The sequence below is a fragment of the Phormidium tenue FACHB-1050 genome (genome assembly GCF_014696925.1).
Classification (GTDB): Bacteria; Cyanobacteriota; Cyanobacteriia; order Pseudanabaenales; family Pseudanabaenaceae; genus Pseudanabaena.
In genome coordinates this window covers 1-57,671 of the sequence record NZ_JACJQY010000009.1, presented here as the reverse complement: position 1 = coordinate 57,671, position 57,671 = coordinate 1, and the positions used below count along the sequence as shown (strand labels likewise).

Here is a 57,671-nt window from a genome sequence, read left to right as displayed (position 1 = left end):
TGGTTACTTTAACATTCTTCGCAACTTTCGCCTGTGCAGAGAGTGCATTGATTGGTATAAGCGCCATAAATCCCCAGACTGCACCTGCGGACACCAGCATTAATTTATTGATCATAGAGCTTCCCTTTTGCATTTTGTATATTCCTCACCCACAAGCTAACTTCGCTGTATTAGCAGAAATCGTGCAATTCTAGGCTTATATAATCGGAACAGTAGAGAAGCGATCGCTTCTCTTTCACACAACACAAAAATGCAATACTCTTTTAAGATCTTCGCACGATTTCTCTGATGCTGAAGGCTTTAGATTGTATATTATTATGCCATTAATAATCAGGTTTTGTCAGAATTGTCAGCAATGAGCATTATAAAAAATAGTTTTTTGAAAGCCTGCTGTAGGTTGTAGTGTTTTCAGTGCCTGCGGCGCTGAAAACACTACATAATGAGAATTGCTGCTGAAGTTCACTAAGCAATAAATCTTGAAATCTAATCATCGGTTTACAAAACTATTACGGGCTAACTTAAACGCTGTTTTGCGATCGCAGCCAGAGATATTACCCAAAAATGCAAGTCTTTTGGTTGGGGTTTCTGGTGGACAGGATTCGCTATGTTTAGCGAAGCTTTTGCAGATGCAAGGGACGAAGCTTAACTGGAAATTAACGATCGCCCATTGTGATCATCAGTGGCGTAGTGACTCAAGGGCTAATGCTGAGCATGTTGAGCGTATTGCGAAGGAATGGGGAATTGCCTTTTGTTTGAGAACAGCCGAAAGCTTGCTCACCAGTGAAGCTGAGGCTCGACAATGGCGCTATGCCATGCTGGTGGAGATGGCGAATAATCACAACTGTGCTTATGTGGTTACAGGACATACGCGCAGCGATCGCGTTGAGACATTGCTGTATAACTTGATGCGTGGGAGTGGAGCCGACGGCTTAGCGTCCTTGACTTGGATGCGATCGCTTACTGATGAAATTAAGTTGGTGCGTCCTTTGCTCAATGTCAGCCGTCATGAAACCTTAGGATTTTGCCATGAGCAGCAAATTCCAATTTGGGAAGATAGCACTAATCAAAATCTAGACTATCGCCGCAACCGTTTACGTTTAGAAACGATTCCCTATCTGCAAGAGCATTTTAATCCGCAGTTAGAAATGGCGATCGCACAGACTTCAGAACTTTTGCATAGCGATGTCATCTATTTGGAGTCGCAAGCGAGGAGTTTTTTTGTAGATAATATGACGGTGCTTTGGGATGATCATGCGCCTCGTTTAAATCGTCAACGCTTACAAGAACAACCTTTAGCTTTGCAAAGGAGGATTGTGAGACAGTTTTTGTCAAGGTATTTGGTGCATCAGGTGAATTTTGAGGATATTGAGCGTTTTTTAGATTTGTTGATGGCTCAAAATCGATCGCAGAGCGCACCATTTAAAGGCAATATTTCCGCTTTTGTGGAACATCCTTGGATTGTTCTGCATATTTGCTAGAAGGTTTGCTTAGCAAACCTTCTAGCTATTTACCGCCGAGGGCAATCAATGCAAAGAAACTACCGCTATTCCAGAGGCAGTGTAGTAGCATCGAAGAGAGTAAATTCTTTGATCGCCAATAAACAAAACCCATCACCATTCCTAAAACACTGAGGGGAATAATATCCGCGACATTTAAATGGGCTAAGGCAAAGAAAAATCCACTTAAGGCGATCGCTCCCCAAACTGGTAAAAACTTGGTTAATGATGGTAATAGAAATCCGCGAAATAGGTATTCCTCAAAGAAAGGTGCAGCGATCGCAAGGGTTGTCCAGAGTAGAAACTTGGGCAGATCATTTTGGCTCTCGGTCAAGATTGGTAATAAAGGATTGCCGCCGCCTTGTCCTTGTAGGAATTTTTGGCTAATTACAGAAATGATCAACACTAAGGGAACTGCGGCAAAATATCCGCCAATTCCCCATGCTAACCATTGTGGCGACGTGATTTTGATGCGAAACCAGCCTTCGGGTAAAGGACGGTAGGCGGCAAGGCTAGCCTGTAAAATTGGCAGCATGGGAATAACGGAGAGCGTATAGGGAATTAAAACTAGTAATGCTTGAATGGTGAAATCTTCACTGGCTCTTGATTGAAGCCCTAGGAACTCAAAAATCAATGGCAATACTAATTGAGTCATCAAGCAAAATGCGGTAAACCATAGCACCATCACTTCCCAAGTTATCTCAATTCCCCAAGGCACTTGCCAACTGATTTGATTAGGATTTTGGTCAAGGTCACTTTTGCGATGGAATGGCGAAGACTTACGGAAGAAAATCCATTGCACCAATAAGCCTAACCACACTAAGATCCCCACGCTGCCGCCGATGAGGGGAATAGAGTTAACGATTACTAAACGATTAATTGCTAAGTTGACTTCTCTTTGGGCTTGTTGTTCGAGTTCAGGTAATTTCTCATCTCTTTGTTGAGATTGATAGAGTTTAGTCAGTGCAACTTTGCGATACCAGCCATCAAGGGTGCGCTGAATCTGAGTTTCAGCATTAGGAAATAACATCGTTGGCTCTGACCATAGCCCTTTGAGAATCTGGGCAGTTAATCCATAGCTACTCATGGATTCTCCCTCTAATGCTGCCACATCTTCCCATGTGGCGATCGCCCCTTGAATATCCCCAGTCTGCATTTGCAGAAGCCCTGCACGAATACTTATTTCACTGACGCTAGTTAGTTTCTTTTGCTGTTGTTTCGAGATAGCCTGTGGATCATAGCCGCCTGAATCTGGAGCTAGCGCTAGGCGATCGAGGCGAGTGAGTGTGGATTTATTGGCTTTGAGAACTTCTTGATAACTGCTGAGCGACTGTTTATAAAGGTCTTGAGGTTTACTCTCACCGATCAAGACTTGGAAGATATCATCTTTTTGGGAATGATCTTGAGCATTCTCTGTTTTTTGATCTTGAATTTGTGTGGCTTGCAAAATCAAATCAGTTTGGAGCAAATCTAATTTTGTCTGCTCCTGCGGATTATTCCAGCTTGCCTGTAAAGTGAAAACAATAAATAAAACAGACAATAAGCTGAGAATACTTAATAGTAATGACTTAGCATTCAAAGATTTTTCATGCAGAGGCTTAGAATCCATTCTTGTACTTCAGGCGATAGGGCATTGCAAAGCAGCGATCATCCTATCATTTTGACCCTGTAAATCGCAAACCGACAATACCCAGCACAATGAGACTGATGCAGATAAATCTTGATAAATCACGGGATTCACCGAGAAACATAGAACCCACGATCGCTGTTCCCACTACGCCGATCCCTGTCCAAACTGCGTAACCAGTGCCTACTGGTAGGGTTTTTAAGGCTTGAGCTAATAGGATAAAGCTAGCTGTGATCGTTGAAATGGTGAGGAGGGTAGGTAATGGCTTTGTAAGCCCTTCGGTGTATTTCAAGCTACTTGCCCAGACAACTTCCAATAGTCCCGCAATTATTAAATTAATCCAATCCACGGTGTATTCCTTAATTGATTTGTAAATAAAAAACAAAAATCTGTAGGGGTTGAGCATTTGCGCCAATATTTTTATACTCCCCACAACAATCCTGAATCGCAAATGCTCAACCCTCTTCGCGTTCAACGATAAATTGTCCCTGCGTTGTGGGGTTAGGGCATAGCATTGATAAATTGTCCCTACGTTGCGAGGTTAGGGCATAGCATTCCCAAATTAAAACAGTCTAAAAGAATGGATTTCTGTGGGAATGCTATGCCCCTACATTAGGGCTTTTTGCAAAAAAATAGGTTGTACAGAGCTTTCGCTGCACAATCTATTTTTTTCTGGCTCGTAATGATAGCGAACTTAAAACCACGCTTACAGAACTAAATGCCATTGCTAAACCTGCGATCGTCGGGTTGAGAGAAATACCAAAACTGGGATAAAGAATTCCTGCGGCGACGGGAATCGCTAATGTGTTGTAAGCAAAAGCCCAAAATAGATTTTGGCGAATTTTGCTGAAGGTGGCGCGACTGAGTTCGATCGCTGGGACAACATCGCTAATGTCATGACGCATTAACACAATATCAGCAGTTTCCATAGCCACATCAGTTCCAGAACTGAGGGCAATGCCGATGGTGGCACTGGCTAAGGCTGGCGCATCATTAACTCCATCACCAATCATCGCCACCCGCTGACCTTCTCCGATTAATTTCATCACCGTGGCAGCCTTGCCGTCGGGCTTGACTTCAGCGATCGCCCTTTCGGGGGGAATACCTAACTGGTTAGCGATCGCCTTGGCAGTTTCTTGGTGATCACCCGTGAGCATCCAAACTTGTAAGCCCATCGATTCGAGTTGGCGAATGACTTCAGGAGCTTCAGGCTTGAGGCGATCTCGCATGGCGATGATTCCGACTAAGCCCAATTTACTGACCCCAAGGGGGTCAGTAAATTGGGTTGCGACAAAAACTGGAGTTTTGCCAAATTCTGCTAAATTCTGTGATCGCTCTAACATCTCGTCAGAAATTTCCACTTGGCGATCGCGCAACCATGCACTATTACCCACCAGAATTTCTTCTCCTGTGGTCAGTATCGCTTCCACACCGCAGCCCGTCACAATTTGCGAAGATTGTGTTGGCAGTAACTCGATATTTAACTCTTGAGCCTTAGTGATCGTCGCTGCACCGAGAATATGATTTGCACCAGTTTCGGCACTGGCAGCTAGTTGCAACAACCGTAAAGCAGAAGCTGGGACTTCGCGCTCTGCGACCATACTCTTAAAAGTAGTTTGCTCAATCAGTTTGCGCCCAAAAACAATTAAGTCATTGGTGATCACATCGGTAACTTCAGGCTTACCAGTTGTCAAAGTGCCTGTTTTATCAAAGATCACCGCCGATAATTGATCGATCTTTTCCAGACTTGCCCCACCTTTGATTAAGATGCCCTTTTCTGCGCCAATTCCCGTGCCGACCATGATCGCTGTTGGCGTTGCCAAACCGAGCGCACAGGGACAAGCCACTACTAAAACTGCGATCGCTAATTTCAAACTAAACACAATTTCGGCATGGAGCAATCCGTACCATGTCAAAAATGTCAAAGCGGCGATCGCCATCACTGAGTAAGCAAAATATCCTGCTACGCGATCGGCTAGATATTGAATCGGGGCTTTGCTTGCCTGCGCTGATTCTACGAGCGAGACAATCCGCGCCAAAGTCGTTTCCGAGCCAGTTTGCAAAACTTGGACTGTAATCGCACCTGTCAAATTCAAGGTTCCCCCAGTGACTCGCGCCCCTAATTGCTTAGCTACAGGGTTTGATTCACCCGTGAGCATTGACTCATCAACGCTAGAACCACCACCAATAATTTCGCCATCAACTGGGATTTTTTCTCCAGCCCAAACCACGATGCGATCGCCTACTTGCAAATCTTCTACCGCCATTGGTACTTGCAGATCGCCATCAGTGCTATTGATTAATAATCTGGCGCTAGCAGGTTGCAACTCCATCAAAGTGCGAATTGCATTTGAGGCTTTGCCCTTAGCGCGTTCTAACAGAGCTTGTCCCAGCAGCACAAAACCCAAAAGCATTACAGGCTCTTCAAAAAAGCATTGCCAATTTAACTGCGGTACAAATAAGGCGATCGTGCTAGCTAAATATGCCGAAATTGTCCCCAACCCCACCAAGGAGTTCATGTTGGGGGCACGATACCACAGCGATTTCAGTCCATCCCACCAAATCGGACGACCAATCCAGCCGAGGGCTATGGTGGAGACTAACCAATGGGCGTACATATTGCCAATCAAGGGCAAATCAGCAACACCAATCAAGCCTAAATGTCCGACGATCGCCAAAATCACCAACGATGCGGGGATTGCGATTTCTTTGGTCAGCCCGAACCAAGAATTTTGAGGGGGATTTTTAGATACAGCATTGCGAGAAGATTGGCGATCGCCTTTATTAATCAACTCCGCCGCAAAACCTGCTTTGGCGATCGCCTCAATCAATTGTGGTGCTAAATCCTGTGGCAAGCTTTCTCCGCCATAAACCACGGTTGCTTTCTCGGTTAGTAAATTCACACTTGCCGCCTTTACCTCGTCACAGGCTAGCAAACGCTTTTCGACTGTTGCCACACAACCCGCACACTTCATGCCTGCGATCGCTAGGGTTAAGGAGCTAGACTGGAGGGTAGGAGATGCTGTTGCTATTGATTGAGTCAGTACCACAAACTTGTATCCAAAATTTATAAAAAATCTATATTTGAAGAACCTATTTTTTACAGGCGCTGCAAAGCCTCACTTGTAAAAAAACATTTTTGTAATTTTGCTAGTTCCTCACGATGTCTATCTGTCGCTAGCTAGTACTAAAAGCTGATAGCCACAAAGCAATACATAGGGTTAGCATATACCCAAATCTAATTTGATTGGTTGGGTAATTATTTTGATACAGCGTTCTGACATTTTAATCGTTTCCTACTAATCTTGCCGATTCTATGGGACTGCTAAAATTAAAGGTGTCTAGATTTAAAGTTTAGAAGTGCAGTACATCACTGCTATTCATCCTAGACAATAAATTGCCGCAACTGATGAACAACGTAGTTAAGAGTCACAAGATCTGTAATTTTCTAGGTTTTCAGACTTGCCCCAATGGTTCAAAATTCTCTGACAATGAGTTAGCTAATGTCCATTTCTGACAGCGAGTTCTCTATTCATTTTTGGGGTGTGCGTGGCAGTATAGCTACCCCTGGCCCAACCACAGTGCGCTATGGTGGCAATACCCCTTGTGTAGAAATGCGTTGCCAAGGTGAACGTATTATTTTTGATGGGGGAACGGGGATTAGGGTTTTAGGACAGCATCTGTTAAAGCATATGCCGATTGAGGCGAGTATTTTTTTCACCCATAGCCATTGGGATCATGTTCAGGGGTTTCCATTTTTTTCGCCTGCTTTTGTGAAAGGGAATCTGTTTAAAATTTATGGAAAGATTGCGCCGACAGGGCAAACGATGCAGGAACGTCTAGAGGAACAGATGCATCATCCTAATTTTCCTGTGCCATTAAGGGTGATGGCTTCATGTTTAGAGTTTTTTGATGTTGAAGTTCCCAGTGTGATCGAGGTTGGGAATGGGGTCACTGTTGAGACAGGGATGTTGAATCATCCAGGGGAGGCGACGGGTTATCGAGTGAGTTGTGGCGATCGCGTGGCGGTTTATGCGACGGATACTGAACATTTTAGCGATCGCGTTGATGAAAATTTGGTATATCTGGCGCGAAATGCTGATGTGTTAATTATGGATGCTACTTATTCCGATGAGGAATATTGGTCAAGCTCCAGTCCCAAAATCGGCTGGGGGCATTCGACATGGCAAGAGGCGATCAAAGTTGCTGAAGCTGCCAATGTGAAGACTCTCGTAATTTTCCATCATGATCCTTTGCATAGTGACGATCAGTTAGATGAGTTTGGGCGGCTAGCTCAAGAGAAGTTTGCGGGAGCGGTGATGGCTAGGGAAGGCATGTATATTTCTATTCCTGTTCGCACAGGTTCCAAGCCTTTAGTTAAAGTTTGATAAAGGCTTCCATAAAACAAAGAATTATATTTTTGATGGCGCGGCGAAGCCGCGCCATTAATTCTAAAGGAATAGATACGACGCAAAGCCTCGTATCTATTCCTTTGTGCAAAGATAAATCCAAAGCGATCTCGATAAAATAGGGCTAGAAACTACATCATCCGAACCAAATGCTATCTCCACAGGTAACAGACAAACTCGCCCCTCAAGCGTCCACATGGAAAATTAAGTTGCTATACGATGGCGCATGTCCTCTCTGTGTGCGTGAAGTTAACTTTTTAAAAGGCAAAGATGGCGATCGCGGTTTGATTAAATTTGTGGATATCGCCGCCGATGACTACGATCCTGCTGACAATGCGGGGATTGATTTTGAGACTGCCATGGGACGGATTCATGCAGTGTTGCCTAATGGTGAGATCGTTCAAAATGTTGAAGTATTTCGCCAAACCTATGACATTCTAGGCATCGGTTGGATCTATGCAATTACCAAATTGCCACTAGTCGGGAGCTTAGCCGATGCACTTTATGGCGTTTGGGCAGACTATCGCCTTTTACTAACTGGTCGCGCCGATCTCCAGACTATCGTTGCTGAACGTCGGCAACGTCAGCAAGGTTGTACTGATGGCTGTGCGATCGCCGATCAGGAAACATCATGATTATTACTTGGCTAGCGATCGCGGTTGCTTCCTTTGTTGGTGGCTTTGCCCTTAACAAACTTTATCCTGCTGACTACAAATGGTTTATGCGATTGCGTCGTCCACGCTGGCTCACCTTTGAAGGCGCAATTCCCTTTATTTGGATATCGATTTTTATTTTTGGGATTACATCAGCAGCCGTGCTATGGGAAACCCAACCCGCCACAGCTAACACATGGTTGCTGATGCTTGGCTATGCGATCTTAGAAATTGCAATTTTAGCCTATACCCCAGTGATGACCCGATTTCGCAATGTCAGGTTAGGGGCAATTGTAGGCGCGATCGGTTTTATATTAGGGTTAGTTTTAACAACTAAAGTTTGGCAAATTTCCAGCTTGGCAGGATGGCTATTAGTCCCCTATTTGCTTTGGAGTCCCATCGGCACATATGTAACATGGGTAATGGCAAGACTGAATCCACCTGAGATTTAACAATATCAAACTTTGCTCAACTGCTTAGTGTAAGTAGTTGGTAGGAAATAAAATCCCTTGTTTTCTTGTATTATTAGCCAGTGTTCCAAATATCCGATCCCAGAAGCCTTGAATGCCATAGTTACCTTTAAAACAGGTATGATGACGGTCATGAAAATCCGACGAAACGAAGAAAATCGATAGAGAGCTATGCCCTTCTAGGTTATAAAAATTACCTACGATAGTCCAAGCACAGATCTGAGAGAGATCGCATCCAAATATAAAAACGGGTAAAAGATCGGTAATTGTTGTAATTATGTACTCAGATAAACTTTTATGAGAAGCTACAAAACTGGATGAGTCTCGAAACTCATGATGTTTAAGATGTATTTTCAAGAAATATTTATGCAAAATATAATGACTAATATAGAAACAGAAATCGGCAACAACTATTCTCATTAAAAACCATACAAAATTGAGGGATAAACTATTTCCTCGATGTACTTCTGGTGCTAGGGAAAGTATTATAAATGCGGCAATTAAAGATTTTAATTCTCCCAAAGCAATTCCTTTCAGAGTGAAATTGGGAAAATCTTGTCCCTTAACTTTAACAACCCGAATATTGAGTTTATCTCTCCAAATCTCATTCTTTTTGAGACATTTTTCAATTAGGAATCCTATCCCATAAAAAGAAATAGAGCCTACCATATAGTACATCAATACCTGAAACTCAAAAGGTATTTTAATATCTTTCAGGAATAAATAAAAAAGCTGTTGGAGTAAAGTACATATAACTGCAATCTTGATAAAGAACTCAATTTCAGGTAGAAAGCCAAGAGTTTTTCTCATATTTAAGTAAGTCTTACACTGCGTATCATTTGTGCTATGGAAGTGAGTTTGATAAGTATCTTTTTCAAAATCAATTTTTTGTCAAAAGATGATATATGGAAGTCCTAAATCATTTATAGATTTTTGGGTTTGTGGAAGCGTATCCCCGAAGGGGGTGCGCTTCCACAAACCATTTAGGATTTGTATATCTGTTTTAGCGTTTAGCCAAAATTTGCTAATGCAATTTTTGAGTCGTTGGAGGAAGCGGTGCTAACTAGTCCTGAATATTCACCGCTATAGTTAGTAAATGAAGATGAGGAGCGACGAATCTTCGATAGGCGAATTTGCCAATCGGAAATCTGCTCGTAACTAAGGTGATGAGTATTGCAAGTTGGTGTCCATAGACCTCCCCAAACACAAGAATCTTCAAACTGAAGCAACCCTAACTTTCGTAAGTTATGGGATTGCGGAGTTCCCGGTAATGGAGCAATACTGTAACAAGCTATCTGAAACTCGACTTTAGGGTTGATCTGTACCAATTCATCCACAAGTTCTGAGATTGCTTCCTCAAGACGTAGCAAATCATCAATATCATCATCGGGTAGACCAATAATGATGCCATAGGCAATGACAGGCACGCCAGTTCTGACGACAGATTTCATCAATGTACAATGCTCTTGCCAAGGGAGGAGTTTCTTGTAGGCTTCTCTTCCGAACACAGGACGCTCAGCAGGGATATAGGCTAAAGGACAACCAACTTTTCCATCCCAGCCAAATAGGGCTTCAATTATTTCCTCATCAGGTCTAAGGTCGGTGCTTTCGTAATTACGTCCAGCGCCTAAGGTCGTTTTCCTCAGTTCCAAGCCATTAGGCCACATGAGAGAGATGCCCATTTCCCTCGCCCCATTGGTGATTTCGAGGATTTCATCTCTTCCTCCGGGAAATAGTGTCCGCGCAAGGAACTGATCAGAGCCAATATTGATGGAAACCGCCCCTGCTTCTTTTTGTATCTCTAACCATTTGAGGGCGGTTTGGGGTGTCATGCGTCGATAACCAGTACCGTAGGTAGGGGTCATACAAAAATCGCAGGTGCGATCACAACCAATGTCAGCCACCAACGAACCAATTGGCACTAAACCTTGGACATTGGGAAGTACACCTAAACAATCGCGTGCCACTTGCACCGAGGGTAGCGCCCATTCATCAGGACTTTTCGCTTTAGTTTTCCGAGCATACTGTTTACCATCAGCAAAAACGACACCCGTTAGCTCTTCTCGTAGGGGCTTGCCCAGTACATAATCAAAAATCGCCCAATTAGCTGCTCCTGACTTATCTAGAACCACTGCTGCTGCACCAGCCTGCAAGTAGTGGTGTGGTTCTGCTACGGCATCCGAACCACCAACAACAATTGGGCGATCGCCCTTAGCTAAATGTTTAATTAGCAAACAACTAACTTGACGATCTTGAGAAAAGTTGACTGTAATGCCCCAAGCATCGAAAGCCTGTGGATCAATAGCAAAAATATTTCCCCCTACAAATGTTTTCCGTAGGGTCATCCCTTTCCAAAAAATCTGTCCGAATTCTTCACTATAATCTCCATCTCTGAGATTAACTAATCGGGCATCGAATCCTCCTGCTTGCAAGTCAGCTATTAAAACTTGTTTACTAATTAAAGATCTATTTCTATATAGAGAAGTCCAATTTTTCCCATCTGCATCATATAGACCTGTCGCTGGAACTTCTATTAATCCAATTGTTGGCTGTTTCTTTTCTATCATAAAAAATAATTTTTTGTTGATTAATTGCTAAAAACTATGACAAAGAAATTTAATTGTGTGAGATGCTAATAACACAATTAAATCAATAAAATTTTGCTGCAAAATTAGCCTAATGGCAATTACGCCATATAGACTCATCAGCATCTATTCTTTTAGTTGGTTGGCGTGAAATATGTACTTTAAGACATATCCCCCCGTTAGCTAACCAATGTCTGAATTGTTATCTAAAATCAAGTTACTAGTATGAAACCAACAGAGGCAATACTAATGGTTAATAACTATATTTTATTCTGTATTCTAAATTTGTATCAATTGATTTAAATTTAAAAAAATTAATAATTGGCAATTATTTGAAAATCATGATACTTGTCAGGGAAGGTTCTGAAATGCCCATTTTATGATAAATGCATAAATTACATTTATTACGCTTTCAATGTCCCGTATCTAGATCTTGTCAAAATTGAGATTTTAGATTACACTTCAGTAATTATTGCGTTTACGAAATATAAGGGTTAATGAGATCGTGGGGGCGATCAATCTTAATATTGATATTAATTTCAATAATTAAAGATCGGCAATATGTGTCTTATTGATATATTCGCTATGGGTTCTTGTGGGTAATTATGTAACATGAGTCATGGTAAGGCTTAATCACCCGAAATTTTAGATAGCTATAGCCATTTATGTTAGGACATAAACCAAAATGGATTTACAAGGTTTTGCACCATAAATCCATTTTGGTTTAACCGTATTCATCTAAACAAGCTCATCCATCGTATATACATCAACAATAGTAACTAAGCCAAACATGACAGTTAAACATTTAAAGATTCTGCATCAACATAACGCAAACACAAATCAAACCTTTGAGAAAGATGGTCATGATGTTGTTCAGGGATTAACCAAAACTCGCAAAAACCTTCCTCCTAAATACTTCTACGATGATCGCGGTTCGGAATTATTTGAGCAGATTTGCGATTTACCTGAATATTATCCCACCCGCACCGAAGCATGGATTCTTAATCAATATGCTAATGAAATTGCGACAATCACAGGTTCCTGTGAGTTAGTAGAACTAGGCAGTGGTAGCTCTACAAAAACCCATTATTTATTAAATGCTTATCAAAAAGTAGCTAGCTCATTAACTGAAGTAATCCCCGATGCCTTTAGCTATATTCCTATCGATGTGAGTGGTGGCATTCTTAAAACTACGGTTTTACATTTACAACAAAAATATCCTGATTTATCCATTGAAGGACTGATTGGCACATATGACGAAGCGTTATTTCACTTGGGAAAAAACCATTTGCGATCGCGGATGATTTTCTTTTTAGGTAGCTCGATTGGTAACTTCACAGAATCCGAATCTAATGATTTTTTAGGTAAGGTTTCCCATGCTTTGACTCAAGGTGATTATTTCTTATTAGGGATTGACTTGCAGAAACCGAAAGAAATCTTAGAAGCTGCTTATAACGATAGTCAAGAAGTAACGGCTGCCTTTAACTTGAATATGCTTGCCCATTTAAATTGGCGATTTCAAGGTGATTTTGATCTCGATTTATTTAAGCATCAAGCCATTTATAACGAAGTCGATCATCAAATTGAAATGTATTTACATGCGCGATCGCCCCATCAAGCATCTCTCGAAATACTTGATCTCAAGGTTCAATTTGAAGCAGGTGAAAGCATCCTGACTGAGATTTCGCGTAAATTTGACTTAGAAAAAGTTCAAGCACAACTGCGATCGCAAGGTTTAGAAACAGTCAAAATCTGGACAGATCCCCAAAAATGGTTTGGCTTAGTTCTTTGTCAAGTTCCCCATAATTAATATTGCTTTAATTCTATGCAACCACCAAATCTACACCGTTGCGATCGCTCAGAAATTCTTGCCTATTTTCAAAGAGCTTGGCAAATTGAAGATAGCTTAATGAAAAGTTTGGTTAATCCAGAAACTTTTTATACAAATCCCGATCCCTTACGCAATTTATTGATTTTTTATTTAGGACATTCGGCAGTCTTTTATATTAATAAATTAGTCAAAGTTAGCTTATTAGATCAACGCCTAAATCCTGATTTTGAAAGGCTTTTTGAAATTGGAGTTGATCCAGAGAAACCCGAAGAAATAGCCAATATTTTTGATAATCTTCGCCAAGCAGAAGTTACAGCAGTTTGGCAATATCGCGACCAAGTTTACAACGTAATTTCTGAGCTAATTAATAACTTAAAAAACATTGATCTGCCGATTAATTCAGAGCATCCCCTTTGGGCGTTGATGATGGCGATCGAGCATCAGTATATTCACATCGAAACCTCTTCGATGTTAATTCGCCAGTTGCCTGTTGATCAACTGCAACGTCCCGAAAGTTGGCAATATGCTCCCGCCAATGGCTACACCACGGCAAATGAAATGATTGAAGTCACAGGTGGTGAAGTACGACTAGGTAAACCTCAAGATTCAAATATCTATGGTTGGGATATTGAATATGGCGATCGCACAGTGACTGTGGCGACTTTTCAGGCAAGTAAATATCTAATTACCAATGCTGAATTTCTCGATTTTGTCAAAGATGGCGGCTACGACAATCAAGCCTATTGGCATGAGCAATCATGGGCTTGGAAAGTTGAGAATCAGATTAAGCATCCTAAGTTTTGGATTCCTGACGCTGATAGCTATAAATATCGCGCCATGTTTGATGAAATCGCGATGCCCTTTGAATTTCCTGTGGAAGTCAATCATTATGAAGCGATCGCCTATTGTCGCTGGAAAGGAAATCATACGCGCCTGATGAGTGAAGCTGAGTGGTATCTGGCAACCTATGGTTCTTTTGAACTTACTCAAGCATCAGATAGCCAAGTTGAGAATTACAATCTCAATTTAAAATTTGCATCCCCCCATCCCGTTGGTTATCTACCTCAAGCCAAAAGCGATGTAGGGCTATACGACTTGCGCGGTAATGTGTGGGAATGGCTCAGCGATCATTTAACGCCACTTACAGGATATAAGCCGCATTATCTCTATGAGAATTATTCTGCGCCATATTTTGATACGAAGCACAATATGATGGCAGGCGGCTCATGGATTACCAGTGGTACGGAAGCTGAGAAGTACTACCGCAACTGGTTCCGTCCCAACTTCTATCAACACGCAGGTTTCAGAGTAGCCATATAAAATCTGACACGCTTTGCGTGTCAGATTTTATATGGCTTATTTGTTTTTAATGAGAGCGCAAAGCGCTGGAGAAAATAATGCATCCACAAAGAATTGAACCACAAGCAGGTCAAGAATCCGTATGGGACTATCCCCGTCCTGCAATTTTAGAAGATACGACGAAATATATTCGCGTTATCTGTAATGGCATCGTTCTTGCCGAAACCGATCGCGCTAAGCGAGTTTTAGAAACCAGTCATCCGCCTTGTTATTACATTCCCATTGAAGATATTAAAATGGAGTATCTGATCGAGACTTCGCGGCGGACAAGGTGTGAATGGAAGGGAATCAGCCAATATTATGATATTGCGATCGCTGATAAATACATCCAAAATGCGGGCTGGCGATATTCTATACCTACTCCTAATTTCGTGGATATTCAAGATTCTATAAGTTTCTATGGCAGCCTTATGGACGCTTGCTATGTGAATGATGAGCTAATCACGCCGCAAGCTGGTGATTTTTACGGCGGCTGGATTACATCTGATATTGTGGGGCCATTTAAAGGCGAGGTAGGTACTTGGGGCTGGTGATTGTGTATCCACAAATAAGTTTTCCGATTCTTTCACTGTCACGCCAAATTTTTCTTGTATTTGTGAGATCGTTTTAAATTTGCTGTATGACATCGGTATTAACCCTAGATTTACGATTTCTATTGCTTCTATCTTTACTCTATTGAATCAAATAAACCTGGGATTTTAGGCTGTATCATGTCCTGTATTTCATCATTGGTATATGCAAGACGTTCTAAAATTTCTCTCCCTCTGTTGCTACTGATATCGTGAAAATTATACTTTGTGATTCTTGGATATCCCATCTGTCCATTTTTATCCCAGTTTGTTCCGAATAAAAAGCTCCATTGATGTTTATCTTCCGATTCTCTGATTTGCCAATGTTTCTTCGGCACATTTCTTATGTAATCAGTTAATCTCTTATAAACATCAGAAGAGTCTGACTTTAAACAGCGTTTTACATTCGTTGCCGAAAAGTAGATAAGAATATCTATGGTTTCTAGATATTTTCTGCCTTTGAATACTTTTGATAATTGATCAAAGGGAGGAACTGTGCCATTTTCATCAGAGTACAGCAACCCATATAATGCTTTCTTGTTATTTTGAGAATGAGAATACAAAGACTCTGAAATATTTTCAAGTGCTAGCTTGTTATCGCAAGAAAAATAATGAGCTTGACATGAGAAACCAGAAACATTTCGCTTTAATTCTTCTAGAACTGAATCTTTGATATCGACAAAATAGCATGAAGAATTAACCTTTTTGGATTCTGCTTGTTTCAAAAAAATTATAGGGCTTCCTTCTCCGTAAGCTTCACTGATGCCAGTACCAGCATTTAAGTCAATATAGTGGTAGGTATGGGATAACCAAGCTTTATCTTGATTTCCTTTAAAAATCCCTTTGCAAATGCCAAGGTGAATATCTATGAAATAATCAAATTGTTTCTGTTTTGCAGAGGTATTTTTACTGAAACCTTGTCCAGATGGTGTAATTGGCATCCTATTTTTCTCTTAATAGGTGTATATTTCTAAAAATATAGCATATAGTTAATTATAGTATATTGTACGTTTTTCAAAAACATTGAGGTTTGTTGTTATGGAGACTGTGAGAGGTACTGAAACTGTCGCTAGTCCTCTACAGGAAAGCGCACTAAGAAAAAAAGGACTATGTGACTACGTTATTAACGTCGCCTCTGGTTGTCTGCATGGCTGCACATTTTGCTATGTCCCCTCAACTCCAGTGATCAGAACCAGACAAGCACAACTAGCACAAAAAGGCGTTGATAACCCTCAAATGGATTGGGGAAAGTATCTATTTGTACGTGAAGGTATTGCCGAACAACTAGAAGAAACTCTTAGCCGTAAAAGAACTTGGAAAACCACAGAATCAGGACAGGGGGTCGTTATGCTCTGTTCTGGAACCGATCCTTATCAAAACCATCAAACCGCAACAATCACGCGCCAAGTTGTCAAAGTGTTGCTTAAATACGACAAACGAGTACGGATTTTGACTCGTAGCCCTCTATGGACAAATGATATAGACATTCTGCGATCGCCTAATGTAACCGTTGGCATGAGCTTACCAATGCTTGATGACGAACTTAGCCGCAAAATTGAACCCGCAGCACCTCTACCCTCTGATCGCTACAAAGCCATGATGAAGGGATACGAAGCGGGAATTAAGCTATATGTGGCGATCGCACCTACTCCCCCCACAATGCTGCTACAAGATTTTCAAAACTTATTAGAGCAGATCGTAAAATTTGAGCCTGAAGTGATTTTTTGGGAACCAATTAATGCTCGTGGAACTAATGGCAAGAGGATGTTAGAAGCAGGATTAGATTTCGTTCAATCAGTAACTAATAGAGACTCTTGGGCAGAAAACTTTATCCAACAATGGCAAGATATTGAGCAAGCTGCCAGCAATATTGGCTGTAAGGATCTATTACATATTTGGGTCGATCCAGAACTTCGAGGTTTTGTGGAAGATGATGCTCTAGACTATTGGCTGTTTAGACAAACTGTAGAAGATTGGGATAACTACACCAGAACACCTAAGAAGCTAGAAACATCATTTTCTCAAAATGTCTCACAACAAAATAAAGCTGTTCGTAAGCCAAATAAATCTCAACAAGGATCAATGAAATTAGTAGCGTCCTGAGATTAGGGGCGATCGCTTGTGCTTTAGAAGCATTGATGATTGAGGCGATCGCTTTTTGATTGAGATTAGGGGCGTTTTTTAATCACTTATCTTTTCTCTTTTTTGCCGAACAAAAGACCGAAAGTCATCCATTGTCACTTGTGCTAACCTCTGATGACGTTCTTTAGTATAGTCTCCAGAACCAGACTCAAACCTTAACAAAAATCTTGCAGCCCCTGCATAGCCCAATTCTTGAATTAGAGCTTGGTATCCACGTCTCGAAATCTCACTAGCTTTCATCGTTCAGTCTCCTAAATTAACTCTTGATTTTCCATTAACCAAGTTACTGAATTAAAAACTTTAACCTTTGCCTCAGTTTCTAAACGAACTCGATACTGTGAGGAGTCATCCAAAAGCCGACAGAAACAGTAAACATCCAGATAAACAGATGGAGATTTATTCATAACACTTCAACTCTCACATTCATACCCGCATGAGCCAACATCATCACCAACTTATCAATGCTAAACCTCTCAATATCACCATTGATTAAATCACTAATCCGAGGTTGAGTTTCACCAAAAAACAAAGCAGCTTGCTTTTGCGTCCATCCTTGAGACTGAATGAAACGCTTAATATTCAACATCAAGTCAGCCCGAATTTTGAGATTAAGAGCCTCTTCAGGAGCAAAGCCCAAATCTTCAAATACATTCGTTCTACCTTGAATAACTTCAGAAATTTGATTCTGGGTCATTTGTTTTTTTGATTTGTTACCATGCCAATATACCTTATTTGGCATACTAGCATAGTAATATTTAAGTAGCAAACAGGAGGCGATCGCTTGTGTGTTAGAGGCATTGATGATTGAGGCGATCTCTTTTTGATTGAGATTAGGGGCGTGGTGTTGTTGGTTTGTTGAGGGGCGATCGCTGTTTGATTGAGCTTAGGGTCGATCTGATAAAATGAACACCAGAAGCTAACATTAGCAATCACTTACTTAACTATGCAAATCACCCTAGACATACCAGACGATATCGCCGCTACTGTACAAGATAACCTGCCGCAAATATTAGCTCTAGGATTGCGAGAAATAAACGCTAATCCCAATAACGGCTTTTCTGGATTGACGGAAATATTGCATTTCTTAGCCAAACTTCCATCCCCTCAAGAAGTCTTAAATTTACGCCTTGCACCAGAGGCACAGCAAGAAATTGATAATCTATTAGAAAAAAATCGTACTCAAGGTTTTAACGAAAGCGATCGCCTACTATGGCAACATTATGAATTTATCGAACATCTAGTGCGCCTTGCCAAAACTCAAGCCCTGATTAAGCTCCAGCCGAGTCAATGAGTAAGAGTTATATCTCCGCTAAAATTAGAAAACTAGTCAGCGATCGCGCCCAAAATTGTTGTGAATATTGTCTGATTTCTGAAAGCTTAACCTTAGTTTCCCATCAAGTAGATCATGTAATTGCTGAAAAGCATGGCCGTAAAACTATAGAAGAAAATTTAGCTTTATCTTGTTCACTGTGTAATCAAGCTAAGGGCAGTGATATTGCGTCTATTGATGCAGAAACAGGCGAAGTTATTAGACTTTACCATCCTAGACAAGACCAATGGCAAGAGAATTTTCAAATCGAAGAATCTAGTGGTGTAATTTATCCATTGACAGCAATTGGGCAAGTGACAATACAGCTACTGAAGATAAATCGATCAGCTTGCTTACCATATCGGCAGATGCTGGCTCAAGCAAAAATACTGATGCAACAATGATTTTGTTGGTTATGCTGAGAGCGATCGCTTGTGTGGTGAAAGTAGGGATGATTGAGACGATCGCTATGTGATTAGGGTTAGGGATAATCTATCAAGTTTAGTTACATCATTAACACTACGTGTTTTGGCACAATTAAGTATTATGGTAATCGCGCATTCTTGATATGACATCAGATCCATGACACAAACAATTTCTTTCAAACTTTCTGAACTCGCCGCCGAGTTTGTCGCCGCTCTCCCCGATTGTCGATTTGAATCTGATGGTGACGATCCCATCATCACGGGAGTCGCTGCGATCGATAAGGCGCTATCTGGAGAAATTACCTTTGTGTCATCAGCAAAATTTGTCGCCCGTCTCAAAGATACCCAAGCTAGTGCTGTCATTCTCGATCTAAAAACTCCGTCACCCTTGCCCTGTATCCGCACCGCCCATCCCCGCATTCTCTTCGCCAAGGTTCTCGAAAAGTTTTATCAACCACCCACACCGCCACAGGGTATTCATCCCACCGCAATTTTGGGTGAAGGTGTGCAGTTGGGGAATAACGTTGCGATCGCACCCTATGTAGTCATTAGCGATCGCGTCAAAATTGGCGATAACGTCACGATTTATCCCCATGTCACCATTTACAACGATGTCGAGATTGGTGCAAATACAACTATTCACGCCAATTGTGTAATTAGCGATCGCACTCAAATCGGCGCAAATTGTTTGTTCCATCCCAGCACAGTTTTAGGCGGCGATGGCTTTGGTTTCGAGATTTCCCCCAATGGTACATGGTACAAAGTCCCCCAAATCGGACATGTGATCATTGAAGACAATGTGGAACTAGGCTGTTCTTGCGCCGTTGACCGACCTGCCGTTGGGGTTACTGTAATTCATAAAGGCGCAAAACTGGATAACTTTGTGCAGATCGGTCATGGAGTCGAAGTGGGGGCGCATTCTGTTCTCGCTTCACAAGTGGGCTTAGCAGGTGGTGTCACCCTTGGTCATCATGTGGTCATGGCTGGTCAAGTGGGCGCAGCTAATCACATTCACATCGGTGATGGTGCAATTATTGGTGCAAAGTCGGGCATTCCCAGTGATGTTCCCGCAGGTGTGACGATGATGGGCTATCCCGTCGTTCCTGAAAAGGATTGGAAGCGTATCGTTATTTCGGAGCGTCAACTTCCAGATTTATTACACACAGTTCGCAAACTAGAAAAGAGAATTGCGGAACTAGAAGCAAAGACTGCTGAATAGCAGTAACCAAACCTAAAAGAGAGTTGCGGCGCAACTCTCTTTTAGGTTTGCCTATAGAATATATTAATCACGCACAGGTCTATGCGAGGGCAAATCCATGACTCTGCAACCATTAACTCATGAAGCGATCGCCCCAGAGATCGACTATCCAGATAGTGACGGTAATCCTATGTCTGACAATACCGAGCAGTTTCGCTGGATTGTTATTATCAAAGAAAATTTAGAGATTATGTATGCTAACGATCCCCTTGTATTTGTGGGAGGAGACTTGGCTTGGTATCCTGTGCGTTATACCCTAAGACGTATGGCTCCAGATGTGATGGTTGCATTTGGCAGACCTAAAGGTAGGCGAGGCTCTTACAAGCAATGGCTAGAGGATAATATCCCTCCACAGGTTGCTTTTGAGATTTTGTCACCAAGCAATAAAGATAGTCGCGGTATTGATGCTCTAGATGAGAAGTTTACATTTTATGAAACCTATGGCATTCAGGAATATTATATTTACGATCCTGATGATTTAACCTTAGCAGGCTGGCATAGACAAGGCGATCGCTTGACCCAAATTCTCTCAATGAGCAACTGGGTGAGCCCACTGTTGGGAATCCGCTTTGATTGGGTAGTAGGGCAAGAATTAAAGTTATTTCGTCCCGATGGACAACCATTTTTATCGACCGTAGAGTTAGATCAACAATTACAGCAATCAAAGATTCAAGTATGGCAGGAACAGCAACGTGCTGAACAGGAACGTCAACGTGCTGATCGCCTTGCAGAGCGTTTACGTGCTTTGGGTATCGATCCAGATGATGAGTTTTAATTATAACCCTGTAAAGTTGCACCCCTGAGGGGCGCAACTTTACAGGTTTGGGTAATTTATTTTGTATAAGTACTTATTTATTGACTTCCATACACATAGCGATCGCCAATCCTCAGATCTCATCAATCTGCAAACTTTGCATGTTGCTCCAGAATTGCAAGCTGAATCCTTACCTAATACTTGCAGTCTTGGCTTACATCCTTGGTTTATCCAGTTGGAGACATGGGAAATGGCATGGGTGAATCTTGTAGATTTAGCACAATCGTCACAGGTGATAGCGATCGGAGAATGTGGATTAGATCGAAATATTGATTTGCCTTTAGAAACACAAATTTCTATTTTTAAAAGACATATCGAACTTGCTGAAGAGTTACAGAAACCACTTGTAATTCATTGTGTCAAAGCATTTGCGGAGTTGATTGCACTTAAAAAAAATACTAAGCATTCAATTCCTTGGATTATTCATGGATTTAATAAGAAAGAGGAAGTATTTCAACAACTCCTGAAGCATGATTTCTATTTTTCTTTTGGAGCCGCTATTTTAAGCGATCTCTCTCCTGTGACTCAGGCGATCGCTACTATACCGCAAGGTAGATTCCTTTTAGAAACCGATGATTGTAATGATATTAGCATTGAGCAAATTTACGATCGCGCCGCTAGCCTGCGCCATATTTCACTGGAAACACTGCAAACACAACTAATTGAAACTTATCGTCAATTGACTAGGCTGGGCTTGGGCTGAATCTTCAATAGAATCAAGTTCATCCATTCCTAAACCAATCTCACTGAGTAATTCTTGCGCCGCAGTTAGCATTTCAGGTTCTAGATTTTTGAGATCTTCGCGTGTGCTGAGATAGGTCTTAAGTGCAGTCATCGGATCGAGCGCCTCGGCTGTACTTAGCTCAGGTAATCGTGTGCGCGGATTTTGGCTGACGACTTCAGGAATAAGCGAATAATTATGGGCGATCGCCATTGCTTCATGTAAGAGGCGATCATCGATTTGGGCTAGTTGCTCAGCTTTGACCTTGTAAATAAGTCTGGCGATCGCCTGATCGATTTTCCCTTTGGAGATCGCTTTTAATAACTTTGCTTGTGGATCTTCCGATTGCGTCACATCTACTTCCATTGTCCGAAAAGCACGAGTCGGAATTGCACAAAACTCAAACTTTACATTCCCTTTCTCTACTTCTAGCCAACAATAGCCTTTCGATTCATTCTCTTCGCCAAAATCTACTCGCTCAATACTTCCTGGATAGACGACAAGCGGTTGCGTCGCCAGAATTTGATGACGATGCACATGTCCGAGCGCTACATAGTCAAACGCCTCACGGGTTAACATTGATAATGGAATTGTGAAACCTTTGCCAGCCGCTAGAAATCTCTCCGCGCCATAGGTAGCTGTATCCACCATCACATGCGCCAGTAGAATTGTGGGTAACTTGGGATCAAGCTGACGGATTTCACCTTCGATGACAACTTGCAAGCGATCGATCAGGAATTGACTTACTTCAGTCATCGAGAAGCCTTCTGTTTCCGACTTTGTAAGTAAAGTCGATCGCGTAATCCAAGGCAAGGTAATAATCTGAATATCCCCTGCATCTGTGGAAATCCGATGGGTGGCGATCGTGTCGCCTACTGTGAAGTTTGGCACGGCTAAACTGCGATAAATCGCCAAACTTGCACCACCAACTCCCTGTGAATGTTGATCGTGATTTCCCACTAATAACACCGTGGGAATACCAGCATCAGCAAGACGACGAAATTGCTTGGCAAAGGCTTGCTGCACAAGTGGAGGCGGCGTAGCATCTGGAAAAGCATCACCACCAAATAGAACGATATCGGCTGGCTCGTTAATGGCGCGATCTATACAGATTGTCAATGCTGCTACAAAGTCTTCTAGGCGAGTATTCAATCCTGTTTGTGGATTGACTTTGCCATGGGTAGTACTACCAAGGTGAATATCGGAGAGATGGAGAACTTTAATAGTCACTATATTTATCGTGCTTATAGTTATAACCATCAATGTTATGACAAAACTAAAACCCCAGAGAGAGTTGCGGCGCAAAGCGCCGCAACTCTCTCTGGGGTTTTAGTAAATGGGGGAGCGCAAAGCGCCCCCCATTTACTTTTTTTACACGCCTACGGGTGCAGGAATACTACTAAAAGTAGCAACAGATGGCTTGTTGAATACTTGAGCCAATTGACGAGGAGCGCGATCACACCAGTTCTTCTTGCCGTAGACATAGCCTGCAATCAAGGGCAGCGCTACAGTGGCTTCGGAGTAAACCATTTGCTCTTGGACAATATCCACCTTGCCCCAAGAATGTGCTTCCTTCAAAGTCGAACCAGATAGAGCACCATCACGCTCGTCAGCAACAGTGATTTGAACTGCATACTTGTGCATTGCTGCCTCGAAACCAAGCAACTCAGCCGCAACCACGGTATCTTGAGCGAAGTTCTTAGGAACACCACCACCGATCATGAATAGCCCAGTGTGAGGACTTGCCAACTTGCACTGAGTCAATTCGCGGAAGTCGCGTACAGAGTCGATGCTGACATGCTCTTCAGGAGAGAACCACTGATGATGGACTAAGCCGAAACCTGCGGAACAATCGCTGAAGGCAGGAACGAAGATGGGAACTTGATGCTCGTAAGCTGCCAAAACGACTGAGTGGCGGTTCTTAGCATTCTTATCGAGGTATGCACCCATTTCATGGATGAACTCGCGAGAAGAGTAAGGGCGAGGAGGAAGAGAGTTGGCAATTTCAGCGATCGTCATGTCGCAAACGCGCAACTCGTCTTCGTCGATGTAGGTGTCATAGATGCGATCAATCGCATTTTCGCGGAGTACTGTGTCATCAGCAAAGGTATCACCGACATAGTGACGAAATCCGAGGGCTTCAAAGAAGTCTTGGTCAACGATGTTTGCGCCTGTAGAGACAATCATGTCTACCATGTTGTTGGCGATGAGATCGTAGACAACTCCCTTAAGTCCCGCACTAAATAAAGAACCTGCCAAACACAGGATGATCGCGCAATCTTTATCCTTGATCATATCGTCATAGATATGAGCCGCACGTCCAAGGTTTCTACCTTGAAAAGCGGTGTTAGCCATTGCATCAACCAATCCGACTACATCAAAAGCTTTGATGTCGATGTGCTCAACGGTCTGTTTAAGTAGTTCGCGTTTCATGATTCTGTTTGTCCTAGATGTTATGTGTTGTAGATGTATGCAAGAAAAATTTGAGCAGAGTTCCATAACAGAACAAGCAGAATCGCACGCCTATGACCTAGAAAGTTTTTTCCGCGATGACGAATGTTTCAGGATTGACAGTAACTATCATTCAAAAGATAGATATTGCTGATTTGAAACATCACACGCCAAAAATCTCTATTAGCCAGAGGTTTTTAACCGCTTATTCAGTTTTGAAAATATTTAATCTTCTCTATGGTGAGAAGCGATCGACCCAGGTTGTTAACGGTGGTTACAACCCTGATAGTTAGAAGGTCGATCGGAACATACTAGGTCCTTCACAGGCATCATCCCAAGAAAGAGTAGGATCAGACTCGCGTCTTTCACCCAACTTTAGGTTGAGGAGCCAATCACATCCAAGCAATAAAACCAGTTTTTTCAATTTCTATTTAGCTAAGTGCGACAAATCCTTGAATATTATAGCACTCTTTTTGGTAAACACAAGCAAAATGGCGCTAGAGGATCTACATATAAATGCGTTTAATTATTTATCAGGAGACTTGTCGAGACTTAAAGCCTCCTTCTTGAAACAAGGACGTATTTTCATACAGGGACGATCATGATGACAGCGCAGTATCAGGCGGCTCTACACTCTTATGCAGAGGGTCGGTATGAAGAGGCGATGCAACAGTTCTCAGAATTGTTGTATGAGGACCCTCGCAATCCCAAACTGCATATTTGGTTAGGTGCAACCTTCCGAAAGGCAGGTAAGATTGAGTATGCCAAGGTGCAATATCAACAGGTATTAACTCTTACGGATGATCCAGATTTGCTTGATCTTGCAAGTACTTCGCTTGCTCAAATCCAAAATAAGTTGGCTAGTATTTCTCAAAATAGTAGTCAAAATAATAGCCCAAATAATAATCACCCAAAAGATATAGGTTCTATTAATAGCCCTAATCACAAAGAAACTAGTTATGCTGATAAGGCTCAAGAAGCTAACTACCGAGCTTTGCAGTTAGAGTCTAGCAATCTTGGTGCAAAATTAAAAAGCACATTTGGCGATGGTAGTATTTCCTATATTCTCGACCATGATGACTCAACAGCAAGTGAACTGACTGTAATAGGGGCTTCTGCTAATGTGCCTGACAAGCCAAAAGTTTCTGGAAAGCTTCAGGTTAACGGCAATGGGGTAATTCCACCTCCACCTGCGATCGCTGCTTTATTTAAGGAGCCTCAGCAAGAACTCGAAGAAACAACTACTCCTCAAGATCTTCTGCTAGAGGAGCCGATTCTGATAGTTGGAGATGTCGAGAATATAATGGTTAGAGATGAGGATCTAGAGGAAGATGTAACGGGCAAGGCGGATTCTTCGATCTTGAATGAGACGATCTCCAATATTCAGCAGGTAAGCCAGCATAATAAACAAAAAATTGAATTTCCACCTGTAGAGTCAGTGTTTTTGGGTTGGGGGATGGATTCTCAAAATGCTGCTCAGTATAGTAGGGTTAATGGAAAAAATGGAGCTTCGGCGATCGCATTGGAGGACATTTTTAAATTTTCTAGTGTCAGCCAAAAAATTACTTTGTGGGGTGCTTTAGTCGCGACGGTTCCTGCGATTATTTTGGGTGTAACGGCTTACCAAGTGGGTGATGGTTTGTTATTAAGTAAGGTCAAACAAGCCCAGCAATCGGATGCGATCGCTTTAGCAAATGCGACCAGAAATTTTTTAAATCAGCAGACTAATGGTGTGGAAGTGTTGCAAAAATTGCTGGTTTCGACTGAAGTCGGACAGAATACTTTGCTAAAGTCCGCCGATCCCAAGGTAACTAATCCTCTTGCCGCAATGCCAATTGCTCAGCAACGTCAATATAAGCAGCAGTTGACTAATCGGTTAAATCTCTATGGTCAAGCTTATCCTGACTACACCAGCATTGCGTTGTTTAGCACTAATGGAGAGTTAATCGCTCAGTCAAGCCAATCGAAAACCCTCCAAACTCTTAACCCTAGTATCCTCAGTAAAGTAAGTTCTGTGGATAATGTATTGTTTAGCAATCCCGTGGCAGGGAAAGATGGGGTTCATTTTTATGCATCTAGGTCAATCAAGAGTTCTGTTTCCCAAAAAGTTACCCTGATTTTGCAGGTGGAGATTCCTGTAAAAAAATTGGTAAATGATTTAACCAATGAACGTAACAATGGTAATGAGAATAGAAATTTTTATATAGTTGATAGCGCTAACAAATATATTGCTAGTTCTCAACCTGTCACAGTTGGTGAAGATGCGTTAACAAATTTTGCAATGCTCCCTGATCTGCGAACGGCCCAGTCCTCTGGTGTCCAAGATACTGTCAAGAGCGATCGCAATGGGCAACTGCTTGCCTATGCCCCTGTGCCTGCTATGCAGACCTCTGACCTGTTGACTTGGGATGTATTAACGACAGTAGACAAAACTAAGGCGATCGCAGGTAATCAAAATTTACTGTTGGTGATTGGTATTGGTATTGCGGCTACGCCTTTGCTCGTCGCCGCGATCGCCTATGCTTTGTCGAGAAATCTTAGTACTAGACTTAAAGATATTCAGGCTGCTTTACGAGATCTTAGACGAGGAAAGGCTGCTGTCAGCTTCGGGGCATTGAGTGTGGAAGGAAATGACGAGTTGTCAGACATTTCCTTAAGCATTAATAAAATGTCTGAACAATTCCAGACGATGATGCAAAAGCAAGAACAAGAAAAGCAAGACTTACAGTTACAGGTAGTGAAGTTGTTTAAAGTCTTGGCAAAACTTGCGAGAGAAGAAAAACGTGAAGTTCAAGATACCGATTTATCCGATGAGAATATCTTGTATTTAGGTAAGAAAGTACGGGCGGAGATGGTACAGCGCCATGCTGAGGTTGAGAGCTATCGCCAGCAGAAAGAAGACATCCAGAGGCAGTTGACGCAAATGCTCAAAGATATCCAAGCTTTAACTGATGGAGATCTTACGGTTTCCACTCAGTCGGTTGATGGTAGTTTGGCGAATGTTGCCATATTTTTTGATGATGTCATTCGGGGCTTGCAAAATATTGTTAGCCAAGTTAAATCCTCTGCTAACCAAGTTAATTTCTCCCTTGGTCAAAATGAACAGGCGATCATGAATCTTGCGAGTGTCTCTCAGAGACAGGTCGATACCGTGACGCGATCGCTAACCACAATGCAGATGTCTAAGCTATCTGCAACGAAAATTGTCAATAATAGTCAGCAAGTAGTGAAATCATCACAACTCGTATCAGAAAAATTATCTGAGAGCGATCGCTCGATTGATGCGGTGATGTCCAAGGTGGGAGAATTGCAAAACACAATCTCCACAACGGCTAAGCGCGTCAAGCATTTGGGGGTTGTGTCTCAAAAAATTGCTAAAGCAATTTCTTCAATTAATGAAATTGCTATTAAAACCAACTTTCTAGCTATCAATGCCACACTGGAAGCATCCCGATCAACTGATACTAATCAGGGATTTGTATTAGTTGCTGAAGAAGTGGGGGAACTGGCTGCGCGTTCAGTTGCGGCGACTAAAGAAGTGGAAAGCCTGCTCAGTAATATTCAAAGTGAGACTAATGCTGTGATGGCGGTGGTTGATTCTGGTAGTACTCAAATATCAGAGAGTAATGCCTTAGCGATTACTGCTAAGGATAGCCTGCAACAAATTGCCCGAATCTCCCAGCAAATTGATGGATTAATGGTGGTGATCGCTGAGGCTACGACTTCCCAAGCCCAGACATCGGAAGGGGTTGCTAACTTGATGAATGACATTTCGCATATGGCTAAGAGAACGCTTGCTTCTTCTTCAGAAGTATCTAAGTTTATCAAAGCTACACGAGGTTATTCTGGAGAACTTCAGCAGTCCTTGTCTAATTTCAAAACTCGCTAGAGTTTAAGCGGACAGTAGCAATGCTTTTGACGATGTAAATTATTACTGATTTAAAGATAGAAGTTTGTTAGAGATAGATGTAATGGAATTTCCCATGATTGAAATAGTGCCACAAACCAAGACTGTCTTTTCTAAGAAAGCTCAAGCTTTTACCCATGAATTAAAAAATAAAATCTTAGAATTAGATGTAAGTCTGCCAAATTACCAGCTACAAATTGATGGCTTAATTTCTACAATTAAGTTGCTTCAAGACGAGGCTATTAAAGCTGATTTTTATGTGCCCAGCTCATCTTTTGCGGAAATAATTCATAATCTGGAGCTGTTAATCAACCAATTCCGCGATCGCCATGCTGATCTTGATTGGATTACCAAAGAGATGATAATTGAAGTCATCAATATGTCCAATCAAGTAATCAATGAATATTGTTTAGGCATAGATTTAGCTATGGATTGGCTTGATCTACAGCGTAACTTATTTGCTCAAATCAATGAACATCTGGAATCGGAAGCCAATGAGAGTAGACCACAAAGTATTTTAGAATTCCATAATCGGGAAAGTGAACCTTTTAACTTAGAAGATACTCCAGAAGCTTTACATCTATTTGATCTAGATTTTGGCGTGGATTCTAATCAGGAAGAAGCTGATATCACTCCAATCTATAATATAGACAATTCCGATAGTTTTCTAATGATTCAAATAGATCAAGAAGACCAAGAAGACCAAGAAGATTATTATTTAGATCCAGATTTAGATCCAGATAAATTGCTTCAAGATACTTCAGGAAATTCGGCTGCTGAATTGACGATTTTATTTCCAAATTTGTTAGGAAACTCTTTTACGGGTGATTTAGACGAATTGACGGGGGATTTGCAGGATTTGCAGAATTCTTTTGAAACTAGCAATGAAGAAAGATTACCGATCCCCGAATTGTTGGCGGATATGTTTTCCGAAATGTCTACCCAGCAACTATTAGGTAATGGCGTAAGTAATGATGATGAAACTGAAATTCAAGGGGTTAGGTGGCAGGGGGATGACATAAATGTAGAGAATGTAGGTGGGTTTGAAGATAGCCTTGAGCCTGAAAATAATCTGGATAATATTTGGGCTAAATTTACAGCAGTGGAATCTTCTCTGAACTCGAATGATGAAGAAGATCTAGTGCCTGCTTTTGACTTGTCTGACTTCGCTTTGTCTGAGCTTGACTTGTCTGAACTATCTAATGATGATACGGGGGAGGAGATGACTCCCGACAGTTTTTTTGAGCCAAAAGATCTTGCTATATCCAGCCTAAATGCTGAGCCTAATCTCCAATTTAAGGAACCTGCTATTTCTCCTCCACCAGAACTAGATAGTAGCTTAATGTTAGCGGAAATGCTCAAAGAAGATTTTCCTGCTTCAGATATTGATACAGCTATAGAAGAATCACCGATCTATCAAAATATTCCTGATGATCAAAATTCTGCTTGGCATGACCTATCTCTATTGGATTTTGGTGACAAAGAAATTTCCTATGCAGATTTTTCGGCTTTGTCCTCAGATTTAAAGTCAGATGTAAAGCCTGAAATGGATGCTGATGTGAGTGCTATTGATAATAGTCAATTGGATGTTCAACCTGTTACAAAGGTCAATGATGCCACGATTCGACTTCCTTTAAATCATTTAGAAATGTTGGGGGATTTGTCGGAAGAATTATTAGTACGTAAGGGTAGTTTAGATATTTATTTAAGTGAAATTAAAATCTTGTCTGAGGATGCTCAAAAACACTTGCAGTTGTTGGTATCTAGCTCAGATAGTCAGCCTCAAAAAGCGATCGCGGGTTTACAAAATGCAGTTGAGCAGATCACCAATGTACTGATGCTCACTGAACAGCAAACCTATGCGATGGGTCAGGATGTCTATCAATTAAGAAAAAACCTGCGCCAAGTCCTCAAACATCCGATCTCTAGTCTTGTCAGAAAGTTTCCGCGCATTTTGCGAGATCTATCGCTTCAGTATGGGAAGCAAGTAGAGTTGGTTGTGCAAGGGGCTGAGGTTGAAGTTGAGAGATTAATCTCTGAAACTGTCGCTGAGCCTCTGGAGATATTACTGCGGAATGCCTTTAAACATGGCATTGAACCTCCTCTGGTGCGCCAACAGCAAGGGAAAACATCTCAAGGCAAGATTGAATTTATCGTCACTCAAACCGATGAAAGCACGATCATCAAGGTGAATGATGATGGTTGTGGGCTTGACATAGAAAAAATTCGCCATCAAGTTGAACAATCAGCGGCGATCGCAGGCATGTCGGGTTTCTCAACTATGGATATGAGTGATGAACAGTTAGTTGGGTTGATTTTTGAGCCAAGTTTTAATCTCATGCATAGTAAATCCTATGCAGAAGCAGGAACTAAATTGTGCGGTGTGAAAAAGAAGTTGCGAGAGTTGGGCGGTACTATTACGGTGCAGTCTCAGAGCGGAAAAGGTACTCAATTTACCTTGGTTTTGCCGAATATCCTATCTTTAATTCGGGTGCTACTCATTGATATCAATCAAATGTGCTTAGCAATTCCCAGCAAAATTATATTGGAAGTGATTCCGAGCGATCTCAATGAACTTGATTATGATCAACTAGAGACTCTCCAATGGCGCGATCGCGTACTCCCGATTGTACGGCTGCATTCTTCATTAAAACTCAATTGTCGGCATAGCTTGAGTCAAGTATCTCTCCAATCAACCCCCTCTCCCCAATTAATCAATCCAGCCGAAAGCCAGAAACCTGCTCAGGCAGTGCCTTCATTTTTAGTAGTTAATTTCGAGAATCACTTATTTGCGTTACAAACTGATGGTTGTTGGCATGATCAAGAAGCAACATTCCATCAAATTGAAGGAGATATCATCCTGCCGCAAATTTTTCTAGGTACGGTAATTTTGGGTAGTAATCAGGCTGTTGCTTTGTTAAACCCTGCGGAATTAGTCAATCAATTTCTCCTCTCTCCTGAAGAGAATATTTTAGAAGCTCAATCAACGCATTCAGGCGTGGATAATTTGAGCAGCCTCTCTGACTTTTTTAATGTAGGAGATTCTTTGGCAGAGCTACCTCTTGGCAATCAGTTAGGAACAGTCTCTGAAAGTAGTTTAGACCGATCGCCTAAGACGGAAAACTTAGAAAGTTCGGGGCTATTTACTAGTGAGCTAGTGAGCCATCAAGTTAGGCGATCGCATCAACCAAGAATATTAATTGTTGACTCCTCAGCCAATGTGCGGCGTTATCTGGCGATGACACTCACTAAGTCAGGATTTTTGACTGAGCAGGTTCAAGATGGCAAAGAGGCGATCGCTTTTCTCAAAGATTGCTTAGGGATGAGATTAAATGTTGACGTGGTGATCACTGATTTGGAAATGCCTCACATGGATGGATTTAAGCTTTTATCGAATATTCGTGCTGATGCTGATTTCCAACATTTACCAATCATTGTACTTACTACCAAAAACAATGAAAATGATCAAAAGTTGGCTTTAGATCTGGGGGCAAATGCCTATTTCAGTAAGCCATATCGAGAGCAAGAACTAGTTAAAAAATTACATCAACTTATTTCAGGATAGTTTTTCTACTAAAATAAAAGTGACGGAGCGAAGCTCCGTCACTTTTATTTTAGTAAGTATGGCTTCATGTTTTTTCAGTAAAATAGAGAGTCAGATTTTTGATTAGACAACGAAGTTGTCTAATCAAAAATCTGGTTCTTGATTGAATTGTGGAACCCTTAGAACATAAAATCTAAAATGATGTAGCGATTTTGGATTTTGGTATGAAGTGTTGATAGTAGGGGCTAGTATATGTAGTGTAAACTACAACATAGTTCCGCTTATTTTACTTATGGTAATCATAATAATGACTAAAATATAGAATTCGAGACACATACTCTAAGTATTTATACTCGGGGATTTAGGTTCCATTTACATGGAACTGTTAGTTCTGACTGGTAATTCAGTTAAATTTAGTACTCCAATTCCATGCAAGGTAGTCTCAACAATCCCTATAAGTTATTGCAGGTTATTGCTCAAAGAGAGCTAACAGGATGTCTATCGATATCTATCCCGCAAGATGACTCAATTGGTTGGCAGTTGTATATTGGTGGCTCTCGACTATATTTTGCCACCACCATTGGTTCTAGCCCTGAGCGCTTTGGGTTACTCTGGCAACAAATACAACCAGATCTGCCATTACCCAGACTCAGTGCAGACAAATCAGAATATGAGAGTCTCTATGAATGGCAACTGGAGCATAACCTTTCCCTTACTGATTTTCGTCGATTGCTTCTCAGTTTATCTAGAGAAGCACTAATCCATGCCATTTCACATACTAAAGCCTATGTGAAATTTGAATCCAATGTTTGTATCAAGCCTGTACTAATTGCTGCACCATTATCAGATTTAATTAAACCGATTGTTGGTCATGTGCGCTTTTGGCAAAAACTCCATCCCCACATTTCCTCTCCATTTTCGCGCATCTATCTCGATCGCAGTAAAGTTAAGGACTTTAGTAATTTTTGGGAAAATGCTAACAAGGTTCCCTCAAATGCTCAAGGAGAAAATAGTTCATCTTCAAATATCAGCTTACAAAATGTAAGCTTGAAAGTTTGGTTGGATATCTTAGAGCAGAAACTAAGTATCTACGAAATTTGTCACCAGATTGGCAAAGAACCTCATGTGTTATCAGCTTGTTTGAGTCCATTGATTGTTAATAAAACTTTGGAGGTTTTCCCCGCCTCAACAGGTGCAGCGATCGCTTTTCAGGCTCCCACTGGCCCATTGATAGCCTGTATTGATGATAGCCATACAGTCCAGCGTCAAGTCAAAATGGTGTTGGAAATGTTTGGATTTCAGGTTTTGGGGATAACTGATCCAACTAGTTGTCTGACTTCATTAGTCCGCCAAAAACCAGCACTGATTTTAATGGACATTACTATGCCAGAAATTGATGGATACGAACTCTGTACAATGTTGCGCCAATCACGACATATGCGAAATGTCCCAATTGTTATGTTTACAGGAAGGGAAGGCATCATTGATCGGATGAGGGCGCAGCTTGCAGGGGCAAGTGATTATGTGACTAAACCAGTAAATGCCGACAAACTAGTTACTAAAGTTCAGCGACTCCTCCAAAACAATAAATATCTAAGCAATCAACTTAGTAGTGATGTAGATGTCACGATTGGTGGCTCTTCGAGCCGTTGATAGTTGGGTGAATTCACCCAGTTAATTTCACAAATCAAGCCCCAAAATCATTGAAGACTTTATGAAAACCGTACTTGTTGTCGAAGATGGACATGCAGAACAACAACTTATTTCCAGTTTGCTATTACGTTCTGGCTTTGATGTGATTTTGCAAGGAAATGCTGAAGATGCTTGGCAATGGTTATCAAATCATACACCACCAAATTTGATTGTTTTAGATGTGATTATGCCAGGGCAAAGTGGTTTAGATTTATGTCGCACCATTCGTAATCAGGATGAATTCAAACAGATTCCTATTATTTTTTGTACTTCTAAGGATCAAGAATTTGATAAGTTTTGGGCTTTGAGACAGGGAGGGAATGCTTATTTGACCAAGCCCTTTGCGCCAAAACAATTGTTAGACACCGTTTATCAGCATGTTAATTAGAAATTGCCGATGCATACCAAAACATAAAATGGTGTAGCCATTTTATGTTTTTAAAACCCTTGTTAGGTTTGGTTTTTAATTTTCAAAAGTGTAGTCATACTTTCGGGAATTGGGATTACTTGTTAAATCGTTTTGGTCAGTTATTTAAGAATAATTCTATGATTCAAGAATATTGCCGACTTAGGGTTTCCTCATTGTTGCGGATTGCTATCCCAGTGGAGCATGTGGATGAGGTTGTCCAGTTGCAATCTCAAGATATTAGTCCTATTCCAGGCGTTCATCCCTGTTTGTTGGGTATTACGAATCAACGAGGTAGTTTGTTATGGGTTTTGCACTTGGAGAAGTTCTTTGGGATTCAGCCAATGCCTTTGGCAAAAACAATGAAAGCGATCGCCCTACGTTTGGTTCTGTCCGATGGCGAGATCCGTCGTCTTGCTTGTGTAGTGATGGGGTTGGAAGAAATTATTACCCTTGATACGCAAAAGCTTTTTCCTGTGCCAGATAAGTTACCACTACGTTCTAAATCTTTATTGTTAGGGTTAGCGAAGATCGAGGGCAATACCTATGGAATCGTCAATATTAATGAGGTGTTTCGGATTTTAAATCCTGATGTGGGGATTAGTGAAGAGGGCTCTAAATTAGTTGGTATTTCGACTGCATAGGGATTTTTTAGGAGAATGATGCAACGCATCATTCTCCTAAATTTAATTTGTTTAATCACTTCTAATAATTTCTAATAATTTTTAATAACCTCTATGACACCAAATAACGATACGTTAGCTTCAACGGTTATGTCTGCTAATGGCAATGGCAATGGTACAGGACATGCTAATGGCAATTCACCGCAGGCAAGTGATCCAATGACTCAGATTCTCTCAGCCTATGACTTAGAGAGTCAGGGAGATCTAACAGCAGCTAGAGAGATTTATCAACGAATTATTGAGCAGGATCAGGATGGTACATATGCCGCGATCGCGAGTAAGGCGATCGAAGCGATGGGTGAAGGAAGAAGTGGTGCAGATTTAATATCAATTAATGAAGATTACGAGAAGCGATCGCTAGCGCTATCTTCTCCAAGCAATTCACAGGCTAATTCACAAGTTTCCTCCTCATCACCAGCCTCATTACCAGTAGCTCAATCATCACCTCTCCGCAAAGATGGCCCAAAGGCTAAAAAGGCTACCAAATCTTCAAAAGTTAAAGCTGAATCGAAACCGAAATCATCTTCTCTAAGTTGGTTCTATGATTTACCCGTTGGACGGAAGCAATTTACGGCTTTACTAGTTTCTGAATTTCTCTCTTTGTCCTTAGTTGGTTTTGGTGCATTCTTGATTGGGAGGTCTTTGCAGGATCAATTGTTCAAACAGGCGCAGTCAGAAGTGTCGGTTATGGAGATCAACTACAACATCAAAATTAACCAGATGGGATTTGGTTTTCGAGGTCAATCAGATAATGCTGCGGTAATTAGTGCTGCAAGTACCTATGCTAGTAAGCAGCCGATTCCCGCACCATTAAAAGAACAGGTGAAAAAGATTCTTGAGAATGAGATTAAGGCAAGAAAGATTGAATATGCAACTCTAGTGGGGGCGGATGCCAAGGTAATTATTAGTGCCAATAGCGATCGCGCGGGGCAAGACTTCGATCCCAATAACCTAGTCAGCGATATTCTCAAAGATCCCAATCAAATCAAAGCGACCGCCATTGTCAGTGCTGATGATCTGCAAAAGGAAGCACCTCCACTACCTAATGGATTTACGCCGACGGATTCGCTGATTCGCTATACAGCCACTGCGGTTAAAGATCCTGCTACCCAGAAAATTATTGGTGTCCTGATCTCAGGAGATATTGTCAATCAAAAAGCACCAATTGTGGAGAATACCGTCAAAGCTCTAGCCTCAACCATCCAGCCAACAGGCAAAAAGGGATTAGGTGGCTATAGCGCTGTCTATTATCGCAAACCTTCAGGAGAATTTGCGATCGCTACTTCCGTCGAAAAACTTAGCTCTGAGACAAGTAATGTCAACTTGCCGATGTCAGGTGATGCGGCGGATGATTTACTCAAACGAGCAACTGCTGTGGGCAATGGACAAACAGTGACAGGTCGAGTTTTAGTGGGCAATACCTACTACACAATGGCTGCTAGAGCCGTTCCCAATCGAATTGTCGAAACAGATACAGGAAGCTCACCAATGTACGGCAATGAGCCTATCGGTATTCTAGTCCGTGGTACACCTGAAACCGAAATGAATGATTTGCTGAAAAACACTTGGATTTCCCTAAGTATTTCGGCGGCGATTGTTATTCTATTGGATATTTTGTTGGCAAGATTTTTAGATCGGGTTGTTGCTAAGCCTGTGCAGGCACTTACCCCGATCGCTAAACGATTTACGTTAGGCGATCGCAAGGCGCGGGCGGAGATATTTGCCAATGATGAAATCGGGGAATTGACCCAATCATTTAACAGTATGGCTGATAGTATCGAACTGTCTGAGCAGACCCTAGCCCAACAGTCTCTGCTGAAAGAACAAGAAGCAGAACTTCAACGCAAAGAGAAAGAATTACTTCAAAGGGAAGTTATCAATCTGCTCTTAGAAATTGAAGGTGCACAAAAAGGTGACTTAACGGCTGAAGCCAAGGTAACTGATGGCGTGGTGGGATCGATCGCTGATGCTTTTAACGCCACGATTCGTAAATTACGGAAATTGGTAGAAGAAGTCAAATCTACAGCAATCCATGCTGAATCTCTGGCGAAGGAAAGTGAAAACTCGGTGCAGAAATTTTCCAGTGCATCCTTAGCCCAGTCTGATGGGATTGCTCAAGCCCTAGAAGCGGTAGAACAAAATACCCAATCGATCGCTCAGGTGGCTCAATCGGCTCAAGATGCGGCGAATGTGGCAAGACGAGCTGCAATTGCCGCCCGTGAAGGTGATGCAAAAATGGATCGCACTGTCGTTAGTATTAAAGCCATTCGGTCTACAGTTGCCGCTACAGCGAAGAAGATGAAGCAACTAGCGGAGTCATCGCAAGAGGTTTCGCAAATCGTATCGATTATTTCTAGCATTTCCGAAAAGACCAATTTACTTGCTTTCAATGCCTCGATTGAAGCGGCAAGGGCTGGCGAAAATGGACAGGGGTTTCGCGTAGTTGCCGATGAGGTGCGGCGACTAGCTGACCGAGTTACTGATGCAACCAGAGAAATTCAATTGCTGGTTACCAACATTCAGCATGAGACCACAGAAGTTTTGAAAGCGATGGAAGTGGGTACAGCGGAAGTAGTTGTAGGTACACAGTCGGTTGAAGAAACTAAGGATACCCTCAAGGACTTAGCTGAGTTGAGCCAGACTATTGATAACTATTTACAGACGATTTCTAGTAGTACGATTTCGCAAACACAAGTCTCTCAGAAGGTGAATGGTATTATGGAAAATGCTAATGCGATCGCGCAATCCACCGCAACAGATACGCAGACGGTAGTTTCTTCACTTCAAGTATTGGTGGGTGTGGTTGATGAGCTACAGACATCTGTGCGTCAGTTCCGCCTAGAAAAATCTGAGTAATTGCAATTTGCCATATTATGCCAATGAGAACTTTAAATCCAGAGGTTTTACATGAGATTGCGATTGAAACTCGTCAATGCTTTCTTAGCGAAGATGCACCTGTCTATTTAGCTAATCTCCAGAAAGGGCTAGCCCAAATCCAAGCGGGACAACCTGATTATATTTTCCTGATGCACGCGGCGCACTCTCTCAAAGGTGGCTCAGCGATCGCTGAATTGAGCAGTCTTAGCGAACTCGCCCATAAATTAGAAGATATATTGGAGATATTGCAACATCATGAATTTTGCGATCGCACTACGATTGCTGAAGTTTTGAGTAATGGTATTGATGAAGTAGCGGCGGTACTTGCTCAAGCGAGTAGTTTACCCACTAATACTTTGGCTGACATTAAGATTGATCAAGAACTTTTGCTCAGGTTAGATACGTTATTGGCGATCGTCGCGGATCAGCAAAAAGAACCATTAAGGATTCCAGAAAGAAACTATGGAGAATCTGAAAACTTACCTTCTAAAAACCTAATAAATAAACCTCAAAGTTTATTACAAGTCACATCTCAAATTGCCGCATCTCACAATAAATCAGTTGCGAATAATCTCAATACTCTAAATGAAGATATAAATAATCCCCAACCAACGATTAGTTCTATTGTTATATCTTCTTTAGAAAAAGATTTGGAATCCTGTATTCAGAAAGTAGAAACTCAATTATTATCTAGCTCTACCTTATCCGAAACGACAATTAGAGAGGAGCTACAATATTTTTGTGATGAATGTCTTCTCCTTGGCGATACCTTAAGACTTGATTGGCTTGTTAAGATAGTAGAACCTTTTGAAGCGAATCTTCAGCAAGAACCATCGATCGCTAGTCTCTTGTCCGAAGTGCAAGTCGTGATCAGCAGCTTGCGATCGCAACGCTTGCAATATCTATATCCATCGGTACAAGTCCCAGAAGCAGTCTTGGAATTAGCCCCGCAGTCAATTCCTTTATCACCAACAGAAAAAGCGATCGCTACGCCTCAAACGGTAACTGAATCCTCCGCGATCGCCGCCTCGGCAACTGAAGCCATTTCCTACTTGCGGATTCCCTCGGCTCAAATTGAAAGTATGACCAACACAGTTGCAGAGATGATTTTGCGTCATGAGCGGCTGTTGCGACAACAGCAACAATTAGGTCAAACCAATAAAAACTTACAGGCTCTGGTATTGCAGATGATTCCTTTACAGGAGCAAGTGCAAACTGTTTATGATCAACTGGCGATCGCTACCCCAACTAACAATTCTCAAAGTGATGCTAAATCAGAGGATTTGGCAACTCATGCATCAGAAACAAAAGTAATAGATGAAGATTTTGATCAATTAGAACTTGACAAATATTCTTCTTCCCATAGTACTCTCCAAAATCTGCAAGAGGTTTTGCTCAGAGTGCGAGAAAGTCGTGCTGATATAGATCTTAGCTATCGAGATTTGGGTGAAGAAATTGAATACTTACGCCAAGATTTAGATCGCCTTTATGCTCAACTTACCCAATCACGTCTAGTCCCTTTTAAAGCCCTTGCTAGTCGGTTTTTGCCACAACTAAAGCGGCTCTGTCAACGCTATAACAAACAAGTTGAATTAGTCATTCGCGGAGAAGATGTTCTCATTGACCAAGTTCTTCTAGAGCAGTTACAGACACCGCTTAATCATCTATTAATCAATGCTTTTGATCATGGTGTGGAACCCCCTGAAATCAGATTGTCCTTGGGCAAATCAGAAGTGGCGGTGCTTACTCTAAGGGCAACGATTGCTGGAAACCAAGTGGTCATTTCTCTTCAAGATGATGGTGATGGGATTAATCTTCATAGCGTCTATAAAAAAGCTGTCGAAAAGAATATTTGTCCAGCCGAAATCCCGATTGGTAAAATTCCGCGTCAGGAAATTCTCAATTTTATATTCCAGCCCCATTTTTCGACCCGCAATATTGTGAGTGATATCTCTGGAAGGGGGATGGGATTAGATATTGTGCGATCTCTGATCAATCGGTTGCGGGGCAGTATTCAAGTTGAGACATTGCAAGGTCAAGGAACTACTTTCACGATTCGATTGCCGCTTGGGTTGAGTCTGATTACCCTATTAATCTGTGCGAGCGGTGAAAACCTGATTGCCATTCCTGCCAATGATGTATTAGATATTTTCCCCTATGCGGAAGCCCACATTTTCCATACAAATAATTCGCAGGAAATAGCTTGGCGGAAAAAGTTCATCCCATTGATTCATCTCAAACAAGCTCTACCCTATAGCTATCAAAGTAGTGATTCTTTAAATTCTAAAGTTTGTTTAATCCTCAATCGTAGTGATCTGCCGATCGCCGTGGCGATCGATGCGCTTATTGAAGAGCGGCAACTAATTCTGAAACCCTTTGATCGTAGTGTGGTAACTCCTAATTATCTAGCTGGCTGCACCGTTTTAGGGACAGGACAAGTAGTACCCGTTTTAATTCCTGATAATTTGTATGTATTTGTCCAAAAGAACAACGCAAAAAATAGCCGTCAAATCAAAAATGAAGCCTCTAAGCAGATATCTAATCAGGTCAATCAAAATATTCGTCCAGAGGCAAATCAAACAGTAAGCAAAACAATTGTGATTGCCGAAGATTCGATCGCTACTCGCAATATGTTGGAGCGGGTATTAAAACAATTAGATTTTGAAGTGATTGCCTGTCGTGATGGTCAAGAAGCGATCGATGTACTGAGTCGCCTTGAAGGTAAGGTGACGATGGTGATTTCTGATGTGGAAATGCCAAGAGTGAATGGATTTAATCTGCTCCAAACTATTCGTACCCATGACCTCTGGTATACGATCCCTGTGGTGATGTTGACTTCGCGCACAGGCGATCGCCATCGCCAGAAAGCCATCAGCCTCGGTGCAAATGGATATCTGAGCAAACCAATTATTGTGGGCGAGTTGATTGATTGCTTAGGTGAATTGGTGCAATAAAGCAAAAGATGCGTAGGGGTAATTCATGAATTACCCCTACGCATCTTTTTAGATCGTTCCTTTAAATAATCCTTGCGGTTTGAAGAGCAATACCAAAATCATAATTACTAAACCTACGCCTAGTTTATATTCTGTGCCAATACAGTATTTCTGTAGTTCGCCCAAAGCCGCAGGACAAGTGGTCGCAACTTCTTGAGAAATACCGACAATTAACGCCCCTGCGATCGCGCCATAGGGATTACCAATCCCGCCCAAAATAACCGCCGCAAACATGGGCAAAATCAAGAACCAGCCCATATTCGGGCGCAAATTAGTAATCAATCCGTACATGCTGCCACCAAAGGCAGTCATGCCTCCTGCGATTACCCATGTCCAGATAATCACCGCATTGACATTGATCCCCGCTACTTTTGCTAGTTCGGGATTGTCGGCAACTGCTCGCATCGCCTTACCGATCTTGGTGTTTTGCAATAGATAGTAAAGTCCTGCGATGATCGCGATCGCGGCGACAATTACCACCATTTTATTGCGCGTGATTGCTAACCCAAACACATCGATCGCAGGGAAAGTTGGCAGATTATACTTCTGCGGTTTTGCGCCCCATACGAGGATGATCGCATTACGAATCACCAATGCTAAACCAATCGAGACGATCATCATCGTGGTTGAGGTGGCGCGTTTGGCGCGTAACGGTTGCCAGAGGATTTTTTCGCAAATTAGGACGAGAACGATGGAGATAATGCTGCCAAAGGCGATCGATAACCAAATGTCAAGTTTGAGGGTGGTATTGGCAAGAAAGGCAAGGTAAGCGCCGAGGGTGAGGATGTCCCCGTGGGCAAAGTTGGCAAGGCGGAGAATGCCATAGGTAAGCGTTAAACCGACTGCGGCAAGCGCAATAATGCTGCCGACAGCGATACCATCAATGGTTGATTGCAGGACTGATTGCAGAACTTCAGGCATTGAAAGAATTTAATAGAACTTTATTGTTACTCATAGTAACGTTTTCCAGTTCGTGTAAGTTATTAACTGATGTTACGTGGAAGGAATTCTTGCGATGGCGTAAGTCTAGGGCTGGCACAGGGGCGCAGCCCCTACAAGATCTAAAATTTACAGGTAGGGGCAATCCCCCCGTGGTTGCCCTGTTATGCTAGCAGCAAGAGGTTCATCATCTGAGTTCCACGTAACATCAGTTATTAAATTTATTTTGTAGTTTGGATGGATGAAATTAATCAAATTTCACGCGCTTATACAAATCTTTTAACCTGATTTCTAAATGCATGGATGTTAATTTAATCACAGATTCTTCTCCCTTATGGGTCATCAATACCCATCTATCCTCTGACTCCTTGACGTAGTGATCAACTTCATAGCCATGTTGATAAACTAAAATATATTCTTGAAAAGTAGGAATAGAGCGATATTGACGAAATTTACTATCATGATCATAGGTTTGGGTGGAGTTTGATAGAATTTCCACAATCAAACAGGGATTAGTAACTTCCATCTGTTTTTGATCAACAAAAACTGGTTCACCTGCGACAACCATCACATCAGGATAGGTATAACGATTATATTCAGGCATCCATAGCCGCATATCGCTCATGAAGACTGAATATTCTAGATCTTCCAAAGCTAACAAAAGAAGAGCGTGAAACTTACCTGTCAGAATATTGTGATTTGCAGAAGCACCTGCCATCGGAATAATTTCTCCATTAATATATTCACTCTTAAATTCCGCTTTTTCTTCTAAGGCTAAATATTCTGCTGTGGTATATCGCTTTGTAGCTGCTAAAACCATATGCGATCGCCTCCTAAAAATTGACCATTGGCAAGATTATAACTAATCGCGATCTCCCGCATTGTAAAATAGGTACAGCTCAATACCTGATGCAAACCCAAGCCTGTAAACGTTCAACAGTTACTTAACTCCAAAATCCTGAAAACTGCGCGTTATCGGGGTAACAAGTTTGATGTGGTGCTTAAACTTTGAGATTAAGCGATCGCTATTAAAATCAAGAAATATTCTTGTCATTTACTCTTATTTCTAAGTATTTTCAAGTTATAGTCATATATAATTCTCAAAACATCAACATACAAGGGGTGATCAATTTATGTCTAATGACGCTCTAAAGCCTGATATCCATGCAATTCAGCAAGCTGTGGTTGATGTTTTGTCTCAAGTTCGAGATTTGATGAACTATGCAAGCAAAAAATTAGAATCATCAGATGGCAAAGAGCGCCGCTATGCGGAACACGCTAAAAGTATCGAAAATGAGATTACTAAGGTCAAAAATTTAGAGCTACGCATGGCGATCGCTGCTCCGATGAAGGCAGGTAAGTCAACGATTATTAATGCGATCGTGGGGCAAGATATTTTGCCGAGCCGTAACGCCGCAATGACGACATTGCCGACTGAGATTGTTTTCTCAAAAGACGTTACAGAGCCAAAGCTCAAATTACGTTACCAACTAGATCCTGAAAGTGATGATTTTGTTGATATCTATTCCGTTCTTAGAAAATCATGGCGAAAACTACAAGAGCAAATTAACACAATCGGCATAACTCAAGCATCTGAAGATATTGCCGAATATCCACATTTACAAGATTTGCTAGTAGATGTAAGTGAAAGTCCAGAAATTCCTTTTTTATCAGAGGTTTCAGGCACAGAAGCAATTCAAAAATCATTAACTGATCTCAATGATTTAGTCCGTCTATGTGGCGTTTTAGTCCCTTCAGACAACCCATTAATGTCTTTAGTATCTGTACCTCGTATTGAAGTCCCTTTTTTAGATGAAAGTTCTGGATTAAAGTTGGATAGTGTTGGTAAGTTAGTAATTGTCGATACTCCCGGTCCGAATGAAGCTGGTGATTTAAATCTGGGGAATGTGGTTAAACTTCAACTTGAAGCCAGTTCTATCATTTTGCTTGTGTTAGATTACACTCAGTTGAATGCAGAAGCTGCTGAGAATGTAAGAAGTGACGTTGATAAAGTGTCTGAGATCAAGGGCAAAGACAGTATCTATATCCTAGTTAATAAGATTGATCTGCGTAAAGGTAAAAAGGATATGACCAAAGAACAAGTCCTAGAATTTGTACAAAACAAGTTTGATATTCAAGGCAGTTCAGATCGTGTTTTTGAAATTTCTGCTAGTCGTGCCGCCTATGCTTCTAATTTTCGCAGTGAATATCGCATGAATCCAGACATAGATGAACCTCAATCAATGGAAACTGCGGAGATGTTAGCACGGCAAGCTTTTGGTGATATGTGGGAAGATGAATTTCCAGAAGCTTCAATGGGGCGTATGCTCAAGGCTGCTGACAGGATTTGGAGCAAATCTGGGTTTGCTGATTTTCTGGAAAGAGCGATCGCAGTTTTGATAGCACAGGCAGCACCTCGGACATTGAGTAGCGCTCTTAACGATGCAAGTGGTCGGTTAACGGATCTACAAAATAACACTAATATCCAAAAAGGATCTTTTGGACAAGATGTAGCCAAGTTAAAAGCAGCAATTGATGCTCTGGAAAATGATCTGCGTAAACTAAATGATTGTCGCGATAATCTCAAAGTAGAAGTTGTAGATCTTCGTAGATCATTGGAGCGAAAATTAAGCTCTAACCTAGTTGATATGCAAGCTCAAAGTCGTGAGCAATTAAAGAGGATTTTTGGAAGAAAGGAATATAAGGAAGCAGGACTAGTTAAGAAAGCTGGCTTAGGACTTACAAAGCTTGTAGGGCTACTTGTTGGTCAAGATTATCAAGGTACAGGAGAGATTAAATTTAAGTCTGCAAATGAGGCAAATAGATTTGTTGAAACTGCAACTGCTTCTGTCAAGATGATTGTCAATGATTTAATGTCTATTGCTAGAGAAAATGCTTGGCGTGAAGTTAAAGGTTTGCGTAATAGAATTGAAAAATTGCTTAGAACAAAGACTAAACCAATCATCGAACAAGCACAGCGTAGGTTGTCCAAACAGTTTAATGTAACCCTTGAATTACCTGATATGTTTGACGAACTATATCTAGAAGATGTTAACTTGGATATTCAAGCAAAATCTCGTTCTAGGGAATATACAGAATATAAGACAGTAAAAGAACGCCGTTGGTATACTCTCTGGCTTTACGAACATAAAAAACAAGTTCCAGTGAGTAGAACTGAGCGTTTCTTTGTTGTCTCTGTTGATGAAGTTAATCAAAATGTTGATGAGTCTATTGAAGCAGCAGTTACAAAGGTTAAGCAGCAAGTATTTGAATATTTAGAAGAAGATTTTCAGGCTGTACTTGACAAATCCTTTTCTGAGCTTGATCAATTTCTCAAAGGATATGAGGAGTCATTGCAAGAATCTATAAGCATCAATAAACAAGACGCTGAAAAGCAAGCAGAGCGTAAAGCTGCACTCGATAAAATTTCTAATGATAGTGCAAAATTGAAGGAGTCTGTTGAAAAGCAAAAAAAGCACGTCGGAGAAATCCTAAAAAGTAAACAATAACTATACAGTTTAATTAATTTCTTTATGTCTAGACGCGACACTCTCCATTTTGCACTACGCCGCACCCTCGAAAAAGATGGGTGGACAATTACTAATGATCCTTTGATACTGGAACTAGAGCAAACAATTTTAAAGGCTGATTTAGGAGCAGAAAAGCTCTTCACAGCCGAAAAAGAAGGGCGTAAAATAGCTATTGAAGTTAAAGATTTCGATTCATCTTCAGCAATCAGTGAGCTTGAGAAAACAATGGGACAACTTCAGCTTTACCAATGGGCTTTGGAAACCCAAGAACCATCTCGAATATTGTTCTTAGCCATAAGTGAAGCTGTATACGTTTCCCAGTTTCAAAGACTGATTTTCAAATTTGCGATCCAGCGAAGTAGAATCAACTTATTGATTTTTGAACCAGATCAGGAGGTAATTATCAAATGGATAACTCACTAAGATATGCAGAAATTCTCAAGAGAATAGTACAAGATGCGGCAAGTGAAGAGCCTAGCTTACAACCAATTAAACTCTACCCAGTTTGTGATGCTGAATCTGGACATTTTTTAGTTCTTGCTACAAGTCGGAATAAAAAAAGTTGGTTCGATAGTATTTTGTTTCATGCTCGTCTAGTCACGGAAGATAATAGTGATCGCCAAGTCATCATCGAAGAAGATAACTTTGAGGAAGGATTAGTTAATGCGCTCATCGAAGCGGGAATCAAAAAAGAAGATATCGTCACCAGTTGGCAACAAGCGATCGCAGTGAATAAATAACCCAATGTCAAACTTTGCAACTCAATCATTACAAGACTTACAGCAACAAGTCCCCATTATCAGCGATAAGGTGTTGGTGGATTTAGTTAATGGGATTCAAGTAAATGATGACCTCATCCGCTTTCGTCAAAATCGTGGTTTTATTGGACGCTTGTTTGATGGAATTACAGGCAGCGATCGAGATCGGCAAATCTTGATTGCCAGTAACCTCAATGTCGGCATTAAATCCCTGCATCAATGGATATTAGCTCTAGCCGACAATTTGCGAATCAGTAACGTTGCTCTAGAAATTACGCAAACAAAGCTATTAGAAACCCGTAACGCCCTTCGCAATCATCGTCAAGAAATTGATATTCTCAAACAAATTACTGAACATTTACAAATCCAGTTAAATGATCATGAGCAACGGATTCACAATCTAGAACAGCGAGTTTACCGAATCGAAACCATCCAAAAAATTGATGCAATCATTGCTGCTTGGCAATCTGGACGTACCTATCAAGGTTTTCATTGGGCAGTTCAGATAGCCTTTGTGATTCGGGAAATAGTTGACTTTGCAATCTCCGATTATGAAAATATGACAAGCGATCTCCAACTACGTCCCAAAATCATCGATCAACTAATCACCGCTAGTAAGCAAATACCAGATAATTGCTTCTCTTTAACCACTTTACTCAATCTCGCTCATCAAGAAACCGCAAGCGATCGCCTAGAATTAGCACAAGCATTACTAGAAGTGCGATCGCTACCACCCGCCCGACTTGCCAAAATTCCCTATCTATTCACTCTTGGCACAACTTTAGAATTAGCTACATTGCCCGAAGAAGCCCGTCCAAAAGATCCCGCTAAAATTGCCTTTGAGCTATGTCGCCGCGATTACGATCTCATTTTTCCTGCGACAGATAAAAATGAATTTATTGAGCGCATTGTCCACGAAACTGCCAGCGATCGCCTTGTGTTTAGAAATTCTCTAGGAAAATAAATCATGACTCCCAAAATTGGCTTAGTCCTTGCTGGTGGTGGCGCAAAAGGTGCATACCAAGCAGGAGCAATCAAATATCTTGCTGAAATTGATTTTGTACCACACATCATCGCAGGAACTAGTATTGGAGCGCTCAATGGTGCTGTGCTTGCAGCTAACTTAAACTTTCAGAATGCGGCAAATCAGCTTGATTTGATGTGGACAGATTTAGGTACAGCCAATGTCATTCAACCTGATCGCGGAGCGATCGCTCAACTAGCCAGTTACATCATCCAAACCTCTCTCCCCACCTTTGGCGCATGGGCGACAAAACTACTTGAATCAGTTGGCATATTCTCCAATTCAAAATCAGTATTTGACCCTGCACCGATTGAAAATTTTTTACGTCGGGCTGTCAATCCGCAACAATTACGCAATGGTATCGAGCTATGGGTTGCGGTGTTCCCTTCCCTAAATATCCCTAGATTCCGTTACGATCCAGCAATGCTATTAATCGACATGATCCGCGCCAAAATGGGACAAGATGCTCATTGGTTGCACGTTCAATCTGCTAACAGCGATCGCCAAATTTACGATATTTTGTTAGCCAGCGCAGCAATTCCCCTTGCTTTTCCTCAACGCGAGATCAACGGGAATATTTATGTTGATGGCGGCTTTGCGGATAATGTGCCACTGGGAGCTTTAGCCGCTCAGGGATGCACTCACGCGATTGTAATTCATCTAGAGAATGGTGCAATCTGGAACCGTTATCAATTCCCCAATCAGGCAGTGATTGAAATTCGTCCACATGAAACAATCAATAAATCTGATATTCCCCTTTATGGCGATGCGATTACTTTTCTTGATTTCAGTAGTGATCGCATTGAGCTATTAAAACAACGTGGTTATGCTGATGCAAAAACTTGTTTAGAACCTATCTTAAAAACCTTGGTAATAGAGCGAGATCGGCAAAAGAGTCTTGATCTACTGCAATGCAAAACGAAAGAACTCTGTGAGGATCTTCTAATTTACTAACCAATTATCTCTAAAGATATTTCTGTACATACTGCTGCTCAGAAATATCTTTAGTAGCTGTATCTATTAACGATCGCTAATTGGCTTGTAAGTTACATCATGCAATCCTGTATAAACTTGCGTTGGACGGAAAAGACGATTATCGGAAAGCTGTTCCTTCCAATGCGCTAGCCAACCAGGGACACGGGCGATCGCAAAAATAGTCGTAAACAAATTGCTAGGAATACCCAACTTTTTGTAAACCAATCCTGAATAGAAATCCACATTCGGATGAATTCCCTTACTAGCTAGCTTCTCAAAGGCTTGTTTTTCTAATTCTAGGGCAATGTCATAGTAAGGATCATGACCGAACTCGTCGAACATTTTATGTACTAAGTCCTGTAAAACGATCGCACGCGGATCTTTGACTTTGTAAATCCGATGTCCAAAGCCCATTAACTTCTCCTTACGCTCAATTTTGCGCTCAAGGTAAGGTGTCACATTTTCAACTGAGCCAATTTCTTCGAGCATCATCATTACTTGCTCATTTGCACCGCCATGCAAAGGACCCGCCAAAGTCCCGATCGCCGAAGTCATCACCGCATAGGGATCGGTCAGCGTCGAAGCGGTTACCAAAGCTGCAAAGGTAGATGCATTAACTGTATGCTCGGCGTGAAGAGTGAGACACACATCGAAAATACGAGCAGCGAGAGGATCAGGAACCTGCTCATTTAACATGTAGAGAAAATTAGAAGCATAGTCCAAATCATCACGGGGCATCACAGGATCATTACCCTGACGCATCATATGAAAAGCCGCTACCATCGTTGGTACTTTTGCTAGCAGTCTTACTGTCGCTTGATAAATGTAGTCTGCATCATGAAAATTACCCAGAGGATAGAACATCCCTAATGCGGCGACACTTGTTTGGAGTGCATCCATCGGATGAGCATTATCGGGAAATGACTTAATCATGTCGCGAATGCGATACTTAATTCTTCTTCTATGGGTAAGATCATGCTCAAATTCTTCTAGTTCCGTAGCTTTTGGCAGTTCACCGAAGATTAGTAAGTAGCTGGTTTCTAGAAAATGACTATGCTTGCAAAGATCCTCAATGCGGATACCTCGATATTCAAGCAAACCTGCTTTCCCATCAACATAACTTATATTTGACTGGGTTGCAGGAACCCCTTCTAAACCAGGCTTATATTCTCCGATCGCCATATTTCAGCTACCTTACAAGATTAGTTTTGTTTATTTCTTAGCTTATTTTATCGCTATGTATGCTTATGACTGTGCATACCTAACAATAAACCCAAATATTAAGAGAGGACGCATTGCGTCCTCTCTTAATATTTGGGTTTTACGCCGAAATTATTGAAATGGGTTGTTGCCTTGCTTACCAAATAGGGAAGCTTCACCCTTGATTACGGCTCTGCCGAGGTTAAAAGCAGCCCAAGCAGCTACTAGAACAATAGGTCCTAATACGACTAATACTCTCCAATCCATATATTTATACCAGTTTAAATAGAAATTGCTTTTAGACTTTATTATGACAGCAAAGCAGAAAATTGAAACCTCAAAAGTAGATGTGTCAGCAATTCTCATTATAAAAATCAGTTTTGAAGAAAGTCACCCGTCGGGTGACTTTCTTCAAAACTGATTTTGGTGTTTTCAGGGGCTTTGATGCTGGAAACACCAAAATCGGTTTTTGAGGTTTTAGCAGTTTGTGATATAGCAATGTAAGAGATAGCTCGGACAAAAATCAAAACCCAAAAGATGAGTGGCGGCGCTTCGCGCCGCCACTCATCTTTTGGGTTTAATGTCCTAAGCAAAACTTACATTGCTATATTTGAGGTTTTAGCAGCTTGTGATATTTGAGGTTTTAGCAGTTTGTGATATATGTCGTTGGTCTAAATTTTAATTTTTATGGAATACTGGCAAGCTTTTATTTTGGGGATCGTGCAGGGACTGACTGAGTTTCTACCGATTAGTAGTACGGCTCATTTGAAGGTAGTTCCTGCAATTTTTGGCTGGCAAGATTCGGGGATATCCTTTGATGCGGTGATTCAGCTTGGTAGTATTGCGGCGGTGGTTGGCTATTTCTGGAAAGATCTCAGTAATATTACGTTAGGTAGTATCAAGGCTGTCCGATCGCAAAATTACAAGTCCCAAGAATTTAAATTAGCCGTGGCGATCGCCTTAGGGACATTGCCAATATTGCTAGTCGGATTGCTGATTAAAATTTTAGTCCCAGATTATGACAATTCACCTTTGCGGAGTTTGACAGCGATCGCGATCGCCTCAATTGTGATGTCGAGCTTACTGGCTCTCGCGGAGATATTGGGACAACGCGAAACCAAAGCAAAGCGTCATTTTCAAAGAGTGCGGGTAATTGATGGGATTGTAATGGGTTTAGCGCAGGCTATGGCGATTATTCCGGGGGTGTCGCGATCTGGCTCGACCTTAACCGCAGGTTTGTTTTTAGGTTTAGATCGGGTTGCGGCAACCCGATTTTCGTTTTTGCTAGGTATTCCCGCGATTACGATTGGCGGAGTCGTGGAATTTATCAGTATTGCCAAGAAAGGTTTTGGAGGAGATATCGGGGCGGGACAACTGGCGATCGGGCTATTCTCGTCGGTTATTTTTTCGTACTTAGCGATCGCATGGTTGCTTAAGTTTTTCCAAACCCATACGACTTGGGTGTTTGTAGGCTATCGCTTGGTTTTTGGGGCTTTATTACTCACTGCTATAGGCGTGGGTTGGCTCAAATAAAACCCAAATTATTGATAAGTGACACGAAGTGTCAATTTATCAATAATTCTCTTTATAAAAGTCGGTTTTTTGAAAGTCCGCCGTTGGAGGACTTTCAAAAAACCGATTTTGGTGTTACCAGCGCCGAAGGCGCTGGTAACACCAAAATCGGTTTCATAATGAGAATTGCAAATAAATTTTCGCGCCGCGAAAATTTATTTGGTTCTTTCATGTATAGTTATAGATCGCACGATCTTTCATGCTCGGATCGGGTTATTTAGAAAATTGGTGAAACTAGTTCCAACTAATTTCCCAATACCTGTACGGCATCTACTGAATACTTAAAAACCATGAGTTACGCAATCATTGAAACAGGCGGTAAGCAATATCGCGTCGAAGTCGGCAGATTTTATGACGTTGAGCTACTAGAAGCCGAAGAAGACAGTAAATTGACCATTGATAAAGTTTTGTTTGTCAATATGGATGGCGATATTTCCATCGGTCAGCCCATCGTTGATAGCGCTAGCGTAGAAGTTACCGTAATGCGCCATCACAAGGCGAAAAAAGTAATCGTTTACAAAATGCGTCCTAAAAAGAAAACCCGCAGAAAGAATGGTCACCGTCAGCCATTGACTAGAATTATGGTTGAGGCAATCAATCTTAGTGGTACAGCCGCTTAAACACAAATAAACGGAGCTTTGCTTCGTTTATTTGGGCATCTTTTAAATATTAAGAGGATACAAAACAAATGGCACATAAGAAGGGTACAGGTAGTACAAGAAACGGTCGTGACTCTAATGCTAAGCGCCTTGGTGTAAAGCGTTACGGTGGTCAAGTCGTTAAGGCTGGTAGCATCCTAGTCCGTCAACGCGGCACTAAGTTTCACCCAGGCAACAACGTTGGTCGTGGTAGCGATGACACATTGTACGCAACCGTTGATGGTGTTGTGACTTTTGAGCGCTTTGGCAAAACCCGCAAGAAAATTAGCGTTTATGCACCTGTAGCTGTAGAAGTTGCAGAAGCAGAAGTTGCTTAATACCCCAAAAAATTAGCGCGTCGCGCTAACTTTTTTAGAAAAATAGAGTCTGTGCTTTGCACAGGCTCTATTTTTGTGTTTTTAAGGATTCGTATTGCTGCAAAAGGTTTTTGAGCTTTTCGATTTGAATTGGTTTGCTAATGTAGCCACTCATCCCTGCATCACGACAGAGATGTTGATCATCATCGGTCGCATTTGCGGTCATCGCCACGATCGCCACTGGCGGCAATTGTCGTTCTGATTCCTGCTTACGAATATATTTGGTTGCCTCTAATCCGTCCATTTCAGGCATTTGAATATCCATCAAGATCAGATCGTAGGATTTATCAGCGATCGCCCTAATTGCTTCTTCACCGTTATTAACTACGTCCGCTTGGTACCCTAAGTGAGTTAGTACCCGTTTAGCAACTTTCTGATTGACAGGGTTATCTTCGGCTAACAATATGTTGAAACTAGATGAAGATGAGTCGAGATTTCCTGAAGTATCCATAGTTGTATGGTGTTAATATTTCCTGTCTGAAATCGTCGGTGCGATCGCTAGGTTTGTTTAACCCATAATCTGCGGTACGCGGAAAAAGTCTTCTTCGCGATCGGGGGCGCAATTGAGTAAGGTCTCGCGATCGGTAAAGGGTTGCAATAGATCGGGGCGAGTAATATTGACGGTATTAACAGCTCTAGTTGTGGGTTCTACTCCTTCTAGTAAAGGATCGAGTTCATTTAGCTGTTGGAAATAGTCGAGAATGCTATCCAGTTGCTTAGTAAAAGAAATTTCTTCAGCTTCAGTTAATTGCAACCGTCCTAAATGGGCAACGTGCCGAACTTGTTCTCTATCGATCATGATTTTTATATATGTGTGGGGAATATTATCAGAACAAGGGGCTTAAGCCCCTTGTCTTAAGATTTTGATAAAAGAACTATGCAAATCTTCTGTGACTGTCTTCTGAGTGAATAATTAGTGATGCGTGGCTTTGCCGCGCATCACTAATTATTCGCTTTATAATACCTATTCTTGGGAAGGCAAGAGTATAACTCTAGAAGAATAGGTTAATGTCGGCTCTACCAGTAGTTTTTAGCCAATTTTGGGCTTCGATATAGTTGTTAGGGGCTAGACGAATCGCTCTTACCCAATGGTCAGCAGCAGTGTTGAAATATTCTTCGGCTTGTTCTTCGTCTTGAGCATTTTCGCCTTTGTGATGATAAATCACGGCTACGTTGTTGAGAGCTTGGGGCATTCGCGGATTGAGGTCGATCGCCTGTTCATAAAACTCTAGAGCCTTGTCATGATCGCCATTGCTAGCATGAATCAAGCCCATGTTGTAATACACGTAGCTGCGATCGTAGGAATTTTCTTCAAGCTTGAGCGCTTCTTCATAGTTAGCTAATGCTTCGGCATATTCGCCATCACCTTGAGCCGACATACCATCACGGTAGTAAGCAAATGCTTCTTTTTCTTTCTGACTAGCAGGAAAGAGTTTTAAAATCGTGTCGGCAATAACGGTAAAGGTTTGATCGACGAAGTTGTCATTACGTTGCGATCTAGGCATAGTTCTTTATAAATTTGCAGTCAGTGTTAATTAGCATATCAAAAGCTTGATAAATTAAAACTCATAAAGATTAGGAGGCAGCTATTCTCATTATAAAAAACGGTTTTTTGAAAGCCCGCCGAAGGCTAGCTTTCAAAAAACCAATTTTGGTGTTTCCAGCGCCTTCGGCGCTGGAAACACCAAAATCGGTTTCATAATGAGAATTGCTGATTAGGAGGCTCGCGAAGCGAGCCTCCTAATCTTAGCTAGATGCGCTAGTGTAAAAACGTAGGGCAAAGCGCCAAAAACGATTTGAAATAAAGAGTAAGCCGATCGCCAAAAACATCGAACCCATAATCCACATTGGTTCTCCTCGCCCTAAAAGGGTTTCGGCGGGAACAGTGGTCAAAAAGGCGATCGGTACAACAAAAGTAAAAAAGAAGCGATAGGAGGCGGGATAGGCTGCCATCGGATATCGACCCGCTTCCATTAAGCCGCGTAAAACTTCGGTAACGTTATAAATTTTTACAAACCAGATGCTAGTTGCACCGAGGATGAACCAAATACTGTAGAGACTAAGGCAACCAAAAGTTAGCGGAATTAAGCCCCAGAGATAATTGCTCAGACTTAATCCTAGTTTGTTACCTGCATAGAGCAAAATGCCACAACCAAAGATTAAATTCGGGAATCCCCAAGGGGATATAGCTCTTGCCGATAGCCAGAACTGACTGCTAATCGGTTTTAAAAGGACAAAATCTAATGTCCCACTCTGAACATGATCAACAATTTTGCTTAAGTTCGGCGCAAGAAAAGTACTCGAGAACCCTTCTAAGATTGTGAATATACCCAGCACCACGATCGCTTCTTCCCATCGCCATCCTGCAAAAGTATAACCAGTGCGATAAAACAAAAACAGCCCAAACAAACTTCCCGCCAAATTGCCAATACTGCTCAGAGCCGCGATCGCAAAGTTAATCCGATATTCGAGCTCGGCGGCGATCGCCGTTGACCAGAATAGTTTTAATGCGTGGAGATATTTACCCATAATTATCTTCAACACAAATTACAAACATTGATTAGAGCCTAGCAGTTTTATGAGGTCGGCTTAGCCGACCTCATAAAACTGCTTTTATCTCCAAGTCCAATGTTTGTAATTTGCTATTTTTGCAATTAATTTAGGCTTAGGCGTAACCACGACCTCTAGGGCGATCGTTACTACGCTCAGCACGAGGCTTAGCCTTATTAACGCGAAGGGTTCGTCCCATCCATTCAGCTTCGTTTAGCGCCGCGATCGCCGCTTCTTCCTGAGCATCGTCCTCCATGTCCACGAAGGCGAAGCCCCGAACCCGACCTGTTTCTTGGTCGGTGGGCAATTGCACACGCTTTACAGTGCCGTAGTCTGAAAAGACGCTTGTTAAGTCGTCCTTAGCAGCTTGATAAGACAAATTTCCAACGTAAATAGTCACAGTCAGTTCGCTCCAAAAAGAGATCGATACAATAATTTAGCCAGTCTTCGGAAAAGACTCGCTCGATCCGAGATCTCACAAATCCAACCTAAATTTCAGCTTTGATATAGTTTACCTTTTACCCGCAACAATTTGCGTAGGCTGTATTACAAAGCTTTGTACAACTAATGGTAAAGAAATCGAAAAATATTTAAAAGGCTGAATAACTTTCTTGCTGGAAGCGGTATTTATGGGGATTGATAATTGCCTTGAACCTAATCTTCCAAAACTGTGATCAAAATTTCCTTCTAAAGAAATAGGTGCAATTACTTAGATTAGTCATAGCTTCTTTGCTGTTCTATAGCTGTCGCCATTCTTGTTAGGACATAAAACCCAAGTAGTGTGAGGCGGCGCGAAGCGCTGCCTCACACTACTTGGGTTTTGATTAGTCTTGATACAGGGGCTATAGCTGTCATGAGAATGTGCCGCCAAATAACATAGAGTAGAGCGCTAGCAATTCTCATTATAAAAATTAGTTTTTTGAAAGCCCGCCTTTGGCGGGCTTTCAAAAAACAATTTTGGTGTTTCCAGTGGCGAAAGTGCTGGAAATACCAAAATTGTTTTCTTAATGAGAATTGCTGGTAGAGCGCTCCCTTGCTTAGAATCACAACTACAGTGGGGTATGATGACAGATGTCTTAATATGTTCTCTGTTCATGCTGGCTCTGAGTAAAGCTTTATATAGCTTTACAAAAAAAGCGATCGCAAAAGCTATAAAAAAATATGGGTAAACAAAGTCGCCTGCTTGCCTTTGTAATGGCAATTTTAATAGGGGCTGTGTATCTAATCATCAGCAATCCGCCGAAGCTAGGCTTGGATTTACGAGGTGGCGCACAGCTTACACTCCAAGCTAAAGTCAATCCTGAACAAGGGATTAATGAACTTACGCCGCGCATCATGGAAACTGCCAAGTTTGTGGTGGAACAGCGCATTAATGGCTTAGGAGTTTCTGAAGCAACGATTTTGCTGTCAGGTAATAATCAACTGGTGGTGCAACTTCCAGGGGTGAATAATCCTGCTCAAGCCGAGCGCGTCATTGGTACAACAGCTCAACTTGATTTTCGTAAGCAAAAGAAAGGTACGGAAAGTGAGCTGGGTGTAAGATTGCAAATTCAGCAGGCGGCGACAATTCAGCGTGAAGTCCTGAAAAATTCTACTGATCAAAAGGCGATCGCGGAGAATGAAGCAGCCTATAAGAAAAGTATTGAAGACTTAAAAGGGATTTTTGAGCGAACAGGCTTGACGGGTAATATGCTCAAAGATGCAGTTGCTTCACCAACGGGAAATGGTCCTGATTCTTGGCAAGTAGCACTGACCTTTGATGATAAAGGCGGTGAGTTATTTGCTAAAACCACTGGCGAAATCGGTGGGACTGGTCGCGTTTTAGGAATTTTTCTAGACGATAAATTAATTAGCTCTCCGTCAGTTGGTCCCGAATTTCAAGGTAAAGGTATTACTGGTGGTCGAGCAGTTATCACAGGTAACTTCACCTTAGACAGTGCCAATGAACTAGCACTGCAATTAAGGGCTGGAGCCTTGCCAGTCCCTGTGGAAATTGTGGAAAATCGTACAGTTGGCGCGACTTTAGGTGCAGATAGTATCCTCAGCAGTATTTATGCAGGTGTTGCTGGATTATTGCTGGTATTAATCTTTATGGTGATTTATTACCGCATTTTGGGTGTAGTTGCGGATATTGCGCTGATTACCTATGCGGTGATTACGTTTGCCTCATTTAGCGTGCTGGGTGTGGTGCTGACCTTACCAGGGATTGCAGGTTTTATCCTGAGTATCGGTATGGCTGTAGATGCAAACGTACTAATTTTTGAGCGCACTAGAGAAGAACTAAAAGCGGGACGTACACTTTATAAGTCCGTTGAAGCAGGTTTTTATCGCGCTTGGTCAAGCATTCTTGATAGTAATGTGACCACTTTGATTGCTTGTGGGACTTTGTTCTGGCTGGGTTCGGGCTTTGTAAAGGGATTTGCGGTAACTCTTGGGGTTGGCGTACTGACTAGTATGTTTACCGCAGTTACTTTAAGCCGATCGCTAATGCTCGCTATGATTAGTAATCCTAATCTCCGCAAGCCTGAATACTATGGCATGAAAGCTTTTGGCAAAATCTCCACAACTGCTGATCTAGATGCGATTGCTGAAGAAAAAGCACGCGATAAGAAAAACGACAATACTACAGGTGCGGTGTTATGAGATTAGACGTAATTAAGAATGCTCGCCTTTATGTTTCCATTTCCTCTGTCGTAATTTTGGCAGGGCTGGCGGCGATGGTGATTTCTTTTCAGCAGCTAGGATCGCCCTTAAGATTGGGCATCGACTTTACTGGTGGTTCGAGTATTACCCTTGGCTTAGCCTGTGATAGTACCAATACCTGCGGTAAGAAAATAGATATTGCTGTAGTGCGGCAAGCGATCGAGAGTAAAGGCTTTGCTAATAGTGTAATCCAATCAGTTGAAGGCAAAGATCTCCAAGGTGTATCGGTACGAACAGCAAGACTATCGACGGAACAACGTGACAAGTTGATCTTAGCGATGACTGATTCCCTAAAACAATATGGTGAGGTTGATGCTAAAAAGTCACAAATTGACGAAGTTGGTCCTGCGATCGGTCAGCAAGCTCTAAATAACGGATTGTTGGCTTTGGCTCTCTCCTTCGTGGGTATTGGAATTTACTTAACATTTCGGTTCCAATCTGATTATGCTAGTTTCGCGCTTATTGCGCTGCTCCATGATGTTTTGGTTACCGCAGGTATATTTTCGATTTTTGGGTTGACGCTAGGCGTGGAAATCGACAGCTTATTTATTGTGGCTTTGTTAACTATTTGCGGATTCTCAGTTAATGACACTGTCGTAATTTACGATCGCATCCGCGAAAATGTGAAGATCGATGCAGGTGCTACCAAGTTCAATGATCTAATCAATGCTTCGGTTAATCAAACTTTAGGGCGATCGATTAACACTACCCTAACTTCTACATTGCCCTTGATTGCCATCTTCTTATTTGGTGGTACAACATTGAGGTTTTTCTCTCTAGCTTTGATTATTGGATTTTTATCTGGAGTTTATTCCAGCATTTTCAATGCCAGTATTTTTCTGGCTTGGTGGCGTAGTCGCCAGACTCCAAAAATTAGTCAACAGCCACTAGAGTCAAACTAAATGATAAGGGCGGTGCATCGCACCGCCCTTATCATTAGAGCTATTATGTGAGTAAGTATTGGGTCTATAATACCAAAACACAAAATGGCGTAGCCATTTTGTGTTTTTAAAACCCTTACAGGGTTTGGCTTTTAATTCACAGAAGTGTAGTCACACTTTTGTGAATTGGTATAACTATGACCTAAGTACAGGACAAAAATTTAATGGAGTTGAAGAAAGCCTCGGAATTGAGATGAAGGTCAAAGATGAAGTGACGCAGGAAATCAAAACCACGACGAAAAA

The 57,671-nt window shown here is 41.6% G+C and carries 51 protein-coding genes (1 of these 51 running past the window's edge); 30 read left to right on the top strand and 21 right to left on the bottom strand.

Annotated features, from left to right (window positions below; all coding sequences use genetic code 11):
- On the bottom strand, positions 1 to 115 hold the 5' end (the start) of the coding sequence (locus H6G05_RS07950; protein ID WP_190577664.1) for a hypothetical protein. The gene continues 1,070 nt to the left of window position 1, outside the view; only the first 115 of its 1,185 coding nucleotides appear in the window; the start codon lies at positions 113 to 115; the stop codon falls past the left edge of the window.
- 361 nt (positions 116 to 476) lie between these two features.
- Here H6G05_RS07950 and tilS point away from each other — a divergent pair, with 361 nt between their 5' ends.
- A complete protein-coding gene (tilS, locus tag H6G05_RS07945) occupies positions 477 to 1,478 on the top strand; it encodes a tRNA lysidine(34) synthetase TilS (RefSeq protein ID WP_190577663.1) in 1,002 nt (333 codons plus the stop codon).
- Between the two features lie 25 nt (positions 1,479 to 1,503).
- On the opposite strand, the gene H6G05_RS07940 is transcribed toward tilS, so the two are convergent.
- The 3 genes from H6G05_RS07940 to H6G05_RS07930 form a co-directional block, all read right to left on the bottom strand.
- On the bottom strand, positions 1,504 to 3,105 hold the full coding sequence (locus tag H6G05_RS07940; RefSeq protein WP_190577662.1) for a CPBP family intramembrane glutamic endopeptidase: 1,602 nt from the start codon (positions 3,103 to 3,105) through the stop codon (positions 1,504 to 1,506).
- A gap of 46 nt (positions 3,106 to 3,151) precedes the next feature.
- Positions 3,152 to 3,472, bottom strand: coding sequence for a quaternary ammonium compound efflux SMR transporter SugE (gene sugE, locus H6G05_RS07935; RefSeq protein WP_190577661.1), 321 nt, complete (start codon positions 3,470 to 3,472; stop codon positions 3,152 to 3,154).
- A gap of 313 nt (positions 3,473 to 3,785) precedes the next feature.
- Positions 3,786 to 6,173 carry a heavy metal translocating P-type ATPase gene (locus H6G05_RS07930; RefSeq protein WP_322096337.1) on the bottom strand — a complete coding sequence of 796 codons (2,388 nt, stop codon included), beginning with the start codon at positions 6,171 to 6,173 and terminating at the stop codon, positions 3,786 to 3,788.
- Between the two features lie 453 nt (positions 6,174 to 6,626).
- Here H6G05_RS07930 and H6G05_RS07925 point away from each other — a divergent pair, with 453 nt between their 5' ends.
- The 3 genes from H6G05_RS07925 (at position 6,627) to H6G05_RS07915 (ending at position 8,637) form a co-directional block, all read left to right on the top strand.
- On the top strand, positions 6,627 to 7,511 hold the full coding sequence (locus tag H6G05_RS07925) for an MBL fold metallo-hydrolase (RefSeq protein ID WP_190577660.1): 885 nt from the start codon (positions 6,627 to 6,629) through the stop codon (positions 7,509 to 7,511).
- Between the two features lie 170 nt (positions 7,512 to 7,681).
- Positions 7,682 to 8,167 (top strand): thiol-disulfide oxidoreductase DCC family protein, encoded by a 486-nt coding sequence (locus H6G05_RS07920; RefSeq protein ID WP_190577659.1) that lies wholly within the window; start codon positions 7,682 to 7,684, stop codon positions 8,165 to 8,167.
- Positions 8,164 to 8,637 carry a TspO/MBR family protein gene (locus tag H6G05_RS07915; protein WP_190577658.1) on the top strand — a complete coding sequence of 158 codons (474 nt, stop codon included), beginning with the start codon at positions 8,164 to 8,166 and terminating at the stop codon, positions 8,635 to 8,637. Before H6G05_RS07920 ends, H6G05_RS07915 begins: the two co-directional genes overlap by 4 nt.
- A gap of 24 nt (positions 8,638 to 8,661) precedes the next feature.
- On the opposite strand, the gene H6G05_RS07910 is transcribed toward H6G05_RS07915, so the two are convergent.
- A complete protein-coding gene (locus H6G05_RS07910) occupies positions 8,662 to 9,465 on the bottom strand; it encodes a sterol desaturase family protein (RefSeq protein WP_190577657.1) in 804 nt (267 codons plus the stop codon).
- A gap of 200 nt (positions 9,466 to 9,665) precedes the next feature.
- A complete protein-coding gene (locus tag H6G05_RS07905) occupies positions 9,666 to 11,222 on the bottom strand; it encodes a radical SAM protein (RefSeq protein WP_190577656.1) in 1,557 nt (518 codons plus the stop codon).
- Positions 11,223 to 12,030: 808 nt separating this feature from the next.
- On the opposite strand from H6G05_RS07905, the gene egtD reads away from it, so the two are divergent.
- The 3 genes from egtD (at position 12,031) to H6G05_RS07890 (ending at position 14,963) form a co-directional block, all read left to right on the top strand.
- A complete protein-coding gene (egtD, locus tag H6G05_RS07900; protein WP_190577655.1) occupies positions 12,031 to 13,050 on the top strand; it encodes an L-histidine N(alpha)-methyltransferase in 1,020 nt (339 codons plus the stop codon).
- A 15-nt stretch (positions 13,051 to 13,065) separates the two neighbouring features.
- Positions 13,066 to 14,391: a 5-histidylcysteine sulfoxide synthase gene (gene ovoA / locus H6G05_RS07895; protein WP_190577654.1), complete on the top strand. Its 1,326-nt coding sequence runs from the start codon at positions 13,066 to 13,068 to the stop codon at positions 14,389 to 14,391.
- A 77-nt stretch (positions 14,392 to 14,468) separates the two neighbouring features.
- Positions 14,469 to 14,963, top strand: coding sequence for a DUF427 domain-containing protein (locus tag H6G05_RS07890; protein ID WP_190577653.1), 495 nt, complete (start codon positions 14,469 to 14,471; stop codon positions 14,961 to 14,963).
- A 134-nt stretch (positions 14,964 to 15,097) separates the two neighbouring features.
- On the opposite strand, the gene H6G05_RS07885 is transcribed toward H6G05_RS07890, so the two are convergent.
- The gene (locus H6G05_RS07885) at positions 15,098 to 15,940 is read right to left on the bottom strand and encodes a class I SAM-dependent methyltransferase (protein WP_190577652.1); all 843 of its coding nucleotides are present in this window, start codon (positions 15,938 to 15,940) and stop codon (positions 15,098 to 15,100) included.
- Between the two features lie 97 nt (positions 15,941 to 16,037).
- Here H6G05_RS07885 and H6G05_RS07880 point away from each other — a divergent pair, with 97 nt between their 5' ends.
- Positions 16,038 to 17,102, top strand: a complete 1,065-nt coding sequence (locus H6G05_RS07880) for an SPL family radical SAM protein (RefSeq protein ID WP_190577651.1) — start codon at positions 16,038 to 16,040, stop codon at positions 17,100 to 17,102.
- Between the two features lie 78 nt (positions 17,103 to 17,180).
- Here the strand turns inward: H6G05_RS07880 and H6G05_RS07875 are convergent, their stop codons facing one another.
- The 3 genes from H6G05_RS07875 to H6G05_RS07865 are packed head-to-tail and all read right to left on the bottom strand — an operon-like array spanning position 17,181 to position 17,835.
- Positions 17,181 to 17,381 (bottom strand): hypothetical protein, encoded by a 201-nt coding sequence (locus tag H6G05_RS07875; protein ID WP_190577650.1) that lies wholly within the window; start codon positions 17,379 to 17,381, stop codon positions 17,181 to 17,183.
- A gap of 11 nt (positions 17,382 to 17,392) precedes the next feature.
- On the bottom strand, positions 17,393 to 17,545 hold the full coding sequence (locus H6G05_RS07870) for a hypothetical protein (RefSeq protein WP_190577649.1): 153 nt from the start codon (positions 17,543 to 17,545) through the stop codon (positions 17,393 to 17,395).
- A complete protein-coding gene (locus tag H6G05_RS07865) occupies positions 17,542 to 17,835 on the bottom strand; it encodes a helix-turn-helix domain-containing protein (protein ID WP_190577648.1) in 294 nt (97 codons plus the stop codon). Before H6G05_RS07865 ends, H6G05_RS07870 begins: the two co-directional genes overlap by 4 nt.
- 249 nt (positions 17,836 to 18,084) lie before the next feature.
- Here H6G05_RS07865 and H6G05_RS07860 point away from each other — a divergent pair, with 249 nt between their 5' ends.
- The 5 genes from H6G05_RS07860 (at position 18,085) to H6G05_RS07840 (ending at position 21,650) form a co-directional block, all read left to right on the top strand.
- Entirely contained in the window at positions 18,085 to 18,432 is a 348-nt protein-coding gene (locus H6G05_RS07860) for a hypothetical protein (RefSeq protein WP_190577647.1), read from the top strand.
- The gene (locus H6G05_RS07855) at positions 18,429 to 18,854 is read left to right on the top strand and encodes an HNH endonuclease (protein WP_190577646.1); all 426 of its coding nucleotides are present in this window, start codon (positions 18,429 to 18,431) and stop codon (positions 18,852 to 18,854) included. Before H6G05_RS07860 ends, H6G05_RS07855 begins: the two co-directional genes overlap by 4 nt.
- Before the next feature lie 178 nt (positions 18,855 to 19,032).
- A complete protein-coding gene (lpxD, locus tag H6G05_RS07850; RefSeq protein ID WP_190577645.1) occupies positions 19,033 to 20,094 on the top strand; it encodes a UDP-3-O-(3-hydroxymyristoyl)glucosamine N-acyltransferase in 1,062 nt (353 codons plus the stop codon).
- A gap of 97 nt (positions 20,095 to 20,191) precedes the next feature.
- Positions 20,192 to 20,908 (top strand): Uma2 family endonuclease, encoded by a 717-nt coding sequence (locus H6G05_RS07845; RefSeq protein ID WP_190577644.1) that lies wholly within the window; start codon positions 20,192 to 20,194, stop codon positions 20,906 to 20,908.
- A 61-nt stretch (positions 20,909 to 20,969) separates the two neighbouring features.
- Entirely contained in the window at positions 20,970 to 21,650 is a 681-nt protein-coding gene (locus H6G05_RS07840; protein WP_190577643.1) for a TatD family hydrolase, read from the top strand.
- Here the strand turns inward: H6G05_RS07840 and sbcD are convergent.
- A complete protein-coding gene (gene sbcD / locus H6G05_RS07835; protein ID WP_322096336.1) occupies positions 21,606 to 22,898 on the bottom strand; it encodes an exonuclease subunit SbcD in 1,293 nt (430 codons plus the stop codon). The genes H6G05_RS07840 and sbcD overlap by 45 nt on opposite strands.
- 141 nt (positions 22,899 to 23,039) lie before the next feature.
- A complete protein-coding gene (locus H6G05_RS07830; RefSeq protein WP_190577641.1) occupies positions 23,040 to 24,101 on the bottom strand; it encodes a 1,9-bis(guanidino)-5-aza-nonane synthase in 1,062 nt (353 codons plus the stop codon).
- Positions 24,102 to 24,720: 619 nt separating this feature from the next.
- Between H6G05_RS07830 and H6G05_RS07825 the strand changes: the two genes are divergently transcribed.
- The 7 genes from H6G05_RS07825 to H6G05_RS07795 all read left to right on the top strand — a co-directional run bounded on the left by H6G05_RS07825 (position 24,721) and on the right by H6G05_RS07795 (position 40,182).
- Positions 24,721 to 28,008 (top strand): methyl-accepting chemotaxis protein, encoded by a 3,288-nt coding sequence (locus tag H6G05_RS07825; RefSeq protein ID WP_190577640.1) that lies wholly within the window; start codon positions 24,721 to 24,723, stop codon positions 28,006 to 28,008.
- 82 nt (positions 28,009 to 28,090) lie between these two features.
- A complete protein-coding gene (locus tag H6G05_RS07820; RefSeq protein WP_190577639.1) occupies positions 28,091 to 31,591 on the top strand; it encodes an ATP-binding response regulator in 3,501 nt (1,166 codons plus the stop codon).
- Between the two features lie 408 nt (positions 31,592 to 31,999).
- Positions 32,000 to 33,223, top strand: coding sequence for a response regulator (locus H6G05_RS07815; RefSeq protein ID WP_190577638.1), 1,224 nt, complete (start codon positions 32,000 to 32,002; stop codon positions 33,221 to 33,223).
- A 61-nt stretch (positions 33,224 to 33,284) separates the two neighbouring features.
- Complete coding sequence (locus H6G05_RS07810) at positions 33,285 to 33,650, top strand: response regulator transcription factor (protein ID WP_190577637.1); 366 nt, start codon at positions 33,285 to 33,287, stop codon at positions 33,648 to 33,650.
- A 158-nt stretch (positions 33,651 to 33,808) separates the two neighbouring features.
- Positions 33,809 to 34,312, top strand: coding sequence for a chemotaxis protein CheW (locus H6G05_RS07805; RefSeq protein ID WP_190577636.1), 504 nt, complete (start codon positions 33,809 to 33,811; stop codon positions 34,310 to 34,312).
- Positions 34,313 to 34,405: 93 nt separating this feature from the next.
- Positions 34,406 to 37,207 (top strand): methyl-accepting chemotaxis protein, encoded by a 2,802-nt coding sequence (locus H6G05_RS07800; protein WP_190577635.1) that lies wholly within the window; start codon positions 34,406 to 34,408, stop codon positions 37,205 to 37,207.
- 23 nt (positions 37,208 to 37,230) lie between these two features.
- Positions 37,231 to 40,182 carry a hybrid sensor histidine kinase/response regulator gene (locus H6G05_RS07795; protein WP_190577634.1) on the top strand — a complete coding sequence of 984 codons (2,952 nt, stop codon included), beginning with the start codon at positions 37,231 to 37,233 and terminating at the stop codon, positions 40,180 to 40,182.
- A 48-nt stretch (positions 40,183 to 40,230) separates the two neighbouring features.
- Here the strand turns inward: H6G05_RS07795 and H6G05_RS07790 are convergent, their stop codons facing one another.
- Complete coding sequence (locus H6G05_RS07790; RefSeq protein WP_190577633.1) at positions 40,231 to 41,142, bottom strand: branched-chain amino acid ABC transporter permease; 912 nt, start codon at positions 41,140 to 41,142, stop codon at positions 40,231 to 40,233.
- Positions 41,143 to 41,407: 265 nt separating this feature from the next.
- Positions 41,408 to 41,980: a Uma2 family endonuclease gene (locus H6G05_RS07785; protein ID WP_190577632.1), complete on the bottom strand. Its 573-nt coding sequence runs from the start codon at positions 41,978 to 41,980 to the stop codon at positions 41,408 to 41,410.
- A gap of 313 nt (positions 41,981 to 42,293) precedes the next feature.
- On the opposite strand from H6G05_RS07785, the gene H6G05_RS07780 reads away from it, so the two are divergent.
- From H6G05_RS07780 to H6G05_RS07760, 5 genes are read left to right on the top strand one after another with little or no spacing between them, the layout of a single operon-like run.
- Positions 42,294 to 44,669, top strand: coding sequence for a dynamin family protein (locus tag H6G05_RS07780; RefSeq protein ID WP_190577631.1), 2,376 nt, complete (start codon positions 42,294 to 42,296; stop codon positions 44,667 to 44,669).
- A gap of 24 nt (positions 44,670 to 44,693) precedes the next feature.
- Positions 44,694 to 45,113, top strand: a complete 420-nt coding sequence (locus tag H6G05_RS07775; protein WP_190577630.1) for a XisH family protein — start codon at positions 44,694 to 44,696, stop codon at positions 45,111 to 45,113.
- The gene (locus H6G05_RS07770) at positions 45,098 to 45,430 is read left to right on the top strand and encodes an element excision factor XisI family protein (protein WP_190577629.1); all 333 of its coding nucleotides are present in this window, start codon (positions 45,098 to 45,100) and stop codon (positions 45,428 to 45,430) included. The genes H6G05_RS07775 and H6G05_RS07770 overlap by 16 nt, the downstream gene beginning before the upstream one ends.
- 4 nt (positions 45,431 to 45,434) lie before the next feature.
- Positions 45,435 to 46,412 (top strand): diguanylate cyclase regulator RdcB family protein, encoded by a 978-nt coding sequence (locus H6G05_RS07765; RefSeq protein ID WP_190577628.1) that lies wholly within the window; start codon positions 45,435 to 45,437, stop codon positions 46,410 to 46,412.
- Positions 46,413 to 46,415: 3 nt separating this feature from the next.
- Positions 46,416 to 47,426 (top strand): patatin-like phospholipase family protein, encoded by a 1,011-nt coding sequence (locus H6G05_RS07760; RefSeq protein WP_190577627.1) that lies wholly within the window; start codon positions 46,416 to 46,418, stop codon positions 47,424 to 47,426.
- Between the two features lie 66 nt (positions 47,427 to 47,492).
- On the opposite strand, the gene H6G05_RS07755 is transcribed toward H6G05_RS07760, so the two are convergent.
- Both H6G05_RS07755 and H6G05_RS07750 read right to left on the bottom strand, forming a co-directional pair.
- On the bottom strand, positions 47,493 to 48,629 hold the full coding sequence (locus H6G05_RS07755) for a citrate synthase (RefSeq protein WP_190577626.1): 1,137 nt from the start codon (positions 48,627 to 48,629) through the stop codon (positions 47,493 to 47,495).
- A 150-nt stretch (positions 48,630 to 48,779) separates the two neighbouring features.
- A complete protein-coding gene (locus H6G05_RS07750) occupies positions 48,780 to 48,914 on the bottom strand; it encodes a photosystem II protein Y (RefSeq protein WP_190577625.1) in 135 nt (44 codons plus the stop codon).
- A gap of 420 nt (positions 48,915 to 49,334) precedes the next feature.
- On the opposite strand from H6G05_RS07750, the gene H6G05_RS07745 reads away from it, so the two are divergent.
- The 3 genes from H6G05_RS07745 (at position 49,335) to rpmA (ending at position 51,195) form a co-directional block, all read left to right on the top strand.
- The gene (locus H6G05_RS07745) at positions 49,335 to 50,180 is read left to right on the top strand and encodes an undecaprenyl-diphosphate phosphatase (protein WP_190577624.1); all 846 of its coding nucleotides are present in this window, start codon (positions 49,335 to 49,337) and stop codon (positions 50,178 to 50,180) included.
- 329 nt (positions 50,181 to 50,509) lie between these two features.
- Positions 50,510 to 50,839, top strand: a complete 330-nt coding sequence (gene rplU, locus H6G05_RS07740) for a 50S ribosomal protein L21 (RefSeq protein ID WP_094528632.1) — start codon at positions 50,510 to 50,512, stop codon at positions 50,837 to 50,839.
- A gap of 68 nt (positions 50,840 to 50,907) precedes the next feature.
- Positions 50,908 to 51,195, top strand: coding sequence for a 50S ribosomal protein L27 (rpmA, locus tag H6G05_RS07735; protein ID WP_009629204.1), 288 nt, complete (start codon positions 50,908 to 50,910; stop codon positions 51,193 to 51,195).
- Between the two features lie 67 nt (positions 51,196 to 51,262).
- On the opposite strand, the gene H6G05_RS07730 is transcribed toward rpmA, so the two are convergent.
- The 5 genes from H6G05_RS07730 to H6G05_RS07710 form a co-directional block, all read right to left on the bottom strand.
- Complete coding sequence (locus tag H6G05_RS07730; protein ID WP_190577623.1) at positions 51,263 to 51,685, bottom strand: response regulator; 423 nt, start codon at positions 51,683 to 51,685, stop codon at positions 51,263 to 51,265.
- Positions 51,686 to 51,742: 57 nt separating this feature from the next.
- On the bottom strand, positions 51,743 to 52,033 hold the full coding sequence (gatC, locus tag H6G05_RS07725; RefSeq protein WP_190577622.1) for an Asp-tRNA(Asn)/Glu-tRNA(Gln) amidotransferase subunit GatC: 291 nt from the start codon (positions 52,031 to 52,033) through the stop codon (positions 51,743 to 51,745).
- 193 nt (positions 52,034 to 52,226) lie between these two features.
- The gene (locus H6G05_RS07720) at positions 52,227 to 52,739 is read right to left on the bottom strand and encodes a photosystem I assembly protein Ycf3 (RefSeq protein WP_094528635.1); all 513 of its coding nucleotides are present in this window, start codon (positions 52,737 to 52,739) and stop codon (positions 52,227 to 52,229) included.
- 241 nt (positions 52,740 to 52,980) lie between these two features.
- On the bottom strand, positions 52,981 to 53,763 hold the full coding sequence (locus H6G05_RS07715; protein ID WP_190577621.1) for an ABC transporter permease: 783 nt from the start codon (positions 53,761 to 53,763) through the stop codon (positions 52,981 to 52,983).
- A 136-nt stretch (positions 53,764 to 53,899) separates the two neighbouring features.
- Positions 53,900 to 54,184 carry an RNA recognition motif domain-containing protein gene (locus tag H6G05_RS07710; RefSeq protein WP_094528637.1) on the bottom strand — a complete coding sequence of 95 codons (285 nt, stop codon included), beginning with the start codon at positions 54,182 to 54,184 and terminating at the stop codon, positions 53,900 to 53,902.
- A 761-nt stretch (positions 54,185 to 54,945) separates the two neighbouring features.
- Between H6G05_RS07710 and secD the strand changes: the two genes are divergently transcribed.
- The gene (gene secD, locus H6G05_RS07705; RefSeq protein ID WP_190577620.1) at positions 54,946 to 56,427 is read left to right on the top strand and encodes a protein translocase subunit SecD; all 1,482 of its coding nucleotides are present in this window, start codon (positions 54,946 to 54,948) and stop codon (positions 56,425 to 56,427) included.
- Entirely contained in the window at positions 56,424 to 57,389 is a 966-nt protein-coding gene (gene secF / locus H6G05_RS07700) for a protein translocase subunit SecF (protein ID WP_190577619.1), read from the top strand. Before secD ends, secF begins: the two co-directional genes overlap by 4 nt.
- Positions 57,390 to 57,671: the final 282 nt, after the last annotated feature.

Coding starts and splice junctions, on each gene's coding strand:
- H6G05_RS07815 (WP_190577638.1), top strand. CDS start 32,000: ATGCAAGGTAGTCTCAACAATCCCTATAAGTTATTGCAGGTTATTGCT.
- H6G05_RS07830 (WP_190577641.1), bottom strand. CDS start 24,101: ATGAAACGCGAACTACTTAAACAGACCGTTGAGCACATCGACATCAAA.
- secF (WP_190577619.1), top strand. CDS start 56,424: ATGAGATTAGACGTAATTAAGAATGCTCGCCTTTATGTTTCCATTTCC.
- H6G05_RS07755 (WP_190577626.1), bottom strand. CDS start 48,629: ATGGCGATCGGAGAATATAAGCCTGGTTTAGAAGGGGTTCCTGCAACC.
- H6G05_RS07860 (WP_190577647.1), top strand. CDS start 18,085: ATGCAAATCACCCTAGACATACCAGACGATATCGCCGCTACTGTACAA.
- H6G05_RS07875 (WP_190577650.1), bottom strand. CDS start 17,381: ATGAAAGCTAGTGAGATTTCGAGACGTGGATACCAAGCTCTAATTCAA.
- H6G05_RS07745 (WP_190577624.1), top strand. CDS start 49,335: ATGGAATACTGGCAAGCTTTTATTTTGGGGATCGTGCAGGGACTGACT.
- H6G05_RS07775 (WP_190577630.1), top strand. CDS start 44,694: ATGTCTAGACGCGACACTCTCCATTTTGCACTACGCCGCACCCTCGAA.
- rplU (WP_094528632.1), top strand. CDS start 50,510: ATGAGTTACGCAATCATTGAAACAGGCGGTAAGCAATATCGCGTCGAA.
- H6G05_RS07870 (WP_190577649.1), bottom strand. CDS start 17,545: ATGAATAAATCTCCATCTGTTTATCTGGATGTTTACTGTTTCTGTCGG.
- secD (WP_190577620.1), top strand. CDS start 54,946: ATGGGTAAACAAAGTCGCCTGCTTGCCTTTGTAATGGCAATTTTAATA.
- H6G05_RS07810 (WP_190577637.1), top strand. CDS start 33,285: ATGAAAACCGTACTTGTTGTCGAAGATGGACATGCAGAACAACAACTT.
- H6G05_RS07790 (WP_190577633.1), bottom strand. CDS start 41,142: ATGCCTGAAGTTCTGCAATCAGTCCTGCAATCAACCATTGATGGTATC.
- H6G05_RS07720 (WP_094528635.1), bottom strand. CDS start 52,739: ATGCCTAGATCGCAACGTAATGACAACTTCGTCGATCAAACCTTTACC.
- egtD (WP_190577655.1), top strand. CDS start 12,031: ATGACAGTTAAACATTTAAAGATTCTGCATCAACATAACGCAAACACA.
- H6G05_RS07750 (WP_190577625.1), bottom strand. CDS start 48,914: ATGGATTGGAGAGTATTAGTCGTATTAGGACCTATTGTTCTAGTAGCT.
- gatC (WP_190577622.1), bottom strand. CDS start 52,033: ATGATCGATAGAGAACAAGTTCGGCACGTTGCCCATTTAGGACGGTTG.
- H6G05_RS07765 (WP_190577628.1), top strand. CDS start 45,435: ATGTCAAACTTTGCAACTCAATCATTACAAGACTTACAGCAACAAGTC.
- H6G05_RS07800 (WP_190577635.1), top strand. CDS start 34,406: ATGACACCAAATAACGATACGTTAGCTTCAACGGTTATGTCTGCTAAT.
- H6G05_RS07715 (WP_190577621.1), bottom strand. CDS start 53,763: ATGGGTAAATATCTCCACGCATTAAAACTATTCTGGTCAACGGCGATC.
- H6G05_RS07925 (WP_190577660.1), top strand. CDS start 6,627: ATGTCCATTTCTGACAGCGAGTTCTCTATTCATTTTTGGGGTGTGCGT.
- H6G05_RS07920 (WP_190577659.1), top strand. CDS start 7,682: ATGCTATCTCCACAGGTAACAGACAAACTCGCCCCTCAAGCGTCCACA.
- H6G05_RS07880 (WP_190577651.1), top strand. CDS start 16,038: ATGGAGACTGTGAGAGGTACTGAAACTGTCGCTAGTCCTCTACAGGAA.
- H6G05_RS07890 (WP_190577653.1), top strand. CDS start 14,469: ATGCATCCACAAAGAATTGAACCACAAGCAGGTCAAGAATCCGTATGG.
- H6G05_RS07915 (WP_190577658.1), top strand. CDS start 8,164: ATGATTATTACTTGGCTAGCGATCGCGGTTGCTTCCTTTGTTGGTGGC.
- H6G05_RS07885 (WP_190577652.1), bottom strand. CDS start 15,940: ATGCCAATTACACCATCTGGACAAGGTTTCAGTAAAAATACCTCTGCA.
- H6G05_RS07855 (WP_190577646.1), top strand. CDS start 18,429: ATGAGTAAGAGTTATATCTCCGCTAAAATTAGAAAACTAGTCAGCGAT.
- H6G05_RS07805 (WP_190577636.1), top strand. CDS start 33,809: ATGATTCAAGAATATTGCCGACTTAGGGTTTCCTCATTGTTGCGGATT.
- H6G05_RS07865 (WP_190577648.1), bottom strand. CDS start 17,835: ATGACCCAGAATCAAATTTCTGAAGTTATTCAAGGTAGAACGAATGTA.
- H6G05_RS07845 (WP_190577644.1), top strand. CDS start 20,192: ATGACTCTGCAACCATTAACTCATGAAGCGATCGCCCCAGAGATCGAC.
- H6G05_RS07910 (WP_190577657.1), bottom strand. CDS start 9,465: ATGAGAAAAACTCTTGGCTTTCTACCTGAAATTGAGTTCTTTATCAAG.
- rpmA (WP_009629204.1), top strand. CDS start 50,908: ATGGCACATAAGAAGGGTACAGGTAGTACAAGAAACGGTCGTGACTCT.
- H6G05_RS07940 (WP_190577662.1), bottom strand. CDS start 3,105: ATGGATTCTAAGCCTCTGCATGAAAAATCTTTGAATGCTAAGTCATTA.
- H6G05_RS07780 (WP_190577631.1), top strand. CDS start 42,294: ATGTCTAATGACGCTCTAAAGCCTGATATCCATGCAATTCAGCAAGCT.
- H6G05_RS07825 (WP_190577640.1), top strand. CDS start 24,721: ATGATGACAGCGCAGTATCAGGCGGCTCTACACTCTTATGCAGAGGGT.
- H6G05_RS07760 (WP_190577627.1), top strand. CDS start 46,416: ATGACTCCCAAAATTGGCTTAGTCCTTGCTGGTGGTGGCGCAAAAGGT.
- ovoA (WP_190577654.1), top strand. CDS start 13,066: ATGCAACCACCAAATCTACACCGTTGCGATCGCTCAGAAATTCTTGCC.
- lpxD (WP_190577645.1), top strand. CDS start 19,033: ATGACACAAACAATTTCTTTCAAACTTTCTGAACTCGCCGCCGAGTTT.
- H6G05_RS07785 (WP_190577632.1), bottom strand. CDS start 41,980: ATGGTTTTAGCAGCTACAAAGCGATATACCACAGCAGAATATTTAGCC.
- H6G05_RS07770 (WP_190577629.1), top strand. CDS start 45,098: ATGGATAACTCACTAAGATATGCAGAAATTCTCAAGAGAATAGTACAA.
- H6G05_RS07795 (WP_190577634.1), top strand. CDS start 37,231: ATGAGAACTTTAAATCCAGAGGTTTTACATGAGATTGCGATTGAAACT.
- H6G05_RS07820 (WP_190577639.1), top strand. CDS start 28,091: ATGGAATTTCCCATGATTGAAATAGTGCCACAAACCAAGACTGTCTTT.
- H6G05_RS07730 (WP_190577623.1), bottom strand. CDS start 51,685: ATGGATACTTCAGGAAATCTCGACTCATCTTCATCTAGTTTCAACATA.
- H6G05_RS07905 (WP_190577656.1), bottom strand. CDS start 11,222: ATGATAGAAAAGAAACAGCCAACAATTGGATTAATAGAAGTTCCAGCG.